The 57304-nt window shown below is 63.2% G+C and carries 55 protein-coding genes and 1 pseudogene (1 of these 56 cut by a window edge); 31 read left to right on the top strand and 25 right to left on the bottom strand.

Annotated elements, in window-relative coordinates; translation table 11 throughout:
- Both AC3WQS_RS19430 and AC3WQS_RS19425 read left to right on the top strand, forming a co-directional pair.
- Positions 1-1005, top strand: partial view of an iron-siderophore ABC transporter substrate-binding protein gene (locus AC3WQS_RS19430; protein WP_020969505.1) — the 3' portion only. Its footprint begins 12 nt before the window's first position; 1005 of the gene's 1017 nt are visible here — the last part of the coding sequence; its start codon lies off the left edge, out of view; the stop codon is at positions 1003-1005.
- A 464-nt stretch (positions 1006-1469) separates the two neighbouring features.
- On the top strand, positions 1470-2912 hold the full coding sequence (locus AC3WQS_RS19425; protein WP_019748260.1) for a sugar porter family MFS transporter: 1443 nt from the start codon (positions 1470-1472) through the stop codon (positions 2910-2912).
- A gap of 88 nt (positions 2913-3000) precedes the next feature.
- Here AC3WQS_RS19425 and dxs read toward each other — a convergent pair whose 3' ends face one another.
- Complete coding sequence (gene dxs / locus AC3WQS_RS19420; RefSeq protein ID WP_019748259.1) at positions 3001-4947, bottom strand: 1-deoxy-D-xylulose-5-phosphate synthase; 1947 nt, start codon at positions 4945-4947, stop codon at positions 3001-3003.
- 252 nt (positions 4948-5199) lie between these two features.
- On the opposite strand from dxs, the gene glsA reads away from it, so the two are divergent.
- Positions 5200-7026 (top strand): glutaminase A, encoded by a 1827-nt coding sequence (gene glsA / locus AC3WQS_RS19415; RefSeq protein ID WP_019748258.1) that lies wholly within the window; start codon positions 5200-5202, stop codon positions 7024-7026.
- Positions 7027-7035: 9 nt separating this feature from the next.
- On the top strand, positions 7036-7701 hold the full coding sequence (locus tag AC3WQS_RS19410) for an SIMPL domain-containing protein (protein ID WP_019748257.1): 666 nt from the start codon (positions 7036-7038) through the stop codon (positions 7699-7701).
- 50 nt (positions 7702-7751) lie between these two features.
- Here AC3WQS_RS19410 and AC3WQS_RS19405 read toward each other — a convergent pair whose 3' ends face one another.
- From AC3WQS_RS19405 to AC3WQS_RS19390, 4 genes are all read right to left on the bottom strand, one after another.
- Positions 7752-9398, bottom strand: coding sequence for an MDR family MFS transporter (locus tag AC3WQS_RS19405; protein WP_019748256.1), 1647 nt, complete (start codon positions 9396-9398; stop codon positions 7752-7754).
- A 5-nt stretch (positions 9399-9403) separates the two neighbouring features.
- Positions 9404-9892 (bottom strand): MarR family winged helix-turn-helix transcriptional regulator, encoded by a 489-nt coding sequence (locus tag AC3WQS_RS19400; protein WP_003942624.1) that lies wholly within the window; start codon positions 9890-9892, stop codon positions 9404-9406.
- Positions 9893-10046: 154 nt separating this feature from the next.
- Positions 10047-11315 carry a class I SAM-dependent RNA methyltransferase gene (locus AC3WQS_RS19395; protein ID WP_020907565.1) on the bottom strand — a complete coding sequence of 423 codons (1269 nt, stop codon included), beginning with the start codon at positions 11313-11315 and terminating at the stop codon, positions 10047-10049.
- 48 nt (positions 11316-11363) lie between these two features.
- Positions 11364-13358 carry an APC family permease gene (locus tag AC3WQS_RS19390; protein ID WP_007732857.1) on the bottom strand — a complete coding sequence of 665 codons (1995 nt, stop codon included), beginning with the start codon at positions 13356-13358 and terminating at the stop codon, positions 11364-11366.
- Between the two features lie 171 nt (positions 13359-13529).
- Between AC3WQS_RS19390 and AC3WQS_RS19385 the strand changes: the two genes are divergently transcribed.
- The 3 genes from AC3WQS_RS19385 (at position 13530) to AC3WQS_RS19375 (ending at position 15271) form a co-directional block, all read left to right on the top strand.
- A complete protein-coding gene (locus AC3WQS_RS19385; protein WP_019748254.1) occupies positions 13530-14195 on the top strand; it encodes a potassium channel family protein in 666 nt (221 codons plus the stop codon).
- An 86-nt stretch (positions 14196-14281) separates the two neighbouring features.
- A complete protein-coding gene (locus AC3WQS_RS19380) occupies positions 14282-14944 on the top strand; it encodes a potassium channel family protein (RefSeq protein WP_003942632.1) in 663 nt (220 codons plus the stop codon).
- Positions 14945-14977: 33 nt separating this feature from the next.
- On the top strand, positions 14978-15271 hold the full coding sequence (locus tag AC3WQS_RS19375) for a GNAT family N-acetyltransferase (protein WP_019748253.1): 294 nt from the start codon (positions 14978-14980) through the stop codon (positions 15269-15271).
- Here AC3WQS_RS19375 and AC3WQS_RS19370 read toward each other — a convergent pair.
- Together AC3WQS_RS19370 and AC3WQS_RS19365 are read right to left on the bottom strand one after the other, a co-directional pair.
- On the bottom strand, positions 15264-15977 hold the full coding sequence (locus tag AC3WQS_RS19370) for a DUF3159 domain-containing protein (protein ID WP_019748252.1): 714 nt from the start codon (positions 15975-15977) through the stop codon (positions 15264-15266). The genes AC3WQS_RS19375 and AC3WQS_RS19370 overlap by 8 nt on opposite strands.
- 52 nt (positions 15978-16029) lie before the next feature.
- Positions 16030-16404 (bottom strand): OB-fold nucleic acid binding domain-containing protein, encoded by a 375-nt coding sequence (locus AC3WQS_RS19365; protein ID WP_003942613.1) that lies wholly within the window; start codon positions 16402-16404, stop codon positions 16030-16032.
- A 138-nt stretch (positions 16405-16542) separates the two neighbouring features.
- Here AC3WQS_RS19365 and AC3WQS_RS19360 point away from each other — a divergent pair, with 138 nt between their 5' ends.
- Positions 16543-17268: an alpha/beta fold hydrolase gene (locus AC3WQS_RS19360; RefSeq protein ID WP_046378492.1), complete on the top strand. Its 726-nt coding sequence runs from the start codon at positions 16543-16545 to the stop codon at positions 17266-17268.
- An 11-nt stretch (positions 17269-17279) separates the two neighbouring features.
- On the opposite strand, the gene AC3WQS_RS19355 is transcribed toward AC3WQS_RS19360, so the two are convergent.
- Together AC3WQS_RS19355 and dut are read right to left on the bottom strand one after the other, a co-directional pair.
- The gene (locus AC3WQS_RS19355) at positions 17280-18119 is read right to left on the bottom strand and encodes a DUF3710 domain-containing protein (RefSeq protein ID WP_080910837.1); all 840 of its coding nucleotides are present in this window, start codon (positions 18117-18119) and stop codon (positions 17280-17282) included.
- 3 nt (positions 18120-18122) lie between these two features.
- On the bottom strand, positions 18123-18617 hold the full coding sequence (gene dut / locus AC3WQS_RS19350) for a dUTP diphosphatase (protein WP_003942635.1): 495 nt from the start codon (positions 18615-18617) through the stop codon (positions 18123-18125).
- Positions 18618-18658: 41 nt separating this feature from the next.
- On the opposite strand from dut, the gene AC3WQS_RS19345 reads away from it, so the two are divergent.
- On the top strand, positions 18659-19156 hold the full coding sequence (locus tag AC3WQS_RS19345; protein WP_019748248.1) for a DUF3093 domain-containing protein: 498 nt from the start codon (positions 18659-18661) through the stop codon (positions 19154-19156).
- A gap of 80 nt (positions 19157-19236) precedes the next feature.
- Here the strand turns inward: AC3WQS_RS19345 and AC3WQS_RS19340 are convergent, their stop codons facing one another.
- The gene (locus AC3WQS_RS19340; protein WP_003942593.1) at positions 19237-19539 is read right to left on the bottom strand and encodes a DUF4193 domain-containing protein; all 303 of its coding nucleotides are present in this window, start codon (positions 19537-19539) and stop codon (positions 19237-19239) included.
- Between the two features lie 533 nt (positions 19540-20072).
- Here AC3WQS_RS19340 and cei point away from each other — a divergent pair.
- Positions 20073-20756 (top strand): envelope integrity protein Cei, encoded by a 684-nt coding sequence (gene cei, locus AC3WQS_RS19335; protein WP_003942618.1) that lies wholly within the window; start codon positions 20073-20075, stop codon positions 20754-20756.
- Between the two features lie 16 nt (positions 20757-20772).
- Here cei and AC3WQS_RS19330 read toward each other — a convergent pair whose 3' ends face one another.
- Positions 20773-21651, bottom strand: coding sequence for an inositol monophosphatase family protein (locus AC3WQS_RS19330; protein WP_279218991.1), 879 nt, complete (start codon positions 21649-21651; stop codon positions 20773-20775).
- A gap of 156 nt (positions 21652-21807) precedes the next feature.
- On the opposite strand from AC3WQS_RS19330, the gene ppgK reads away from it, so the two are divergent.
- Positions 21808-22575: a polyphosphate--glucose phosphotransferase gene (gene ppgK / locus AC3WQS_RS19325; RefSeq protein WP_007732834.1), complete on the top strand. Its 768-nt coding sequence runs from the start codon at positions 21808-21810 to the stop codon at positions 22573-22575.
- A 112-nt stretch (positions 22576-22687) separates the two neighbouring features.
- Positions 22688-24112: an RNA polymerase sigma factor gene (locus AC3WQS_RS19320; RefSeq protein ID WP_370333980.1), complete on the top strand. Its 1425-nt coding sequence runs from the start codon at positions 22688-22690 to the stop codon at positions 24110-24112.
- 69 nt (positions 24113-24181) lie between these two features.
- Here the strand turns inward: AC3WQS_RS19320 and AC3WQS_RS19315 are convergent, their stop codons facing one another.
- The 4 genes from AC3WQS_RS19315 to AC3WQS_RS19300 form a co-directional block, all read right to left on the bottom strand.
- Positions 24182-24991: a tyrosine-protein phosphatase gene (locus AC3WQS_RS19315; protein ID WP_047888402.1), complete on the bottom strand. Its 810-nt coding sequence runs from the start codon at positions 24989-24991 to the stop codon at positions 24182-24184.
- A 21-nt stretch (positions 24992-25012) separates the two neighbouring features.
- Positions 25013-26185 (bottom strand): cation:proton antiporter, encoded by a 1173-nt coding sequence (locus AC3WQS_RS19310; RefSeq protein ID WP_003943778.1) that lies wholly within the window; start codon positions 26183-26185, stop codon positions 25013-25015.
- Between the two features lie 7 nt (positions 26186-26192).
- A complete protein-coding gene (locus AC3WQS_RS19305) occupies positions 26193-26675 on the bottom strand; it encodes a cation:proton antiporter regulatory subunit (RefSeq protein ID WP_021344116.1) in 483 nt (160 codons plus the stop codon).
- 86 nt (positions 26676-26761) lie between these two features.
- The gene (locus tag AC3WQS_RS19300; RefSeq protein ID WP_020969495.1) at positions 26762-27139 is read right to left on the bottom strand and encodes a DUF952 domain-containing protein; all 378 of its coding nucleotides are present in this window, start codon (positions 27137-27139) and stop codon (positions 26762-26764) included.
- Positions 27140-27373: 234 nt separating this feature from the next.
- Between AC3WQS_RS19300 and AC3WQS_RS19295 the strand changes: the two genes are divergently transcribed.
- On the top strand, positions 27374-27565 hold the full coding sequence (locus tag AC3WQS_RS19295) for a DUF7455 domain-containing protein (RefSeq protein WP_003942643.1): 192 nt from the start codon (positions 27374-27376) through the stop codon (positions 27563-27565).
- A gap of 133 nt (positions 27566-27698) precedes the next feature.
- On the opposite strand, the gene AC3WQS_RS19290 is transcribed toward AC3WQS_RS19295, so the two are convergent.
- Positions 27699-29477 (bottom strand): DEAD/DEAH box helicase, encoded by a 1779-nt coding sequence (locus AC3WQS_RS19290; protein ID WP_020907558.1) that lies wholly within the window; start codon positions 29475-29477, stop codon positions 27699-27701.
- A gap of 256 nt (positions 29478-29733) precedes the next feature.
- Here AC3WQS_RS19290 and AC3WQS_RS19285 point away from each other — a divergent pair, with 256 nt between their 5' ends.
- Positions 29734-30981 carry a YihY/virulence factor BrkB family protein gene (locus AC3WQS_RS19285; RefSeq protein ID WP_021344113.1) on the top strand — a complete coding sequence of 416 codons (1248 nt, stop codon included), beginning with the start codon at positions 29734-29736 and terminating at the stop codon, positions 30979-30981.
- Here AC3WQS_RS19285 and AC3WQS_RS19280 read toward each other — a convergent pair.
- The gene (locus AC3WQS_RS19280; protein WP_003942602.1) at positions 30954-31190 is read right to left on the bottom strand and encodes a DUF3039 domain-containing protein; all 237 of its coding nucleotides are present in this window, start codon (positions 31188-31190) and stop codon (positions 30954-30956) included. The genes AC3WQS_RS19285 and AC3WQS_RS19280 overlap by 28 nt on opposite strands.
- Positions 31191-31273: 83 nt before the next feature.
- Between AC3WQS_RS19280 and AC3WQS_RS19275 the strand changes: the two genes are divergently transcribed.
- The 3 genes from AC3WQS_RS19275 to AC3WQS_RS19265 all read left to right on the top strand — a co-directional run bounded on the left by AC3WQS_RS19275 (position 31274) and on the right by AC3WQS_RS19265 (position 34290).
- A complete protein-coding gene (locus AC3WQS_RS19275) occupies positions 31274-31633 on the top strand; it encodes a DUF3099 domain-containing protein (RefSeq protein WP_019748237.1) in 360 nt (119 codons plus the stop codon).
- A gap of 26 nt (positions 31634-31659) precedes the next feature.
- Complete coding sequence (locus AC3WQS_RS19270) at positions 31660-33159, top strand: DUF7782 domain-containing protein (RefSeq protein WP_070385146.1); 1500 nt, start codon at positions 31660-31662, stop codon at positions 33157-33159.
- 159 nt (positions 33160-33318) lie between these two features.
- On the top strand, positions 33319-34290 hold the full coding sequence (locus tag AC3WQS_RS19265) for a sigma-70 family RNA polymerase sigma factor (RefSeq protein WP_003942639.1): 972 nt from the start codon (positions 33319-33321) through the stop codon (positions 34288-34290).
- Between the two features lie 124 nt (positions 34291-34414).
- Here the strand turns inward: AC3WQS_RS19265 and AC3WQS_RS19260 are convergent, their stop codons facing one another.
- Complete coding sequence (locus AC3WQS_RS19260) at positions 34415-37120, bottom strand: bifunctional acetate--CoA ligase family protein/GNAT family N-acetyltransferase (RefSeq protein WP_492712305.1); 2706 nt, start codon at positions 37118-37120, stop codon at positions 34415-34417.
- Positions 37113-38384: an acetoin utilization protein AcuC gene (locus AC3WQS_RS19255; RefSeq protein ID WP_019748234.1), complete on the bottom strand. Its 1272-nt coding sequence runs from the start codon at positions 38382-38384 to the stop codon at positions 37113-37115. The genes AC3WQS_RS19260 and AC3WQS_RS19255 overlap by 8 nt, the downstream gene beginning before the upstream one ends.
- A gap of 176 nt (positions 38385-38560) precedes the next feature.
- Here AC3WQS_RS19255 and AC3WQS_RS19250 point away from each other — a divergent pair, with 176 nt between their 5' ends.
- Both AC3WQS_RS19250 and galE read left to right on the top strand, forming a co-directional pair.
- A complete protein-coding gene (locus tag AC3WQS_RS19250) occupies positions 38561-39247 on the top strand; it encodes an iron-dependent transcriptional repressor DtxR (RefSeq protein ID WP_003942150.1) in 687 nt (228 codons plus the stop codon).
- A gap of 8 nt (positions 39248-39255) precedes the next feature.
- Positions 39256-40245, top strand: a complete 990-nt coding sequence (gene galE / locus AC3WQS_RS19245; protein WP_029255256.1) for a UDP-glucose 4-epimerase GalE — start codon at positions 39256-39258, stop codon at positions 40243-40245.
- Here the strand turns inward: galE and AC3WQS_RS19240 are convergent.
- Positions 40242-41372: a DUF4192 domain-containing protein gene (locus tag AC3WQS_RS19240; RefSeq protein WP_492712302.1), complete on the bottom strand. Its 1131-nt coding sequence runs from the start codon at positions 41370-41372 to the stop codon at positions 40242-40244. The genes galE and AC3WQS_RS19240 overlap by 4 nt on opposite strands.
- A 155-nt stretch (positions 41373-41527) precedes the next feature.
- On the bottom strand, positions 41528-42283 hold the full coding sequence (locus AC3WQS_RS19235) for a sensor domain-containing protein (RefSeq protein WP_024487430.1): 756 nt from the start codon (positions 42281-42283) through the stop codon (positions 41528-41530).
- Positions 42284-42644: 361 nt separating this feature from the next.
- Here AC3WQS_RS19235 and AC3WQS_RS19230 point away from each other — a divergent pair, with 361 nt between their 5' ends.
- From AC3WQS_RS19230 to AC3WQS_RS19220, 3 genes are all read left to right on the top strand, one after another.
- On the top strand, positions 42645-43604 hold the full coding sequence (locus AC3WQS_RS19230) for a proteasome assembly chaperone family protein (protein ID WP_003942198.1): 960 nt from the start codon (positions 42645-42647) through the stop codon (positions 43602-43604).
- A gap of 181 nt (positions 43605-43785) precedes the next feature.
- Entirely contained in the window at positions 43786-44823 is a 1038-nt protein-coding gene (locus AC3WQS_RS19225) for an alpha/beta fold hydrolase (RefSeq protein ID WP_019748230.1), read from the top strand.
- A 26-nt stretch (positions 44824-44849) separates the two neighbouring features.
- Positions 44850-47354: a DEAD/DEAH box helicase gene (locus AC3WQS_RS19220; protein WP_020907550.1), complete on the top strand. Its 2505-nt coding sequence runs from the start codon at positions 44850-44852 to the stop codon at positions 47352-47354.
- 53 nt (positions 47355-47407) lie between these two features.
- Here AC3WQS_RS19220 and AC3WQS_RS19215 read toward each other — a convergent pair whose 3' ends face one another.
- Entirely contained in the window at positions 47408-47815 is a 408-nt protein-coding gene (locus tag AC3WQS_RS19215) for a DUF5997 family protein (protein ID WP_019748228.1), read from the bottom strand.
- A 56-nt stretch (positions 47816-47871) separates the two neighbouring features.
- Here AC3WQS_RS19215 and AC3WQS_RS19210 point away from each other — a divergent pair, with 56 nt between their 5' ends.
- The 5 genes from AC3WQS_RS19210 to AC3WQS_RS19190 all read left to right on the top strand — a co-directional run bounded on the left by AC3WQS_RS19210 (position 47872) and on the right by AC3WQS_RS19190 (position 53139).
- Positions 47872-48720: a LysR substrate-binding domain-containing protein gene (locus tag AC3WQS_RS19210; protein ID WP_492712301.1), complete on the top strand. Its 849-nt coding sequence runs from the start codon at positions 47872-47874 to the stop codon at positions 48718-48720.
- Positions 48721-48841: 121 nt separating this feature from the next.
- Positions 48842-49150, top strand: coding sequence for a type VII secretion target (locus AC3WQS_RS19205; RefSeq protein ID WP_021334291.1), 309 nt, complete (start codon positions 48842-48844; stop codon positions 49148-49150).
- A complete protein-coding gene (locus AC3WQS_RS19200; protein WP_492712300.1) occupies positions 49147-50853 on the top strand; it encodes a TPR repeat domain-containing protein in 1707 nt (568 codons plus the stop codon). The genes AC3WQS_RS19205 and AC3WQS_RS19200 overlap by 4 nt, the downstream gene beginning before the upstream one ends.
- Positions 50854-51016: 163 nt before the next feature.
- A complete protein-coding gene (locus tag AC3WQS_RS19195; protein WP_019748224.1) occupies positions 51017-51661 on the top strand; it encodes a hypothetical protein in 645 nt (214 codons plus the stop codon).
- 77 nt (positions 51662-51738) lie between these two features.
- Positions 51739-53139, top strand: coding sequence for an FAD-binding oxidoreductase (locus tag AC3WQS_RS19190; protein WP_492712299.1), 1401 nt, complete (start codon positions 51739-51741; stop codon positions 53137-53139).
- Positions 53140-53167: 28 nt separating this feature from the next.
- Here the strand turns inward: AC3WQS_RS19190 and AC3WQS_RS19185 are convergent, their stop codons facing one another.
- Positions 53168-54088 (bottom strand): hydrogen peroxide-inducible genes activator, encoded by a 921-nt coding sequence (locus AC3WQS_RS19185; RefSeq protein WP_024487432.1) that lies wholly within the window; start codon positions 54086-54088, stop codon positions 53168-53170.
- 229 nt (positions 54089-54317) lie between these two features.
- On the opposite strand from AC3WQS_RS19185, the gene AC3WQS_RS19180 reads away from it, so the two are divergent.
- The 3 genes from AC3WQS_RS19180 (at position 54318) to AC3WQS_RS19170 (ending at position 56208) form a co-directional block, all read left to right on the top strand.
- Positions 54318-54905 (top strand): peroxiredoxin, encoded by a 588-nt coding sequence (locus tag AC3WQS_RS19180; protein ID WP_003942119.1) that lies wholly within the window; start codon positions 54318-54320, stop codon positions 54903-54905.
- Positions 54906-54907: 2 nt separating this feature from the next.
- A complete protein-coding gene (gene ahpD / locus AC3WQS_RS19175; RefSeq protein WP_003942122.1) occupies positions 54908-55447 on the top strand; it encodes an alkylhydroperoxidase, AhpD family in 540 nt (179 codons plus the stop codon).
- Positions 55448-55527: 80 nt separating this feature from the next.
- Positions 55528-56208: a PhzF family phenazine biosynthesis protein gene (locus tag AC3WQS_RS19170; RefSeq protein WP_400820764.1), complete on the top strand. Its 681-nt coding sequence runs from the start codon at positions 55528-55530 to the stop codon at positions 56206-56208.
- Here the strand turns inward: AC3WQS_RS19170 and AC3WQS_RS19165 are convergent.
- Positions 56194-56892, bottom strand: a complete 699-nt coding sequence (locus AC3WQS_RS19165; protein WP_492712297.1) for a hypothetical protein — start codon at positions 56890-56892, stop codon at positions 56194-56196. The two genes, AC3WQS_RS19170 and AC3WQS_RS19165, sit on opposite strands and share 15 nt — an antisense overlap.
- A 17-nt stretch (positions 56893-56909) precedes the next feature.
- On the opposite strand from AC3WQS_RS19165, the gene AC3WQS_RS19160 reads away from it, so the two are divergent.
- Entirely contained in the window at positions 56910-57176 is a 267-nt protein-coding gene (locus AC3WQS_RS19160) for a hypothetical protein (protein WP_007732799.1), read from the top strand.
- Positions 57177-57178: 2 nt separating this feature from the next.
- Here the strand turns inward: AC3WQS_RS19160 and AC3WQS_RS19155 are convergent.
- Positions 57179-57304, bottom strand: a pseudogene (locus AC3WQS_RS19155) (aspartate aminotransferase family protein); the annotation flags it as partial.

The raw sequence follows: 57304 nt of genomic DNA, 5'->3' as shown, positions 1-57304 counted from the left end.
GTTCGGGGCTTCACTGCCCTCGGTGCGGCTGCAATCGCGGTCACCGCACTTGTCTCGTGCTCCTCGGATTCAGGCACATCCACGACATCCCAAGGTACGGACGGATTCCCCGTCAGCATCGAGAACACCTTCGGCACCACGACCATCGACTCGAAGCCCGAGCGCCTCGTCACCCTCGGATGGAACGCGCAGGACATCCTGTACGCACTCGATCTGACTCCGGTCGGACAGCCCAAGTACACCTACGGTGCGGACGACAACGGCGTCATGCCCTGGGCCCAGGACTACTTCGACGCGGACAAGACAACGCTCTTCGACATGCCGGCCAGCGGAGAACCGCCGATCGAGTCCATCGCGTCGTTGACCCCCGACGTCATCCTGGCGCCGTACGAGGGCTTCGAGGAATCCGTCTACAACCAACTGAGCAAGATCGCACCGACGGCCGCTTATCCCGGCGCAGCGTGGCAGACGTCCTGGCAGGACCAGACCCGCATCGTCGGCAAGGCAGTCGGCAAGAGCGAAGAGGCCGAGAAGCTCGTCGACGGCCTCGACGCGACTCTCGCCGATACCGCCGCAGCCCACCCGGAGTTCGCCGGAAAGACATTGGCAGTGGTCAACTTCGACACCGATTCGAGCAACATCAACGTCTATCTGCCCACCGACCCGCGGGTCCAGGTGCTGACGGAACTCGGATTCGTCAACGCGCCGGGCGTCGAGAAGCTCGCCGCGGACAATGCAGGTGGATCGTTCTTCAAGACGATCTCCTACGAGAACATCGCCGACATCGACGCCGACGTGATCGTCGGCTTCACCGACGGCTCCGGTGATCCGTCCGGCATACCCGCAGTCGGTGGACTCGACGCGGTCAAACGCGGATCCACCGCATTCCTCAGCGACACCCGCGTCATCGGCGGACTGAGCAACGTCAACGTCCTGAGCACGCCTTGGGTCCTCGGCCAGATCACACCGACGTTGAGTGAAGCCGCAAAGCGCGCGACCGCCTAGAAACGGGATTTTCACGACACCCTCAAAGCCAACTCCCACGGCATGAACTACACGAGCGGGTTCACACTGAAGCCTGACGCCACGGGCACGATCCTCGAGATGTACTTCTCCGGGGAATCCGAATCCACTTCACGTATCTCGAAGATCTTCACAGCGGTATTCGGTCGATTGGGCGCGCGAGTGACCGGAAATTCATGGCAAAGGATCTCGAGGACATCGCAGCCAAAGCTGAGAGTCTCGCGGGTAAGTAAACCGCCCTCACCTGCACCGACATTATTGTATGCATAATGACTGCAATCAATACCTTGTCTCTGCGTCCGGTTGTTTCGACCTGGGAATGGACTCAGCTGGATAACGGCGCGTGAGTCCCCGCCAAATCTCGTCCGGTGGGCGTAGCGTGCAGAGTGCTCGCGGATGGATCGACGCATCGGGGTGTCGACCGTAGGGCCTTTGAGGGGGCAGGAATGGCATTCAGCGGAACCGCCTCCGGCGGTGGATCCGGCGCTACTCGCGCCGACGTCGGACATGCAGTGCTCTTCGCCGGCGCCGCCGCGCTCGGCGGTTTTCTGTTCGGATACGACACCGCCGTCATCAACGGGGCAGTCGGTGCGATCCGAGACAAGTACGACATCGGCGCCTCGGGCACCGGGCTCACGGTCTCACTGACTCTGCTCGGCGCAGCACTCGGCGCCTGGATCGCAGGCACACTCGCAGATCGCCTCGGCCGCATCCGCGTCATGCAAATAGCCGCGGTGTTGTTCATAATCGGCGCCGTCGGTTCCGCAGTTCCGTTCAGCGTCTACGACCTCACGTTCTGGCGCGTGGTCGGCGGCCTGGCCGTCGGTTTCGCATCGGTCATCGCTCCGGCGTACATCGCGGAGATCTCTCCCGCTGCGATTCGCGGCCGTCTCGGTTCGATGTACCAATTGGCGATCGTTCTCGGAATCGCCGTGTCGCAGTTGGTCAACTACGCACTCCAGGCCGCGGCCGGTGGCGATCGCAATCAGATCGCGGGCCTCGAGGCCTGGCAGTGGATGTTGATGCTCGAAGCCGTTCCCGCAGTTCTGTATCTGATCATGACGACCACGATTCCCGAGTCGCCGCGATTCCTCGTAGCGCAGGGCAAGGACGATCGCGCTCGCAAGATCATCTCCGACCTGGAAGGCGGCGATCACGACGCCGTCACCGAGCGGATGAACGAGATCCGCGACTCGCTCAGCGAGAAGCAAGCCAAAACCACGGTCCGCCAACTCTTCTCGAAGCGGCTCGGCGTCTCCCACCTCGTGTGGGTCGGTATCGCGTTGGCCGCACTGCAGCAACTGGTCGGTATCAATGTGATCTTCTACTACTCCAGCACCCTGTGGCAGGCAGTGGGATTCGGCGCCGACCGCTCCCTTCTGATCAGCGTCGTGAGCGCCTTGGTCAACATCGTCGGTACGTTTGTCGCCATCGCCGTCATCGACCGGGTCGGTCGAAAACCGCTGTTGTTGGTCGGTTCCGCCGGTATGGCCATCTCACTGGGCACCGCGGCATTCTGTTTCCATTCGGCAACAGTGACCAAGAACGAGATCGGCGAATCTGTGGCCACGCTGACCGGAGCCAACGCGACTGTCGCACTTATCGGTGCGAACGCATTCGTGTTCTTCTTCGCTCTGTCCTGGGGCCCGGTGGTCTGGGTGTTGATCTCCGAAATGTTCCCCAATCGCGTGCGTGCTGCAGCAGTAGGAATTGCGACCGCCACCAACTGGGTCGCGAACTTCCTGGTCTCCTGGACGTTCCCGGCACTGGCCGATTGGAATCTGTCGTACACCTACGCCGGCTACGCCGTCATGGCAGCGTTGTCACTGTTCGTCGTCCTGCGATTCGTGAAGGAAACACGAGGCAGCACACTCGAATCCGTCCAGTAGCGAGATCTCACGGTTTCACACCGAAAAGCGGTGGCCCTCGGATTGATCCGAGGGCCACCGCTTTTCGAGATTATCGTGAGACGAGCCGTCAGCCTTGCGCGACTTCGCCCTGAGCCGAAGCCGACGACGCGTCTTCCTGGACGTGGACGCCGACGCTGCCCATCCCCGCCACCCAGCCGGTGATCTTGCGGGAGAGGTCCTGAGCCGTGAGTCCGAGTTCCTTGTGGATGGCTTCGCGGCTGGCGTGATCGAGGAACTGCTGAGGAACGCCCATGTCGCGGCACGACGTGTGCACTCCGGCAGCACGCATCGCGGCCGAGACCGTCGAACCGATGCCGCCGTGCAGACCGCCGTCTTCGATGGTGACCACGAGGGCGTACTTGTCCGCCATCTTCACCAGCGAATCCGCGACCGGCAGAACCCATCGCGGATCAACGACGGCAACCGAGATGCCCTGCTTGTCGAGCCGCTCGGCAATCTCGAGCGCCAAGGATGCAAACGGGCCCACCGCGACGAGGAGCACGTCGCCGCGCTCACCCTCGCTGGCCTTGAGGACGTCGACCATTCCGTCGAGTCGCTTCACTGCCGGAATCGCTTCGGGTACAGCACCCTTCGGGAACCGTACGACCGTTGGGCCGTCGTCGACGAGAAGCGCCTCGTCCAACTCTTCCCGCAGTGTGTCTGCATCACGCGGTGCCGCGACGCGAATCCCCGGGATGATTCCGAGCAGCGAAAGATCCCAGACGCCGTTGTGGCTGGCGCCGTCGACTCCGGTGACCCCGGCGCGGTCGAGCACGACTGTCACCGGTTGTTTGAGCAGTGCGACGTCCATCAACAACTGGTCGAAAGCCCGATTGAGGAAGGTCGAGTAGATAGCAACGACGGGGTGAAGGCCGCCAAGTGCAAGACCGGCGGCCGAGGTCATCGCATGCTGCTCGGCGATACCGACGTCGAAGATCCGATCGGGGAACTTCTCACCGAAGGCCGCGAGGCCGGTGGGCCCGGCCATCGCCGCGGTGATGGCGACGATGTCCTCACGACGTGAAGCCTGCTCGATCAATGCGGCCGAGAAGACCGACGTCCAGTCCGGCGCGGACGACTTGGTGCCGCGACCGGTGACGGGATCGATGACGCCGGTGGCATGCATCTGGTCGGCCACGTCGTTCTCGGCGTGTGCGTAACCGTTGCCCTTACGAGTGACGGCATGCACGATGACCGGTCCGCCGTAGGCCTTCGCCCGGCGCAACGCCGATTCCATGGCGGCTTCGTCGTGTCCGTCGACCGGTCCGAGGTACTTGATACCCAGATCGGTGAACATGACCTGAGGGCTGACAGCGTCCTTGAGACCCGCCTTCATTCCGTGCAGGACGGAGTACGCGGTGCGCCCCACCCAGGGCAGTCTCTTGACCATGCGTCGGCCACTGTCGAGGGCGCGCTCGTAACTCGGTGCGGTGCGCAGTGCCGAAAGATGGTCGGCGAGGCCGCCGATGGTCGGCGCGTACGAGCGGCCGTTGTCGTTGACGACGATCACCACCGAACGGTCTTTTCCGGCTGCGATGTTGTTGAGGGCTTCCCAACACATTCCGCCGGTCAGGGCGCCGTCACCGACGACGGCGACAACGTGGCGATTCTGGCCCGTGAGCGCGAAGGCCTTCGCGAGGCCGTCGGCATAGGACAACGCGGCGGAAGCGTGAGAAGACTCGACCCAGTCGTGTTCGCTCTCGGCGCGGCACGGATACCCGGACAGTCCGCCCTGCTTACGCAGAGTGTCGAACTGATCCTGACGACCGGTGAGGATCTTGTGCACATAGGCCTGATGGCCCGTGTCGAAGATGATCGCGTCCTGCGGCGAGTCGAAAATTCGGTGCAGTGCGAGGGTCAACTCCACGACGCCCAAGTTGGGCCCGAGGTGACCACCGGTCGCAGCGACCTTCAGCACGAGGAACTCACGAATCTCGTCGGCCAACTCCGTCATCTCGGCGTGGCTCAACTGACGTAGATCGTCAGGACCCTGAATGCGGGCAAGAACACCCAACGAGATCGCTCCCTCCGTGCTTCACAGCTGCACCGGTGCGCGCCGCGGCTGTCTTCGCGACAGTGCTGCCAGTCTACGGAGCGTTCCGGCGAACCGACACGCGGACTCGGCCCGAATCCGGTGTGACTTCGCGTAACAGCGAAATCCCACGGATCGCTCGTGATCGCAATCACAGACAAATGGGATCCGTCGCAATCGACTCGACAACTCTTGTTCCACAAAACGACCGCCATGTCGGCTTAAGGTCGACATATGGGAACTGTGGTCGAAGACCTTATAACGCGAGTGTTCGACGAAGTCCGATCACTCGACGAGGGCGAGTTGGCCGACTACATCCCCGAACTCGCTGCGGTCGCCCCCGATTCGTTCGGAATCTGCATCGCCACCGTCGACGGTTACGTCTACGAGATCGGCGACTCGCGAATCCCGTTCACCATTCAGTCGATCTCGAAACCCTTCACCTACGCCTTGGCTCTCGCCGATCGGGGAAGCGAGGCGGTTGCCGCGAAAATCGACGTCGAACCATCCGGCGAGCCGTTCAACGAAATCAGCCTCGACCCGCTCACCGAACGGCCACGAAACCCCATGATCAATGCCGGGGCGATCACCGCTGCATCACTGGTCGCCGGCCCGAATCCCGAGGCCCGCTTCGAGCGCATCCGCTCGGCGTACTCGAGGTACGCGGGCCGCGAACTGGCATTCAACGAGTCGGTCTACACCTCCGAGGCGCGCACCGGTCACCGCAACCGCGCGATCGGACACATGCTGCGATCCTTCGACGTCATCACCGGCAATCCCGACGAGGCCGTCGACCTGTATTTCCGTCAATGCTCGATCGACGTGACCTGCCGCGACCTGAGTCTGATGGCTGCGACGATGGCGAACAACGGTGTCAATCCGCTCACCCACGAGCGCGCGCTGGCTCCCGCGGGCGTCGAACAGGTCCTCAGCGTCATGGCTACGTGCGGAATGTACGACGGTGCCGGCAAGTGGCTGGTAGAGGTCGGATTGCCGGCCAAGAGCGGCGTCGGCGGCGGAGTCCTGGCGGTTCTGCCTGGCCAGATCGGCATCGCGGTGTACTCCCCCAGGCTCGACGTTCACGGAAACAGCGTTCGCGGAGTTGCGTCTGCCCGCGCACTGTCGAAGGAACTCGAACTGCACTTCCTCCACGTGACGCGGGCGTCACGCTCGTCGATCCGGGCCAGGTACAGCGTCATCGAAGCACCGTCGCGAGTACGACGCACCCCGACCGAACAGGCTGTGCTCGACGACGTCGGCAAGCGCAGCCGGGTCTACGAACTGCACGGCGATCTCCTCTTCACCGGTGCCGAATCGGCGGTCCGCGAAATCGGCTCGGTGGACGAGGGCCTCGAAGTTGTAGTCATCGACGTCCGCCGTGTCGACGACGCAAGCGACGTCGCAGTACGCATGATCACCGCGCTGCAGGTTCAACTGGCCGAGCAGGCTTGTGCGGTGGCCGTCGTCGATCCGCAAGGACTGCTGGGACAACGAAGTTCGAGCATCGACCCCGCCAGAAGAAGTGGTCGGGTTTTTGCGGATCTCGATTCCGCCATGCAGTGGTGCGAAGACACGTTGCTTGCGGTGCATTGTGAGGCCGAACGGCAGGCGTCGACGATCTCGATCGAGGACCACCCAGTTCTCGATGCTCTGTCCGCGGCACAGATCGAGGGATTCTCGGCAGAGTTGGAGACCCGTACCTATGCCCGCGGCGAGAAGATCGCCCGCCGAGGTGAATCGGCGTCTGGCTTCTACCTGATTCTCAGTGGCCAGGTCAGCACCATGTTCACCGACGCGCACGGGGTCGAGCACCGCATCACGACGCTCTCCGCCGGAATGACGTTCGGCGAGATGACGATGTTCCTCGACACTCCGTTCCTCAACGACATCCGCGCCGATTCCACGGTCACCGTGGCCGTGCTGACTCCGGAGCGATATGCAGAACTGACCGCACAGGCACCCGAGTTGAAACTTGCGCTTCTCGAACGACTGGCTGCGGGAGCCTACGAGCAATTGGACCTGATGTTGCGGAGTGTCATATCCGCCGGACGAATCGGATAGGAAGTACACATGCCGACCACCGCCCTCACCTCGGAACCGTCCACTGTCACGGTGACCGGAACTGCCACTGCAACAGCTGTTCCCGACATCGTGCGGCTGACGATCGGAGTATCGGTGACACAGACGGCCGTTTCCGACGCATTCGACGCCGTCGCGCGTCTGTCCACTGCTCTGACCGAGACCCTGCACGCGCGCGGTGTGCGCGGAGCGGACCTCACCACCGCCGGGCTGAGCGTCCATCCGCAGACTCACTGGAGTGACGGAGGCCGCCAGGAGACAACAGGATTCACCGCATCGACAACTTTCCGAGTCGTACTGCGAGAGCTGGAGCCGGAAGCGGCGAACTCCCCCGCCGCCGTCATCGCGGCGTGTGTATCGGTGGGCGGCGACGCGATTCGGCTCGACGGGCTCGAGTTCGACCTCGACGACCGCAGCGATCTGGCGACAAAAGCACGCGAATTGGCATGGACGGCAGCCGAATCGAAAGCCAGACAGTTCGCAGACCTGGCAGACAAAGATCTGGTCGAAGTTCTCGAGGTGCTCGAGGACTTCGACCAGATCGTGCCGATGCGCGGACGTGTCGCGGCGATGAAAGCGGATTCGGCCCCGATAGCCGTCGAACGCGGAGAGATCGAAGAATCGATCTCTGTCCGCGTTCGATGGGCTATGGCGTGACAGAACTGTTCAGAAGACGCGGCCGGCGGTAGACCAGCCGGGCATGCGGATCAGCGAGTGAGGTTCTTCTCTTCGTTCTTCTCTTCGCGCTCTTCTTCGTACTTCTGCTCGGCGTCAGGAGTCGCGATGTCGATCGTGGTGCGCAGCGGACGGTTCGGGATGAAGATGACCGACACGAGCGTGACCACAGCGACGACGGCTGCGACCAGGAAGATCCGTCCTGTTGCGTCGCCGTAGGCGAACCGAACGATCTGCGAGACGAAGTCAGGCATATTGCTCAGGTCGAGGCCGTCCTGGAGGCTCTTTCCAGCTACTGCCTGCTGCTCGGGCGGCAAGGTGGAGACCGAATCGACTGTCAGTGTCTTGACGCGAGTCGCAAGAATCGAACCGAGCACCGACACGCCGATCGCGCCGCCGAACGTGCGGAAGAACGCCACGATACTGCTGGCCGCACCGATGTTCTCGACGCTGACCGTGTTCTGCACCGCGAGCACGATGTTCTGCATCAACATGCCGGTACCCAGACCGACGATGGCGATGAAGATTCCGATGGTCCAGAGGCTGGTGGCGTGGTCGATCGTCGACAGCAGCCCGAAACCGACCAGCAGCAGTACCGCGCCGGCGACGATGAAGGGCTTCCACTGACCGAACTTGGTGATCAGCTGTCCCGAGCCGACGGAGGCGACGAGCATGCCTGCGACCATCGGAATGGTGAGCAATCCGGCTTCGGTGGGATCGAATCCGCGTGCGGTCTGGAAGTACTGCGTCAGGAAGGTCGTCGCGCCGAAGAGGCCGACACCGACTGCGATCGAGGCGATGATCGCGAGAGCAGTTGTGCGCTCGGTGATGATCTTGATCGGCAGGATCGGATCCTTGACCTTGGATTCGACGAACATCGTCAGGCCGAGCAGGGCCAGACCACCGATGACGAAGAAGGCCGACTCCTTCGAGAACCAGGCGTAGTAGTCGTCCTGACCGGCAAACGAAACCCAGATCAGCAGGACGCTGACACCGGCGGTGAGCAAGGTGGCGCCCATCCAGTCGATGGAGACGTTGTCCTTCTTCACGGTCTCGACATGCAGTGTGCGCTGAAGCAGGAACAGTGCGATGACTGCCAACGGAACACACACGTAGAAGCACCAGCGCCAGCCGGCAGTGTCCACGAGGACGCCGCCGAGGATCGGTCCACCGGACATCGAGACGGCCATTGCCGCACCCATGTATCCGGAGTAGCGACCGCGATCTCGCGGCGGGATGATCGTGCCGATGATGGCTACGACGAGAGCGGTCAGGCCGCCCATGCCGATGCCCTGGATGACACGTGCACCGAGCAGCAACGGAACATTGTGCGCCGCGCCGGCGATGACCGAGCCGATCACGAAGATGACGATCGCGGTCTGGACCAGGACCTTCTTGTTGTAAAGGTCGGCCAGTTTGCCCCAGATCGGCGTCGATGCCGCAGTGGCGAGCAGTGCCGTGGTGATGATCCAGGCGTACTGCGTCTGAGTTCCGTGCAGTTCACCGATGATCGTGGGAAGCGCTGTCGAAACGATGGTGCTGCTGAGCAGCGCGGTGAACAGCGCTGCGATCAGTCCGGTGAGTGCTTCGAGAATTTCGCGGTGAGTCATCGCGCCCGCTTCGCGAGCCGATCCGTCACCTCCGGTACTTGCCCGGGTTTCTCCTACTGTTGCTGCCATGTGCCTTATCTCCCAATACTTTCTACGCCCGTGTGCGGAACTGCCGGTGAGGCCTGCCGATTCGATGCGCCGAACGTCTCGTTGAGACGTTGCAGCGATGTCACTGCGGCCATGGCCTCTTCCTGGCTCCAGTCTTCGAGCATGTTGCGCAAACGCGCCGCACGCCGCTGCGTGGTTCTCCGTAAAACGTCGTGTCCCTCTTCCGATACTCGGATGCGGAACGCCCGCTTGTCAGCCGGATCGGGATTTCTCTCGACATACCCCGCGTCGACCAGATCCGACATTTGTCGGCTGAGCGACGACTGACTGACACATAGATCGACGGCCAATTCGTTCTGTCGGCACTCCCCACGCGCTGCCAGCATGAACAACACACTGACCAGCGCAGGCGGCAGCAGGCTGTCTGCACCGGTGGTGACCGCGGCTCGCAGCGATCTGCCGAACATGAAGATCGTGTCGACGAGCGCCTGGGCCGTCTCCGGCTGTACCGACATTGCCTACCCCTGAATTCGAGCGGCCCGAACGAGCCGTGACTTGAAAACGGAAAACTACTTGCAGAACGAAACTATACGATTAGTTGCGTAATGCAAGCAACTGTTCTGAACGCGAGAAGCGTCACACCGTTTCAGGGAAAGATTTCGGGACGCGTCAGCGTTCGAGGAGCGCGATGCACTCCATGTGGTGAGTCTGAGGGAAGGCGTCGAACGCCCGGAGGCCGCCGATTCTGAAGCCCTGCTCCAGGTAGAGACCGATATCGCGGCCGAACGACGCCGGGTCGCACCCGATGTGCACGATCCGTTCAGCGCCCGTTGCTGCGAGAGCTTCCACGACCGGACGGCCGGCTCCCGCACGTGGCGGGTCTAGCACGACGACGGCAGGCGAACGCTCCAGATCCGCGATGACGTTCTCGACGCGGGCGCTGTGGAAGCGCACCTGACCGAGATCGGACAGAGCTGCCCGCCCGTCCGCGACTGCGCGCGCCGAAGATTCGACTGACTCCACCACGCCGGACGGCCCGACAAGGTCGGCGAGCACGGATGCGAAAACCCCGACTCCGCCGTAGAGATCCCACGCCGTGTCCGCGGTAGCGGCTCCGGCCCACTCCCCGACCACCTGTGAGTACGCGTTCGCAGCGCCGCGATGGGCCTGCCAGAAACCGGTCGCGGCCAGCGCCCATTCTCGATTGCCGACGCGCTCGATCACTGTGTCCGATCCGATGGCCACTCGGGTCTTTCGCGGGCCGCCGCTCGCCGCTCGGCGTGCCATCGCGCCGCGACGCCCCGGCGTCCGCCGTCCCGTCTTGGACACCGCGGGTGCGGCAATTTCCACGACGTGCCGCTGACCGGCAGCGTCGAGAACGACCTGCAGCTCGCTCCCTGGCGCCCATTGCGCACCGCCGAGACCGTCGTACGCGCTCTGATCGATCTGGGTGCAGCGCAGGTCCGTGACGATCCGGTTGCTCCGGTACGCGTGGTATCCCGCGACCCCGTGCCCGTCCACCGCCAACCGGACTCGCGTGCGCCAACCCGTTCCGTCTCCGGTTCCAGGTAGTTCCTCTACCGCGACGTCCGATTCGACACGAGCGAGTCGCAGAAGCTGCTCACGCACGACCGAGGTCTTCATCTCACGTTGGACACTCAGATCCGCATGCGAGTAGTCGCAGCAGCCCGCCCCGCCCGGGCCGGAGATCGGGCATGTCGGATCGATGCGATGCGGAGATGCGTCGAGGACTGTGATCGCGTCGGCGCGGCAGAACGATCCGCCCTTGTCCTCCGTCACCCGGACCAGCGCCCGCTCCCCCGGCAAACCGTGACGGACGAACACGACCCGTCCCTCGTGCCGGGCGACGACGAACCCGCCGTGACCGGGGTTGCCCAGATCGACCTCGAAGGTCTGCCCGGTCCAATTCTCACTCAACGAACTACGCCTGCCATTTCGATGTTGCCGATCATTTTTCGCCGGTGATCATTTCTCGCCGGTGTCGTAACCGCGACGCGTGGCGCCTGCGGTCTTCTCGATGTCCAGCGGCTTTGCCTTTGCCGACGAACTCAGCTGCCACGGAACGCTGGTCACCATCACGCCGGGCTGGAAGAGCAGACGACTCTTCAGACGAAGCGCGCTCTGATTGTGCAGGATCTGCTCCCACCAGTGTCCGACGACGTACTCGGGAATGAAGACGGTGACGACATCACGCGGAGCATCGCGTCGTACACGCTTGACGTAATCGAGAACCGGCTTGGTGATTTCGCGGTACGGCGACTCGATCACCTTGAGCGGAACCGTCACGTCGCTCTTCTCCCACTCACGCACGAGTGCACGGGTGTCGGGCTCGTCGACGTTGACCGTGATGGCTTCGAGGGTGTCCGGTCGCGTGGCTCGCGCGTAGGCGAGAGCTCGCATCGTCGGCATGTGCAACTTCGAGACGAGCACGATCGAGTGCGTGCGGCTGGGAAGTACGCCGTCCCACTCCTGCTCCTCGAGCTCGGCTGCGACGCTGTCGTAGTGCTTGCGGATCATCTTCATCACGATGAAGATCGCGACCATCGCGACGATGGCGATCCAGGCGCCGGCAGCGAACTTGGTGATCAGAACGATGATCAGGACGGTGGCGGTCATTGCGAGACCGATCGAATTGATCACTCGCGAGCGCTGCATCCGGGCCCGCTGTGCCTTGTCGGTCTCGGACTTCAGATGCCGAGTCCAGTGCTTGATCATGCCCGTCTGGCTGAGCACGAACGAGACGAAGACGCCGACGATGTACAGCTGGATGAGCTTGGTGACCTCGGCGCCGAACACCACGACGAATGCGATCGCAGCACCGGAGAGGAAGAGGATTCCGTTGCTGAATGCCAGTCGGTCGCCGCGCGTGTGCAGCTGACGCGGTAGGTACCGGTCCTGCGCCAGGATCGATCCGAGTACCGGGAATCCGTTGAACGCGGTGTTCGCAGCCAGAACCAAGATCAGTGCCGTGACGATCGCCATGAAGAAGAATCCGATCGGGAAACCACTGAACACGGCTTCGGCGATCTGCGCGATCAAGGTCTTCTGGTGGTAACCCTCCGGCGCACCGACCAGCTGTTCCTGCGGATTGTGTGCGTAGACGATGCCGATCTTCTGAGCCAGGATGATGATGCCCATCAACAGGACGATGGCGATCGACCCGAGCAGCAGCAAGGTCGTGGCCGCGTTGCGCGATTTCGGCTTCTGGAACGCCGGTACGCCGTTACTGATGGCCTCGACGCCGGTCAAGGCAGCACAGCCCGAGGAGAAGGCGCGCGCGATCAGGAACGCGAAGGCAATTCCGTACAGATGCGAATCCTCGGCGTTGAGTGTGAACGACGACGATTCCGCGTGCACGTCCTCCCCGAGAACGTAGATCCGGAAGAACCCCCACCCGAGCATCAGGAACATGCCGACGATGAATGCATAGGTCGGAATAGCGAACGCGGTCCCCGATTCACGGATACCGCGAAGGTTGACCGCGGTCAGCAACACGATCGCCGCAACCGCGAACAACACCTTGTGCTGTGCGACGAACGGCAGAGCCGAGCCGATGTTCGACGCCGCCGACGAGATCGACACGGCGACCGTCAGCACGTAGTCGACCATCAGCGCACTACCGACGGTCAGACCGGCGGTCGGGCCCAGGTTGACCGTCGCGACCTCGTAGTCGCCGCCACCGGACGGGTATGCATGGACGTTCTGGCGGTAGCTCGCCACCACCACAGCCATGACGATGGCGACGGACAATCCGATCCAGGGCGTGTACGCATACGCGGAAATACCCGCGACGGAGAGAACCAGGAAGATTTCTTCGGGGGCATACGCGACGGACGACATCGCGTCGGACGCGAAGACCGGTAGTGCAATTCGCTTGGGTAGCAGCGTGTGCCCGAGTTTGTCGCTTCGGAACGGCCGACCGAGCAGGAGCCGCTTGGTAGCGGTCGAGAGCTTAGACACGTGCAAAGCGTAAGCCGTCTCGCCCGATTCGGAGTCATCAGAGCCCCAACTTCACCTTTTGTCGTGACACCCGGCACGCAGGCGACCGTTGTACTTGCTCTTCCCGTGAGGGGCTGTACCGTTCGATTCGGCGTGCAATCGCGCCATGAGGGTCCATGAACGGAGTAGGGCGTGTATGTCGTCATCATGGGGTGCGGTCGAGTGGGTTCTTCCCTCGCCGCGTCTCTGACCAGGATCGGACATGAGGTCGCCGTCATCGACCGCGATCAGAGTGCGTTTCTGCGTCTCGATCTCGACTTCCCGGGAACCAAGGTTCTGGGAATGGGGTTCGACCGTGACGTGCTGGTCCGGGCGGGCATCGAGCGGGCCGACGCCTTCGCTGCGGTGTCATCGGGAGACAACTCCAACATCATCGCAGCGCGAGTCGCACGCGAGACTTTCGGCGTCGAACGCGTCGTCGCGCGTATTTACGACGCCAAGCGTGCCGCTGTTTACGAGCGCCTCGGCATCCCCACCGTCGCGACCGTGCCGTGGTCGACGGATCGCTTCCTTCACACGCTGACCAAGGAAAGTCAGACCGCGAAGTGGCGCGATCCTTCGGGCACTGTTGCGATTACCGAACTTGCCCTGCACGAGGATTGGGCCGGCAAGCCGATCGCACTACTCGAGAGCGCGACCAGTTCGAGAGTCGCCTTCATCATCCGATTCGGAACCGGCGTGCTCCCCGATCGCAAGACCGTCATCCAGGCCGACGACCAGGTCTACATCGCCGCGGTATCGGGAACTGTCGCCGAAGCGATCGCACTGGCCGGCAACCCGCCGCCGAGTGACGACTGACGGAGGCCGCAGATGACTGATCCGAACGCCGCCCCTCACAACAAGCCTGCGACTGTGTTGCACTACAACGTGATTGGAAGTTCTCGATGAAGGTCGCCATCGCCGGAGCCGGCGCAGTAGGCCGCTCCATTGCGCGAGAGCTGATTCGAAGCTCACACGACGTCATGCTGATCGAGCGCAAACTCGATCACATCGAACCGGAGTCGGTGCCCGAGGCGAAGTGGGTACACGCGGACGCGTGCGAACTCAGCCGCCTCGAGGACGCGTCGATGGAGTCCTACGAGGTCGTGATCGCCGCAACCGGAGACGACAAGGCCAACCTGGTCCTCAGTCTGCTCGCGAAAACCGAGTTCGGCGTTCGCCGAGTTGTCGCCCGCGTCAATGATCCCCGCAACGAATGGCTCTTCGACGAGTCGTGGGGCGTCGACGTCGCCGTCTCGACACCGCGGATGCTCGCTTCGCTCGTCGAAGAAGCCGTCTCCGTCGGTGACCTGGTCAAACTGATGACACTGCGGCAGGGGCAGGCCAATCTCGTCGAGATCACGTTGCCCGACAACACACCTCTTGCCGGAAAAGCCGTCAAGAAACTCGAACTTCCGCGGGACTGCGCACTGGTCACCATTCTGCGGGGCGGGCGTGTGATCGTCCCGCAGATGGACGATCCCATCGAAGGTGGAGACGAACTCCTGTTCGTCGCGGCCGTCGACGCCGAGGATCAGTTGCGCGTTGCACTCCGCCTGGAGAACTGACCGACGAACACACTGACGACGAAAGGGAATCACATGGCACAAGCACCCGAAAACACCGTAGTCACCGACAATCCAGCCCAGAGCCGGTACGAGATCCATGCAGACGGCGACCTCGCCGGCATCGAGGACTACACCACGTCCGGTGACGTCGTCTCGTTCAACCACACCGAGATCTACCCGGCCTTCGAAGGTTTCGGGCTGGCCGCGATTCTGGTCCGCCAGGCTCTGGACGACCTACGCGCCCGTGGCCTCAAGGTTCACCCGGTCTGCCCGTACGTCGTGAAGTTTCTCGACAAGCACCCCGAGTACCAGGACCTGATCAGCTGAGATCGCGGTCTTCGCGCGGCTTCGTCAGATTCACCGAGCCCACCTCTTCGGACCCTGCGTCCGTTGCGGTGGGCTCGCTGCTTTCGGGCTCGACAACCGGTTCCGGCTCGACGATGCGATCGGCCTTGCGCACAGCCCAGACCGTCACGAGCAGCACCAAACCGGTCAACGGCCAACCCATGCCGATACGCGCGACTGCGAGCCATCCGGTGTGGTCGGTGTCGTAGAGCTGTGACTGAACGAGATACCGTGCACCGAAGACCAGCGCCCACGCCGCCGTCGCGATGTCGTAGAGCCGGACGGCGGAGCTGTGCTTGCGCCAGAGATTGCCGTGCCCGTTGAGATAACCCCAGATGATTCCGACGAGGGGCCAGCGCACGAGGATGGAAATCAGGAAGACCGCACCGTAGGCGAGGCTCGTGTAGATACCGAAGAGGAAATATCCTTTGGCATCGCCGGTGCGATAGGCGATGAACGCGGAAACTCCGACTCCGAGAAACCCGGAAATTGCGGGTTGGAGGGAATCCTTGCGGAAGAGGCGCCAGGCCGCGATAGCGACAGCGACGCCCAATGCGGCCCAGATTGCCGCGGTGAGGTTCCAGATGCTGTTGACCGGGACAAAAATCAGAATCGGCAAAGACGAATAGATCAGACCACTCAGCCCGCCGAGTTGGTCGATTACCGATCGCTGTTGTGTTTCAGTCACCTGTCGAGGGTGCCACAGTCACCGAGTTGCACGGTAAATGCGGGAAACGCGCCTATTCGCCGCGCAGTTCGTAGTAAGGGTTGAAGATCGCCTTGCGACCGTCACGCTCGCCCACACGACCGCGGATCAGCAGGGTCTTACCGGTCTCGATTCCCGGGATCCGGCGACGCCCGATCCAGACGAGATTGATCACCTCGGTGCCGTCGAAGAACTCGGCCTCGATGCTGGCATTTCCCGACTTGGGACACGCGTCGACGCTGCGGAGTCGGCCCACCATCGTGACTTCTTCACCGCGACGACAATCGCAGGCCTTCTGACCTCCGGAAGCCTTGTTGGACTCGGCCATCTCCTGGGCGTCCAACTGGTCGACGTCCTCGGTCAGACGCTGGGTCAGTCGACGAAAATATCCTGCGGCGGCGGGTGCCATTGCGCGCTCCTGCGAACATGTGTGACGCAAGGGTTTCGCGTCACGTGAAGGGCTGTGTGATCGCCACTGTAGACCCATTACGAGCGTGTAACCACACCGGTCAGTCCGCGTCTCGGGGGCACCGGGCAAGATCAAAAGATGCAGAACTCAGAATCGGCGACCGTTGCCGTCGTTCTCCCAGGTACAGGCTCTGACGCCCACTTCGCAGACCGCGCATTCCGGGCGCCGCTAGCGGCTCTGGGTGTGCGCATCGTCGCAATTGAACCGGACCCTCGGCGTGTCGTGGACGGCTATCTGGACGCGATGGACAGAGCCGCGGACACCCACGGCCGAATCATCGTCGGAGGCGTCTCGATCGGGGCCGCCGTGGCGCTCCAGTGGGCCGCCGAGAACCCCGATAGAACCGTTAGTGTGTTGGCAGCGCTTCCGGCCTGGATCGGGTCGGCGGACGGCGCACCCGCTGCAGCGAGCGCGAGGTTCACCGCAGCACAACTGCGCTCCGAAGGATTGGAGGCGGTGATCGCAGCGATGCTCGCGTCGAGTCCGGCGTGGCTCGGAGCCGAACTCGAGCGCTCCTGGCGCTCTCAATGGCCCGATCTCCCGGCCGCGCTCGACGAGGCGGCGTCGTACCACTCGCTCAGCGAGAGCGCGTTACAGGCGGTGGGCATTCCGGTCGGCATCGCTTCGGCGGTGGACGATCCGGTTCATCCCGCGGCAGTGGCGCAGGCCTGGGCGAATGCACTCCCCCGCGGCGCAGTCGCCACGACGACGCTCGACATGATCGGGCGCGACCCCACGGTTCTCGGGTCCACCTGCATCAAAGCGCTCGCGGCGATCGAATCCGATACCACCGCGAGCGCCTGAAAGAAAACCTGCTACTGACCCAATTGCTGCATGGCAGAACCGGATTCGCCGCTACGCGGCGGCGGGGTCGGTCGCGCTGGAGGTGACGGCGGAGCGGGCGGAGCTGACTGCTGTTGCTGCTGGGCGGCGACTTGTTGCTGCTGCGCTGTTGCCAACTGCTGCTCGTGTGCGGCCGCCAGCTGCTCGGCGAGTACCTGCGGGAGCACGACGGGCAGCGGTGTCCGCACCGGATGCGGCTCTGATCCTCGGTTGACGACGGTGTCGCGCAGGATGTCGCGTGCGATTGCCACCAAAGGGGTGTTCGCGGCGGTGGATCCGCTCGGACCCGCTACCACGCAGCGCACCATCCACCGCGGACCGTCGACGCCGATGAACCGCAGGTCCATGTTGGCCGTCACGGCAGCCAGTTCCCGGCCCCAAGGGCCGTTCTCGACGCTCACCGCAGAATTGTCGTCGCGAAGCGACTGCGCGAGCTCGGCAACGACCTCACGCCACTGACCGGGTGATTTCGGGGCGGCGTATGCAGCAACCGTGATGCGGCCATGTTCGGTGACCAGGTGCACGGCCTGCGGCGAACCGTTGGGTGCCATCTCGACCTGCAACTGTCCGCCGGTCGGCATCGGCACCAGAACGGAACCGAGATCCAGGCGCTGACCGTCACGGCCTGCCGTCGGATCGTCGGAATCGATCTCCGTGATGTCGTAGGGGCCTTCCGATTCGTCACCGAACTCGTCGCCGGCGACGTCGAGATCGTCTTCGACCTCGTCGATCTCCACCGACTCGTCGTTCTCGTCACCGAAGAAGCTGGTGGGTTCCTCGTCGACGTCTGTCTTCTTCTTGCGTCCGAACATGATTCAGACTCCCTCTCCGACGACCGCGCCAGGCGCATCGGTATCGAGTATCGCGTGACCGCCGCTGGAACCGTAGCCTCCGGTTCCTCTGGTCGTGTCGTCCAGCGACTCGACTTCCTCGAAAACCGGAAGTTCGACTCGTTGAACCACGAGCTGAGCGATTCGGTCACCGCGGCGGATGTCGATGGCTGTGGCCGGATCGAGATTGATCAAGCAGACCTTGAGTTCGCCCCGGTATCCCGCGTCCACGGTTCCGGGCGCGTTCACGATCGACAGTCCCGATTTTGCGGCAAGTCCGGAACGCGGATGGATCAACCCGACGGTGCCCACCGGCAAAGCGATCGCGATCCCCGTTCCGACCAGTGTTCGGTGGCCGGGTTCGATGGTGACATCGCTGGTGGAGCACAGATCCACACCCGCATCTCCGGGATGCGCACGCTGTGGAACGGGCAGGTCTGGATCCAGTCGCTTCAAGGCGATGGAGAGATGGTCGCTCACGTGGGCCAAGACTACTCGTAGCGACGGACTATCCTTGACAGGTGCCCGAAACATCTCGACCTGACGTCGCCACCACAACGCCCCCGTCCACGACGCTGTTCTCCGAGCGCCTGTGGGTGCCGATCTGGTGGTGGATCGCCGGGCTGGCCGTAGCCGGACTCCTCGCGGCCGAGGTCCACATGGGCCGCCCGGGGCTTCTCTCGTACCTGGCGTACGTCGTGCTGCTCCCCATCCCGATCTGGGCGGCATTCTGGCTCAGCCGGATGCGCGTCGAGGTGGTGGAGACAGCAGGGGTGAAAGAACTGCACGTGGGTCGAGCCCACCTGCCGGTCGAACTGATTTCGCGGGCGGCAGCAGTGCCGGCTTCCGCAAAGAGTGCGGCGATGGGGCGCCAACTCGATCCGTCGGCGTTCGTCCAACATCGCCCATGGGTCAAGACAATGGTGTTGATCGTGCTCGACGACCCGGAGGATCCCACGCCGTACTGGCTGGTGAGCACACGTCGTCCCGCTGATCTGCTGGCTGCGCTGGATCGCTGACCAGCGCGGTCACAGCAAAGCAGTACTTCCCGACCCTTGGTCGACCCGCGAGCTGACGGGTCGACCACCGGGAAGGGAGATCAGGCAGCGCAGTCCATGCATACGAGCTGTCCGTTGGCATCACTGGCCAGGCGGCTGCGGTGATGAACCAGGAAGCAGCTCGAACACGTGAACTCGTCTGCCTGCTTCGGAACAACTCGAACCGAGAGTTCCTCGCCGGAAAGGTCGGCACCCGGCAGCTCGAAGGACTCCGCGGTGTCCGTCTCGTCGATGTCGACGACGGCTGACTGCGCTTCGTTGCGTCGCGCCTTCAGCTCCTCGAGAGAGTCCTCCGAAACCTCGTCGGACTCTGTACGCCTCGGTGCGTCGTAGTCAGTTGCCATCTCGTCTACCCCATCCTCTTCGTGTATCCCGGTCCCGTGTGCGCCGAGAATCCGGTAGATCCTTGATGCGCATGGAAACCGCCGTGGCATCCAGATCATTCCCTGTCGCTGCATAACGCTGCAGGACTGGAATTAGTGCCCGGAAGTTCCTTCCGAGAACGTGATCTGCGCCTCATTTGGTTGTCATTTCGGCGTCCGGCCGATGCCCAGTTGAACGACCTGGGCCGCCAGACAGTAGCCGACGTGAGCACGAAAGTAGTAACCGAATCGGAAATTTCCGAAAAATGACTGCGAATTGTCACCAAGGCAAGAGCAAGCTGTGACCTTTCGGCGACATTTTCAGACCGGATCCGGGTAGAAACTGCCCGCTAGTTGCCCAACTACCGTTGGGCGATCGCCAGCGGCCCGACGCGTCGAGCCGCGCTTCGGCTGTGTCGTCACACAAGCCCTCTAAGGTAGGCACCGAACGTCATGCCGGCGCCGCTCGGCCCGATGGCGAAGTAGAAGTTTCGTCAAGAAAGTCGAGGGATACCGTGGTTTCTCTGATCACCGAAGGCAGCTCTACCGATGACCAGGGACGTCCGTTCCGCCGTCGGCGCGCGTGGCCGGTGATCGCCGTGTTCGCGGTACTCGCATTGATCGGCAGTGTCTTGTGGGTCCGCATCCTGAGCGCCGAGGCAGAAGTCAGTGACACCGTCGCCTGCAACCTCCCGCAGCCTTCCTCCGATCCCTCGGCAGCGGCGCCACTACCGCTGGGAACCGTCGTCGACCGTTCGAAGCTGCTCGACGTGGATCCCGCTCCCCTGGCGGCCACCAAGGTTCGTGTGTTCAACGCCAACGGCGAACACGGTCAGGCCGCCCAGGTGGCAGCGCAACTGAGCGAGTTCGGCTTCTCCAGCGCGCCGGACGTCCAGGTCGGAAACGACCCCGTCTACGTCGACCAGAACATGGAGTGCCAGGGTCAGATCCGCTTCGGAGCGAACGGCCTCGCCGCCGCCAGTTCCGTCTGGCTGGTCGCCCCCTGCGCCGAACTGGTCCAGGACGGCCGCGGCGACGACACCGTCGACCTGGCTCTCGGCACCTACAACAAGGGCGCCCTGACCCCCAACACCGACGCCACCGCGATCCTGCATGCTCTGGCCGAGCAGCCCGCAAACGCCGAAGTCGCTCCGATGGACATCGCACTGCTCAAAGCAGCGCGCACGGCGCGCTGCTGACAAACCGGGTTCGGCCTCAGCTCGGAATCGGCTGATCTGCGCCGATCGAACTGAGCATGTGCGCGAACTGCTCGGCGATCGCCGGAGCCACCGCACAGACGACATCGCCGTCGGCCGACGTGGAATTGGGCGCCGGGATTTTGATCACGGCGCCCGCTTCGGAAGCGATCAGGGAGCCCGCGGCCCAGTCCCACGGACTCAGCCCGTGCTCGAAGTGAGCGTCGACCCGGCCGGTGGCAACCATGCACAGATCCAAAGCAGCCGAACCTATGCGTCGGATGTCGCGAACCTGCGGCAGGATCTGCCCGATCAAGGTGCCCTGCACCTTTCGGCGATCCGCTCCGTAGCCGAAACCGGTGGCCAACAGAGCCATTGACAGTTCGGTCACCTCATTGGCGTGCAGTTCGCTGACGACGCCGTCGGCCGTGGCCATGGTTGCGCCGCCGCCCCGGTGCGCGGAATACGTTGTTTCCAGCGACACGTCGACGACAGCCCCGGCCACTGAGATCCCGTCGATCTGTACGGCCACCGAAATGGCGAACGCGGGGATTCCGTAGAGAAAATTCACCGTGCCGTCGATGGGATCGACAACCCATCGAACTCCCGCGGAATCGTCGGTGTCTCCGCCACCTTCCTCACCCAAGATCGAATCTGCAGGGCGCAATTGCGCCAGAAGGTCGCGAATCACCTGTTCGGTTTCGGTATCGACCACCGTGACGGGATCGGTCGGCGTGCTCTTTGCAGCAACCGAACCACCCTCGGAGGCACCGGAACCCACCAGGCCGAATACCTCGGGCCGACGCACGCGGACGTGTTCGGCTGCGCGTTCGGCGACGGCTACGGCAACTGCCCGCAATTGTGCGGGGTCCAGAGAATCGGCGGAAAAGTCGGGCAACGTTCTTTCTGAAGGGCGCACCGGACCATCGCAACACATCTCTACCGAGGGGCACCACTCGAACGCCTGGAGTCGCACGCGCCCGAGTCCTCGTTCGGGTTAGTGTTTGCAACGGTAGATCGTGACCTCGAATTCGACACTCAGGAGCGCAGGACGATGACAACCACAGGTTTCGGGATCGACGTCGGCGGCAGCGGCGTCAAGGGCGGCACGATCGACCTGAGCACCGGGGAAATGATCGGTGACCGCATCAAGATCCTGACCCCGCAGCCTTCGACTCCCGATGCGATCGCGGGCACTGTGGCCGAGATCGTCGAGCAGGCAAAGTGGACCGGGCCGGTCGGCATCACGTTGCCCGCTGTCGTGACCGGCGGCGTCGCGCGCAGCGCCGCGAACATCGACAAGTCCTGGATCGACACCGACGCGGCCGCGCTCTTCGGCAAGGCCCTGGGCGGGCGCGAAGTCACCGTCCTCAACGACGCCGACGCCGCCGGAATTGCCGAGGACTCGTTCGGAGCGGGCAAGGACACCTCCGGCGTCGTGATCCTCTTGACCTTCGGCACCGGAATCGGATCTGCCGTGTTGCACAACGGAGTTCTGTTGCCCAACACCGAGTTCGGCCACCTCGAGGTCGACGGCAAGGAAGCCGAGCATCGAGCGGCGTCGTCGGTGAAGGAAAAAAAGGACTGGAGCTACAAGGAGTGGGCGGTCGAGGTCTCCCGAGTTCTGACCACCTTCGAGAACCTGCTGTGGCCTGATCTCTTCATCGCCGGAGGCGGAATCAGCCGCAAGCACGAGAAGTGGATTCCGCACCTGACCAACCGCACGAAGGTCGTCCCCGCCACCCTCCTCAACACCGCGGGAATCGCCGGAGCTGCGCTCGCGTCGGTCGGACTGACCAGGCCGGCCCCCGTCGCCGGATGAGAAAACCTGCACGTGAAAAGCGGAAAATCTACCTGTTACGGCCCGCCGTGACGTAAGAGTTTCCTGAGAGTCGTTACAATGGTGAAGTCCGGCTGCGCGCCGGCCAACAACCATTGACCTCTCCGCCGGATCACCACTCTGGCGTGACGCCGCACGACACCGTCACGAAAGGGCGTACGTGGCAGCCACCGATACACGTCAGACTGCTGATTCTCCATCAGAGTCAGAGCCACAATCTCCAGCCGTGGAGGCGGCCACCGTCACCGCTCCGGCAGCCAAGAAGGCTCCGGCGAAAAAGGCTCCCGCCAAGAAGGCAGCAGCAAAGAAGGCTCCGGCCAAGAAAGCTCCGGCCAAGAAGGCAGCAGCTAAGAAGGCCAGCCCCAAGAAGGCCGGCGATCCTGATGCCGAAGACGGCGATGTCGAGTTGGAAGACATCGACATCACGGACGGCGACCTTGCCGAGGTCGAGTCCGATGTCGTCGAGGTCGTAGCAGTCGGCGAAGACGAAGAGACCGCTGCAGAGCCGTCCGAGAAGGACAAGGCTTCCGGCGACTTCGTCTGGGACGAGGAAGAGTCCGAGGCTCTCCGCCAGGCACGCAAGGACGCCGAACTGACGGCGTCCGCCGACTCGGTTCGCGCTTACCTCAAGCAGATCGGCAAGGTCGCACTCCTCAACGCCGAAGAGGAAGTCGAACTGGCCAAGCGCATCGAGGCCGGCCTCTACGCCGTGCAGATCATGCAGGATCTTGCTGACAAGGGCGAGAAGTTGCCTGCGGCTCAGCGACGCGACATGAGCTGGATCTGCCGCGACGGCAACCGCGCCAAGAACCACCTCCTCGAGGCCAACCTCCGCCTGGTCGTCTCGCTGGCCAAGCGCTACACGGGCCGCGGCATGGCGTTCCTGGACCTCATTCAGGAAGGCAACCTCGGTCTGATCCGTGCAGTCGAGAAGTTCGACTACACCAAGGGTTACAAGTTCTCGACCTACGCCACGTGGTGGATCCGACAGGCCATCACCCGTGCAATGGCCGACCAGGCTCGCACCATCCGCATCCCGGTGCACATGGTCGAGGTCATCAACAAGCTCGGCCGTATCCAGCGTGAGCTGCTCCAGGACCTGGGCCGTGAGCCCACGCCGGAAGAGCTTGCCAAGGAAATGGACATCACGCCGGAGAAGGTGCTGGAAATCCAGCAGTACGCGCGTGAGCCGATCTCTCTCGACCAGACCATCGGCGACGAGGGCGACAGCCAACTCGGTGACTTCATCGAGGACTCCGAAGCTGTTGTCGCAGTCGACGCCGTCTCGTTCACTTTGCTGCAGGATCAGCTGCAGTCGGTACTCGAGACGCTGTCCGAGCGCGAAGCCGGCGTGGTTCGCCTGCGCTTCGGCCTCACCGACGGCCAGCCGAGGACTTTAGACGAAATCGGACAGGTCTACGGCGTCACGCGTGAGCGTATCCGTCAGATCGAATCGAAGACGATGTCGAAGCTGCGCCACCCGTCGCGTTCGCAGGTTCTGCGCGACTACCTCGACTAGTCACACCAGCTATACGCAGAAGAGCCGCTCTCCGGATTTCCGGAGAGCGGCTCTTCTTCGTTTGCCGCCTCAGGCCAAGAGTGTGTCCCGGAGTTGTGCGATGTCCCCGTCGCTCAACTGCAGGCCGTCCCGGACGTAGTTGTCGAAGTTGCCGTACACCCGATCCACCGTGGCGAAAGACGTGTCCAGCCACGACTGTTCGACGCCGTCGATGAACGCACTCCCGGTGCGAGGTCCGGTGAGGTACTGGTTGCTGAGCATGTAGTCGGCGTTCACGTCGGCGCGGCTCACGCCGAGGAGGGTCAGAAGAACCGCAGTCATCCAGCCGGTACGGTCCTTGCCCGCCGAGCAGTGGTAGAGGACTGCACCCTCGGTGTTCGCGACGTTCACCAGAGCATCGTGGAATGCGCGGCTCGCCCCCGGATCGGTCGCCATCAACGCGTACATCGTGGGCATGTCCACCAGGGCCGGGAGGTTGGCGGGGTTGGTTCCGATGACGTCGAACCAGTTGGTTCGTGCCCCGTTCGGAATGCGGTCCTGCGAGAGCGTCCGTTCGACGACCGTGCGGAAGTCGTCCACCGATTCCACTCCGCGTTCGCTCAACGACGCGAGATCCGACGGCGTCAGCTTGTCGAGGGCATTCGAGCGAAACACCTTCCCCCACCGAACGGTCCGCCCCTCCTCGGTGACGTAGCCGCCGATGTCACGCGCGTTCGACGCACCCTCGAGATGCAGCGATCGGTCTGCGGCAACCTGCGCAGCTGCAGGTCCGGCTTGTTCGAGCGCGGGTATTCCCCCGGCGAGCGCCGGCACCGGACCGCACGAGAGGATCACCGCGCACAGGACTGTCGCGGCGGGACGGGCGATTCTGTTCGACATCCGGACAGAATAGGGCCGCAATCAGGACTTCGTACGAACCTTGATGTACAACGAGGCAACCGGTTCGATAACTCTTGCCGCCACTGGACCGATGACCGCCATCAGGAGCACGTAAGCCGTTGCCAATGCCGCCAGTTCGGCGTCGACCGCACCCGCGGACACCGCCAGCCCGGCGATGATGATGGAGAACTCACCGCGGGCGATCAGGGCGGCACCGGCGCGCGCTTGACCCATTCGCGCGACACCCTGACGTCTGGCCGCCCAGGCGCCGGTGATCAGCTTCGTGATCGCGGTGACGACGGCCAGGATCGCAGCCCACCCGAGGACGGGCGGAATGGAACTGGGATCGGTGTTGAGACCGAAGACCACGAAGAACATTGCAGCGAACAGATCTCGAAGGGGCTCGAGCACGCGACTGGCATTGTGCGCCGTCGACCCCGAGATCGCGATCCCGAGGAGGAACGCGCCCACAGCCGCCGACACCTGCATCGCCGAACTGATGCCGGCAACCAACAGTGCGGCACCGAGCAGCTTGAGCAGGAGCGTCTCACTGTCGGGACTGTCGAGGAGCGCGGAGACGTACCGCCCGTATCGCAGGGCCACAACAAGAACCACGGTGATGACCAACAACGAGATCCCGACCGCTTCGAGCCCGCCCATGAAGCTGACGCCCGCAAGCATCGCGGTCAGAATCGGCAGATACAGCGCCATCGCCAGGTCTTCGAACACCAGAATCGACAGCACGACCGGTGTTTCGCGGTTACCGAGGCGCCCCAGGTCGCTGAGCACCTTGGCGATGATTCCCGAAGACGAGATGTAGGTGACGCCGGCCATGACCGTCGCCCCCACGACGCCCCAGCCGAGAATCAAGCCGACCACCGCGCCGGGAGTCGCGTTGAGGACGATGTCGACGATGCCCGCTACGCGTGAGCGTTTGAGACCGGTCACGAGCTCGGCCGCGGTGTATTCGAGCCCCAACAGCAACAAGAGCAGGACGATCCCGATCTCACTTGCCAGATGGGAGAACTCGCCGATGTCTCCGAGTTGGATGAAACCGCCCTGTCCGAAGCACAGGCCGCCGATCAGGTAGAACGGGATCGGCGACATCCCCACGCGAGCAGCGAGCCGTCCGAGCAGTCCGAGCGCGAAGAAGACCGCGCCGAGTTCGATCAGTGCGAGGGTGGTTGTGTCCACGCGCCAGTCAGCCGTTGGCCAAGATTTTTGCCGCTGCGGCCAAACCGTCCGGCGTTCCGACTGCTACGAGAAGATCTCCCCCGGTGAAGGTGAAGTCGGGGTTCGGGGACGGGCTGACCTGTCCGGCACGCATGACGGCGACGATGGAGACTCCGGTACGCGTGCGCATGCCGGTGTCCCCGAGGGTCTGCCCGTCGTAGCGCGAACCGTCCTTGATGTAGAGCTGTTTGGTTCGAATGCCCGGAAGGTCACGGTGCTCTTCTTCGAGCTGCGCAACGAGCTGTGGGGCACCCAGGAGATTGCTGAGCGCTGCCGCTTCCTCGGTGGTCAGAGGCAGCGAGGCAGCACACGCGTCAGGGTCGTCTGCCTTGGACACGATGAGGTCGGTATGACCGTCCCGATGGGTGACGACACCCACGCGACGACCGGAAGACAGAACAAAATCCTTGCGCGTCCCGATCCCCGGTAGTGGGGTGACTTCTACGTTCATATACCAACGGTAGCGCCGATCGGCGACCTGCATCGCGTGAGGGCCACAATCCGCCGGGAGCACTTCGCGGCGAGCGAACCGGCGACCTACCGAACCGGCGAAAACACGCCGTTCTCGTCCGGAAGATACTCGACGACAGCGGTGACGGCTGCGACCGGAATCGGGGCGTACAGATGCGGGAATCGCATCGATTCCGGGTCAGAAGGGACGCCCGGTTCGTACTTGACCTGACCACCGAGCAGGGCCGGATCGATGGCGAGAAGGACTATGTCATCGCGGCCGGCGAAGATCCGATTCGCCGGGAGATGAACTTGCGCCGGAGTCGACATGTGAACAAATCCCTCCGCCTCGAATCCGTCGGGGATACGTTCGCCGTGCTGTTGTGCCCGCGCCCATTCCTCGCGCGTGCACATGTGGAGCAACTCGACGCTCTCGTCGACAAGTGGTTCGCGTCCCGGGTTCATCCGCCCAGAATATCGGGCTGAGGTCGGCGATTCGAATCAGCTGTCAGCGAACAATCTTCACCCGAGAATGCCTGTCCAGCGCATTTCCAGTGAGACACAACACTAAGAAACGCCTTCGGGAACAACCCGTAAACCCCAAACGTCTGTAAGAGTGGATCTACCGCGCCATTCCGACGCGGCGGACCAGGCCCCAGGCACGCGGCCCGAATGCCGCAAAGCCAGTACGGAGGAGTCATGCCCGGAACACTGACCAGCCCACAGTTGACCGCTGCCGACCGGTGCGACCGGTGCGGTGCCGGAGCACGCGTACGCGCCGTGCTTCCCACCGGCGGCGAGCTTCTCTTCTGCGGACACCACGCAACCGAACACGCGGATCGACTTCGCGAGATGAATGCCGTCGTCTCCGAAAGCGAACCCGCAATCTGACCTGTCAGCCGGGGGTGGCCTCTTCACGAGGCGCGCCATGAACGCCAGAACGGGCGATCACATTCACTGTGATCGCCCGTTCTGCCGTTCCGGGGCCGCAAGCACGCGAAGCGTGCGGGACCGGTATCGGCTGCTACCAGCTGCGTAGGATCGCGATGCGCTCGGTCAGCTGATCGACAGTCGCGATGGCCGTCGGCGGGCCTCCGCACACTCGGCGAAGTTCCGCGTGAATGATGCCGTGTGGTTTGCCGGTGCGGTGAACGTTCATCGCCACCAACCCGTTCAGCTCCTTGCGGAGCGCTCCGAGCTGATCTGCCGTGGCCGCTCGATCGGATACCACTGCCGCCGTGGGTTGCGGTGCGGCGGCCTTGGCCGAGTTGGCCTCGACCTGTGTCTGCTGGCGTTGACGCAGCAATGCCCGCATCTGATCGGCGTCGAGTAGGCCGGGGAGACCGAGGTAGTCGGCTTCCTCGTCACTTCCGGCGAATGTCGCGGTACCGAAGGACGATCCGTCGTAGATCACCTGGTCGAGTTCGGCATCGGCGCCCAGGGACGTGAACGCCTTCTCCTCCTCGCCGAGCTCGTCCTTCTGCTTGTTCGCATCGGCGAGCAGGTCGTCTTCGAGGCCGTCCTTCTCACGATGCGGCTTGCCGAGTACGTGGTCACGCTGAGCCTCGAGCTGTGCAGCAAGGTCGAGAAGCACCGGCACCGACGGCAGGAAGACGCTGGCAGTTTCGCCCTTACGACGCGAACGCACGAAGCGCCCGATCGCCTGAGCGAAGTACAGCGGGGTCGACGCGCTGGTCGCGTACACACCGACCGCCAGACGGGGAACGTCGACGCCCTCGGACACCATGCGGACCGCGACCATCCATTTCTGGTCGCTCGCACCGAATTCGGCGATTCGCTTGGACGCGGTGGGGTCGTCGGACAGCACGACGGCCGGCTGTTCGCCGGTGATCGCTGTCAACGCCTTCGCGTACTCGCGGGCCACTGTCTGGTCCGTCGCGATGACAAGTCCGCCCGCATCGGGCATACCCGTACTGCGCAGCTGCGCCAAACGGGTGTCTGCTGCTTGCAGCACGGCAGGAATCCAGTCGCCGGCAGGGTCCAAGGCCGTACGCCATGCCCGAGTCGTCTGCTCGGCGCTCAGCGGCTCGCCGAGCCGAGCGGTGAATTCCTCGCCGGCGTTGTTTCGCCACCGTGCCTCGCCCGAGTAGGCGAGAAACACGACGGGGCGAACCACGCCGTCCTTGAGGGCATCCGAATATCCGTAGGAGTGATCGGCTTTCGAGCGGAGCAGACCTTCCTTGTCCGGCTCGTACTCGACAAAAGGAATGGCACTGTCGTCACTGCGGAACGGAGTTCCGGTCAGTGCGAGACGCCTGGTCGCGTCGCCGAACGCCTCACGAATGGCGTCGCCCCAGCTCTTGGCGTCGCCGCCGTGGTGGATCTCGTCGAGGATGACCAGCGTCTTGCGGCCCTCGGTGCGCACACGGTGCTTCGACGGGTGCGAGGCAACCTGGGCGTAGGTCAGCACGACGCCGTGATAGTCACTCGAGGTCTGGCCGGTCGAGTTGGAGAACCGCGAGTCCAATGCCAGGCCGGATCGCTGAGCGGACTCCGCCCACTGGTGCTTGAGGTGCTCGGTCGGCGCCACGACGGTTATCTGGTCGACCGTCCGGTCACGGAGCAATTCCGAAGCTACCCGCAGAGCAAAGGTGGTCTTACCTGCTCCCGGCGTTGCGACCGCCAGAAAGTCACGCGGACTGCTGGAAAGGTACTTGGTCAGTGCACGGCGCTGCCATGCACGAAGGGAACCGGTAGGGGCGCCAGGTTGGGTTCCCGCGGATTGAGCTCCGGCGGGTTCGGGCGAATTGCCGAACTCGGCTGCCACGGTCTCAGACGTCATAGGCCGCGCCTCCACTGGAATCGCACTGTTGTCTCGCGCTCCTCGAATTTTCATCAATGTCCGGCGACGAGCCTAGCCGCCGCCACCGACGAAAGCCGCACTCGAAGCGCGTACTCATGGCCGTTCTCACTCCGGCCGGCGAGGTTTCGCTGCTCTCGCATCCTGCCGACCTGCACGCGAATTGTCTCAGAAATGTGCGACACGTCGGCGCCATGGTTGGGCAACCGGGTGTGTCGTCAGGGATGCTGGAGACATCATGAGTGAAGCGCGAGGCGAGAAGTCGAGCGGAAGTGATCTGCACCACCGCAGATGGCATCCGCTACGCCGCACCGGGCAGTTGATCGGTCGCACACTGAGCAAGGCCTGGGACGATTCCATCTTCGGAAAGGCGGCTACGGCCGCGTTCTGGCAAACGCTGTCACTGGCTCCCCTGCTTCTGGGCCTTCTCGGAATGATCGGCTACATCGGTGGGTGGTTCGGACCCAACACCGTCGAGATCATCGAATCCAAGATCGTCACGTTCAGCGGAACGATCTTCAGCGAAAGCGTCGTCGACCAGATCATCCGCCCGACGGTGACGGACGTCCTTCAGCGCGGACGACCGGAGATCATCTCGGTGGGCTTCCTGCTCTCCCTGTGGGCGGGATCATCGGCGATCAGTACGTTCGTCGACTCGATCGTGGAAGCACATGGTCAGCAGGATGCGCGCAATCCCATCTGGCAGCGCATCTTCGCCCTGCTGCTCTACGTGATGTTCCTGGTGATGGCGGTATTCATCCTGCCGCTGGTAGCTCTCGGACCGACGCTCGTCGGGCGAGCACTGCCGGCCTCCTGGTACGTGGTCGGCTCGAATCTGGTCGACACGTTCTACTACCCCGCTGTCGGTCTGCTGGTGATCATCGGCCTCACGACGCTCTACAAAGTCGCTCTACCGAAGTCGCTGCCGTGGCATCGGCTGCTCGCGGGCGCGCTGGTCGCCGGTGTGTTCTTCATGGCCGCCAGTACCGGATTGCGCTGGTACCTGGGATTTGTCACCAGCACCGGCTACACGTACGGCGCACTGGCAACGCCGATCGCATTTCTGCTCTTCACGTTCTTCCTCGGTTTCGCCGTCGTCCTCGGCGCCGAGTTCAACGCGACGGTTCAGGAGTTCTGGCCGGCTCGTGCCACTCGGATGGAGCAGATGCGAGAGTGGCTTGCGGCTCAGAACACCGACGACGAGACCGGTCCGGTCACCAACCTGACCTGGCACCTGGCCACCAGCCCGATCCGCATCTCGGGCGACAAAGCGGATCCGGCCACGGTCCCCTCGTACGGGCGGCCCCGCAGCAGACAAACAGAGTCGCGCCAGAACTCGTGCGTCGACCAAGATCCCTGCGATGAACCGCAGGCAGACGCGAAGAGCCCGGCGGCCGACTGCGTCGAGGCTGTCGATCCGCCGAGCTCCGGAAGTACTCCCGCGCGCGTGACCCGAGGTCAGTCGCCCTTACGGAGCCCTTCGTAAATCTTCTTGCAGTCCGGGCACACCGGTGATCCCGGCTTGGCGGACTTCGTCACGGGAAACACCTCGCCGCACAGCGCGACGACATGGGTTCCCATGACGGCGCTCTCGGCGATCTTGTTCTTCTTCACGTAGTGGAAGAACTTCGGGGTGTCGTCGTCGGTCGTTTCGTCGGTGGAGACGTCGGGACGTTCCTTGGTTTGAGTGCTCACCCCTCCAATAATGCCGTCTCCGTCACAGCGGTGCGACCCACGGGTCGTGTGCAATTGTCGGCCGAGAGTGGAACAGTGGAGTCATGGCACGAAATGGCGCGTTCGGCAGGTCCGACGAGGCCGGGACTCCCGATAATCCCGTACTGATCACCGAAGCGCAGAAGTCCGTCGAAGAACAGCACAAAGCCCGAGTGCGCAAGTACATGATCATCATGTCCTTCCGGTTCCCGGCGTTGATCCTCGCGGCGATCGCGTACGGCATCTGGGCCAACGCCTGGATCTCGATGCTCATCATCGGTGCATCCATTCCGCTTCCCTGGATCGCCGTCCTGATCGCCAACGACCGACCACCGCGCACCAAGGACGAACCGAGCCGATACGACGGACGAAAGAAGACCGCAGGCGAGATCGAATCCGCGACGCACCACACCATCGAAGGCTGACAAGTTCCGCCTGCGAGAATGACGGGGTGAGAAGCGAAACGCTCCTGTCCATCACCCCTGCGCTGCGTGAGGCTCTGCTTCGCAATCGATTCGACACGGGAACCATGCTCGAGGCATTGGGTCCCGAAGTTCACGCCGCTCTCGGCCGAAGTGAGCCGGTGCCCGTGCGCCGCGCCACCCGAGAACTCGGGGACCTGGGCGTTCTCATCAGACTGTTCCTTCTCGCCGATGATTGCCCAGCAGGCGACGTCGCCGCGGCGTTGACTCCGCTGACAATTGCGCAGTGCGTCGACGCCGGCCTGCTCGAAGGTGACAACTTCGACAGTGAGAATCCGCTCGTGCGGGCCGCGGTCGATCTTCGCCCCATCGACGTCGGCGACGGCGACCGTTGGGTGATCTCGGATCTCGACGGCGGAATCCGTCCCAAGAAGGCCACGGCCGATCACGTGCTGGGCGTCGGACATGCGTCACTGTCCTTGCTGCAGGCCACGCCCACCGCGAAGGTCGGCAGCGTGCTCGACCTCGGTACGGGATGCGGCATCCAAGCCCTGCACGCGAACACATACGCCGATTCGGTCACCGCAACCGACATCAATCAACGCGCCGTCGACCTCACGGCCGCAACCATGGCGCTCAACGGGCTGGACGTCGAACTGCTTCAAGGGTCCTGGTTCGAACCCGTCGAGGGTCGAACCTTCGACCAGGTGGTCGCCAATCCCCCGTTTGTCGTCGGCGAGGCACGCGTCCATCACACGTACCGCGATTCCGGCCTCGATCTCGACGGTGCGAGCGAATTGATGATCTCGCGCTCGATTGACTATCTGAACCCCGGCGGCACGGCAGCACTGTTGGCCTCGTGGGTGCACATCGAAGGACAGGACTGGCGTTCGCGGATCGCGTCGTGGCTGCCGGCGCACGGCGTCGACGCCTGGGTGGTGCAGCGCGACGTGGCGGACCCAGCTCTGTACGTCGGCACGTGGCTCAAGGACGGCGGGCAGGATCCGCGAGATCCGGAATCGGCATCGAGAGCTAACGCCTGGCTGGATCACCTCGAAGAAGCCGATGTCGAGGGCGTCGGCTTCGGTTTCGTGTTCCTTCGCCGCACCGACTCCCCCACCGACCTGATGGCCGAGGACCTCATGCACGGCTTCTCGGACCCGCTCGGGGCAGAGGCGCTCGCTTACTTCGACCGTCTTGCCTGGTTGCGTGAACACGACGTCCTCGAGGAGCGATTCGTCCTCGATCCGGACACGGCTCTCGAACGCGTCTACCTCCCCGGCGACGAGGGATGGCAGCAAGTGGTCACGCGTGTGCACCGCGGCAACGGACCGCACTGGCAGCACGAGATCGACGAGCTCGGTGCTGCGCTGCTGGCCGGGCTCCGAGCGGACGGACTGGTGGTCGACGAACTGGTCGAACTTCTCGCCGCGGCGAACGGCGAAGACCCGGACCAGCTACGTGAGGCCGTCGTCACATTGCTGGTCTCGCTTGTCCGGCACGGGTTGGTGCTTCCCGTCACGAACTGAGTTCCCGGTGAGTTGCAGATTTTTGTGTTCTCAGCAACTTCTCAGGACGACTGGGAAATAACTGCAGGTCACGGCGTTTTAGCGGAAATCGGCGCGGGAACTTTCCCGGAACTCTCACACGTTGAACTGTGTGAGAGACCGCCGATAGGGAGGCAAGTCATGACAAGCCCCAGCACCACTACTCGCATTCGTCCGAGCGCCGCAGATCTGGACGCCCAGAGCCCGGCCGCAGACCTGGTCCGCGTCTACCTGAACGGGATCGGTCGTACTGCACTGCTGACAGCAGCAGACGAGGTCGAACTGGCGAAGCGAATCGAAGCGGGGCTGTACGCCAGCCACGTCCTTGCCACGGGAAAGCGCCTGACAGTCGCCAAGAAGAGGGATCTCGCAACGATCGTTCGCGAGGGACAGTCGGCGCGTAGCCACCTCCTGGAAGCGAACCTGCGACTCGTCGTGTCGCTGGCCAAGCGCTACACCGGCCGTGGAATGCCGCTCCTCGATCTCATTCAAGAAGGCAACCTCGGACTCATCCGTGCCATGGAGAAGTTCGACTACGCCAAGGGCTTCAAGTTCTCGACGTACGCCACCTGGTGGATCCGTCAGGCGATCACCCGCGGAATGGCTGATCAGAGCCGCACCATCCGGCTCCCAGTCCACCTCGTGGAACAGGTCAACAAGCTCGCCCGCATCAAGCGTGAACTGCACCAGCAGCTCGGGCGCGAAGCGACGGACGACGAGTTGGCCGAAGAGTCGGGCATTCCCGCCCACAAGATCGCGGACCTGCTCGACCACAGCCGCGACCCGGTAAGCCTGGACATGCCAGTCGGCAACGACGAAGAAGCTCCCTTGGGCGACTTCATCGAAGATTCCGAGGCAACTTCGGCGGAGAACGCCGTCATCGCCGGTCTGCTGCACAGCGATGTGCGCAGCGTGCTCGGGACGCTCGACGAGCGCGAGCAGCAGGTCATCCGACTTCGCTACGGTCTCGACGACGGCCAGCCTCGCACACTCGATCAGATCGGCAAGCTCTTCGGCCTCTCGCGTGAGCGGGTTCGTCAGATCGAGCGTGAGGTCATGGGCAAGCTCCGCGTCGGCGATCGCGCCGAGAAACTGCGTTCCTACGCGAGCTGATCAAACAACACAGCACGTGCGTCAGCGCGCCACACCACTCGCGCTGACGCACCGCACAAAGCACCGGCCACCGCTTGTTCCCTCCCCCTCGGGAATGTGCGGTGGCCGGTGTTGTTCGTTGTACCTACCGCAGACGCCTGGGCCCCAGGTCGATTGCGCTCGGCTCGGGCCCGATGCGTACTCGCGAATCGGTGATCTCCGCGCCGGTAGCCGAAGCAAGTACCGGCTCACAGGCCAGTTCGCGGACTTCCGGAACGTCGTCGGCCAGCGCCGAGATCCGCTGGACCAGATCGACCAAGGCACCCTTGTTGACCGGAACGGCATTTCGATATCCGGAGAGCAGCGGCGCTGCCTTGGGTGCGTCGATCAACTCCGTAGCAGCGTCTTCCGTGAGCGGCAGTACGCGATAGGCACGGTCCCCGAGGAGATCGGAGATCACACCGGCGAGACCGAACGAGATCAGCGAACCGAACGACGGGTCGTCTTGGACACCAACCACACACCCGATGCCCTTGGTTGCCATTTTCTGCACGTGCAGCAGCGGTTCACCCGACGCGGCCGCAAGATCTCGGTAAGCGAGGCGCACCGATTCAGGTCCACTCAGATCCAGCCTGACGCCGCCCAGATCCGGTCGGTGGCGCCACATTTCGCCGGTTGCCTTGACCGCGACCGGGTAGCCGACAGCATCCGCTGCCTCTACAGCTTCGTCTTCGCTCAGGACCGAACGGAATTCGACGACTGCAACCCCGTAGCACTCGAGAAGAGCTGCTGCTTCGACGTCCGAAAGCCAACGGCCAGGCGAGTTTTCAAGCCAGGCGGCCACCATCTTCTGAGCTCGTTCGGAGTCGATTCCCGCGGGGCGAACAACCTTCGACGCAGGCTTGCTGCGCCACTCCGCGTAACGCCAGGCCCTCGCCAGTGCCAGTGCGGCGCGCTCCGGCCCCGGGTAGGACGGCACCGAACCGCGGGTCGGGTTTCCGACTTCGTCGCGGACCGCCAGGACGTCCGGCACTCCCTCGGCTGCGAGGAACGTCGTGAGAATCGGCTTGTCCGAGCCGGCGACGGCGTCTTTGAGCGCTTTCGCGAACGGCTCGACCGGAATGGCAACCGGAGGAACGAAGACGGCGATGACGGCATCGACGTCGAACGACGCCAACGCGTCGCGCACGGCAGCGGCGAACAGTTCCGGACTCGCCTGGGCGCCAAGGTCGACCGGGTCGCTGACCTGCAAACCTTCACTGCGGGCGGCGTCCGCGGCAAGGACACCGAGCGCGGTCGAGTTGCCGATGACAGCAAGCCGTGGACCGGCCGGCAACGGCTGGTATCCGAAGAGCAAGGCACAGTCGAACAATTGTGAAATGGAGCCGACCTGGATGACGCCCGCCTGTTCGAAGAGGGCGCGGACGATGGAATCGTCGATCTCGACTCCGGTGGCGGCGAGAACCGGCGGAACCGCGTGCCGACCGCTCTTGACCGCGACGATCGGCTTCTTCCGCGCAACTCGGCGGGCGATCCGGGAGAACTTTCGTGGGTTGCCGAAGCTTTCGAGGTAGAGAAGGACCACTTCGGTGGACTGGTCGGAATCCCAGTACTGCAGAAGGTCGTTGCCCGAGACGTCCGCACGGTTGCCGGCAGAAACGAAGGCGGACAACCCGATTCGGCTGCGCGCAGCTTCGTCGAGAATGGCGATACCGAGCGCGCCGGACTGACAGAAGAAGCCCACGTTGCCTGCCACCGGCAAGACCGGCGCGAGAGTCGCATTCAACGAGATCGCGGGGTCGTTGTTCGCCACCCCCAGTGCATTCGGACCGATGAGGCGCATTCCGTGAGCGCGTGCTGCATGGACCAGTTTGCGTTCGGACGAGCGTCCGTCCGGACCGCTCTCGCTGAAGCCCGACGAGACCACCACCAGCGCTTTGACGCCCTTGTCGAGGCAGTCGTCGAGTACCGAATTGATCGATTCCGCAGGTACAGCCACGACGGCGAGATCGACGTCGTCGGGGATGTCGCGAACAGTTGGGTACGCCCGCACCCCGTGAACCGAACGATGCTCCGCGTTGACGGGGTAGACCGGTCCGGTGAATCCGCCGCGCAGCAGGTTGGTCAACACCGCGTTACCCACCTTGGCGGGGTCCGCTGATGCGCCGATCACTGCCACCGATCGTGGACTCAGCACGTTTCCCATGCTGCGGGCCTCAGCTGCCCGCTCACGCGAATTACGTACTGAAACAAGCGCTTCCGTCGGGTCGATCGCGAATTCGAGGCGCAGCACGCCACCGTCGAACGAGCGGCTCACCTGATACCCCGCCTCACGGAACACCGTCACCATGTTGCGGTTCTCGGACAGGACCTCGGCGACGAACATCGTCAGGCCGTTCTCGGCCGCTGCTGCTGCCAGGTATTCGAGCAGGATCGGGCCGAGGCCGCGCCCCTGGTGTGCGTCGGCGACGACGAAGGCGACCTCGGCAGACTTTCCGTCACCGACGTCGAGGAGTCGCTCGTAGCGACCCACCGCGATGATCTCGTCGCCGAGCATCATCACGAAGGCGACGCGGTTGTGGTGGTCGACCGTCGTGAAATTCTTCACGTCGCGCGCCGACATCGTGGGATACGGGCCGAAGTAGCGCAGGTACCGAGTGCGCTCGGAGAGTTTGCCGTGGAATTCGACGAGCTTGTCCGCGTCCTCGGGAACGATGGGTCGCAACGCCACCGCGCCGCCGTCGGAGGCGAGAACGTCGACTACCCACGAATGGGGATAGGTGTGAGCGGGGTCGGTCTTCGGCGCCTGGTCGCTCGCGCCGCCGGCATCGGTATCGGACTGTTCAGTCACGGGGATCCTCCGGGTCGAGTCCGAGTAGCGGGAACGAAGCGCGGCGTGTGGCGATGATCGCCGAGTCGATTCGGGTGAGTGCACGATCTACCGAGGCGACACCTGTCTCCGGTGTACCACCCGGGCCGTCCCACGGGGTGTAGGCGACATCTCCGCCGTCGCCCATGGTCGGCGGGAGGTCGACGCTCGGCGCTCGCAGCTTCGTCGATTCCTTCCACTCGTCAGGCACAGCTGTGTCGACGTCGACCTCGCGATCGAGCGCGGCAGCGATCAGGTGAGTCCATGCCCTCGGCACGACGCGAACCAGTCCGTATCCGCCGCCGCCGACTGCCAGCCACCGGCCCTCGGAGTAGCGGTCGGCGAGATCGCGCATTGCCAGGAACGCTGCTCGCTGGCCGTCGACGGTCAGAGCGAGGTCCGCGAGCGGGTCCTCGCGGTGCGAGTCGACTCCGCACTGGCTGATGATGATCTGCGGGCGGAAGGCTGCAATGGCTCCCGGTACGACGGCGTGAAATGCGCGCAGCCACAACGCGTCGACGGTCCCGGGAAGCACCGGGATGTTCACCGCCGTACCTTCGGCGGCCCCGTCGCCGACCTCGCTCGACCATCCGGTGTTCGGCCACAAGGTTGCCGGGTGCTGATGCAGCGAGACCGTGAGCACCCGCGGGTCCCCGAGGAACGCATGTTGCACTCCGTCGCCGTGGTGAGCGTCGACGTCGATGTAGGCGATGCGGTCGTAGCCGTTGTCGAGCAGCCACGAAATCGCAACCGCCGCATCGTTGTAGACGCAGAATCCAGAGGCCCAATCCGCCATCGCATGGTGCATGCCGCCGCCGATGCTGACCGCGCGCCTCGTACGTCCCGAAGCGATTTCCTGCGCTGCGGCCAGCGAGCCGCCGGCGAGGATCGCACTGGCTTCGTGCATGTGCGGGAAGACCGGGTTGTCCTCGGTACCGAGCCCGTGGGGAACATCCTGGCCGCTCACACCGTTGTTCGCAGAGTTACCCGCGTCTTTGACCGCTGCAAGATATGCCGGTGTGTGGATTCTGAGGAGGTCGGCATCGGACGCGGCGCTCGGTTCGAGAAATTCGATGCCCTCGAGAAGTCCGAGGCTTCGCGAGAGTGCCATCGTGAGATCGAGGCGAGTGGGATTCATCGGGTGATCGGCGCTCCACCGATAGCTCAGGTACTCCGGACTCCACACCACGACTCGATTCGCTCGAGACGCCGCGGGGTCCCCGTCAGATCTGATCGACGCGGTCATGGGATCACGCTACTTCCTTCTCGTTTCGTGCCGCACACCACACTCGCGGCCCGCTTCGGAGACCGAGATCGAGTGACACGAATCCAATTCGGACACGCGCTGGACTCGCCGCAGTGGAGGCGGCACCGGAACCACGAACTGAACGGTAGAATGATCAACTGACGAAGGGGTTGAGTGTGAAGGATCTAGTCGACACCACGGAGATGTATCTCCGGACGATCTACGACTTGGAAGAAGAGGGCGTAGTCCCACTCCGGGCGCGGATCGCCGAACGGCTCGAACAGAGCGGACCCACCGTCAGCCAGACAGTTGCGCGTATGGAGCGCGACGGCTTGCTGATGGTCGCCGGCGATCGACATCTGGAACTCACCGACAAGGGTCGCGATCTCGCGATCTCTGTCATGCGTAAGCACCGGTTGGCAGAGCGCCTACTGGTGGACGTCATCGGTCTGAAATGGGAAGACGTACATGCCGAGGCATGCCGTTGGGAGCACGTGATGAGCGAGGAGGTCGAGCGTCGGCTCGTCGTCGTTCTGAACAACCCCACGACGTCGCCATACGGCAACCCGATTCCGGGCTTGGACCAGTTGGGACTCGACGGCCCGGTTGCCACCACCGAAACATTGGTGCGCCTGACCGATATTCCGCACGGCGCACAGACAGCTGTGGTCGTTCGGCGACTCGCCGAGCACGTGCAGTCCGATCCCGAGGTGATCGCGCAGCTGCGTGACGCCGGCGTCGTTCCCGACGCCAGGGTGACGGTCGAAACCCGTCCGGGCTCGGTGACCATCATCGTGCCGGGTCACAGCGGGTTCGACCTGTCCGAGGAAATGGCTCACGCCGTTCAGGTCAAGCAGGTCTGAGGAACTAGATGAAACTCCTGGTCACCGGCGGCGCCGGTTACGTCGGCAGTGTGTGCAGCACTGTGTTGCTCGAGCGTGGACACGAAGTTGTCGTCATCGACGACCTCTCCACCGGAAATGCCGACGCGGTGCCTGCCGGTGCCGAGTTCATCGAAGGGGATGTGGGGGCGCTGGCCGCCGACATCCTCGGCAGTGCGGGTTCACCGGTTTTCGACGGCGTACTTCACTTCGCCGCGCAGTCGCTGGTCGGCGAATCCGTGCTGCACCCCGAAAAGTACTGGCGCGGAAACGTCGTCACGACCATCGAACTGCTCGAGGCGATTCGTGTCTCCGGCACTCCCCGGCTCGTGTTCTCTTCCACCGCCGCGACGTACGGCGAGCCGGAGCAGTCCCCCATCGTGGAAACCGCTCCGACCCGCCCTACGAATCCGTACGGCGCGACCAAGCTCGCGATCGATCATGCGATCACCTCGTACTCGATCGCCCACGGCCTCGGCGCTACCAGCTTGCGCTACTTCAACGTCGCGGGTGCGTACAAGTCCGCCGGCGAGAACCGGGTGATCGAAACCCACCTGATTCCGCTCGTCCTTCAGGTCGCACTCGAGCAGCGAGACAAGATCTCGGTATTCGGAACCGACTGGCCCACGCCGGACGGCACCGCGGTACGCGACTACATACACGTGCTTGACCTCGCCGAAGCGCATCTGCTGGCGCTCGAATCCTCGGTTCCCGGCGAGCACCGCATCTACAACCTCGGAAGTGGTGCCGGCTTCAGCGTGCGCGAGGTGATTGCTGCCTGTGCGCGGGTCACCGGCCTGCCGATCAACGTCGAAGACGCGTCACGACGGCTGGGTGATCCGGCCGTACTGATCGCATCGAGCGACAAGGCGATTGCCGAGTTGGGTTGGACGCCCACGCGTACCGATCTCGACGTCATAGTCGCCGATGCATGGCAGTTCCTCCAGGATCTGGGCGACCGCTCACACGCTGCTCGCTAGCTTCCGCTCGGCAGTGCCGGCGGCAAGCCGGTAATTCCGAGCGATTCCCCGATGGACAATCCGACGGCCGCAAGGTCACGGATCCCATCGGGGTGCACACCGGATTGCAGCGATAAATCCAGCAATCCGGCCAAGGTGTGTTCCGAATCGGCCGACAGTGCGGCAGACAGCGCAACACCTGCCAGGGGCCCGTCGCCGCGCACGTATGCAAAGAACCCGAGAAGTGTTGCCGGCCAAGCTCGTTCGGGAGACGGTACTTCATGGGTGAGCACGAGCCACAATTGCTCGGCATGTGCGGCAACCGACGTGATCGCCAGACCCAACACCACGTCGCGGACGTGAACGTCCGTCAAAGCGACCACCAGATCGGCGCATTCCTGCGGGTCAGGGCAGTAAGTGCCTGCCTCCACACGGCGGACTTGTTCCAACACCAGATCGACCCGGCGCTGAACTGCGGCATCACGGCCTGATCCCCCTCTGTACTCACTCGATTCTCGGCGGCTCGCGATCAGTTGGCCAATCGCGTCGTGATTGCGAGCGGCACCGTGTACCCACCGGGCCAGTTCCTCGCGCGAACGGCGAATGACCCTCCCGCCCAACACTTGCGCCGCCGCGACCGACGAAGATGCCGGGTCTGGCAGGGTGCCGCGGTGAATCGAACTCGTGGCACTCGTCCACGGCTGGCCAGATTCTATTGCGGCCGTGCACAATACGTCAGCCAGCTCGACGCAGGTTCCGCCGAGCATGTCTTCGAATACCTCGGCCAGCTCGATGGTTTCGTCGATGAGAGTTTCAGCTGTCGAGCAATTGGTGATCACCACGAGAACGACCGCACGCGCTCCTTCCCCGTCACACACGGCGGCGAACTGGCGCAGCGCCGCGCTCATCTGCCTCGCAGGCTTTCCCTTGACGCTGGGAAAGTAGTCGTGTCGCATTACCGGGCCGAGCGTCGAGGCGGAGGCGCCCATCAGAGACAGCGCAACGACGGAGTTGGACGGATGGAATCCCAGGAGGGCGGGTATTGCCGCGATCAATTCGCCTGGATCGGAAACACGTTCAACGCGTCCGAAAAGGGCCAGGTCGTCGTCGGAGAATTCGAATTCTCCTGGAAGAGGTGATGTGGTCATGCACAGACCCTCGCCGATCGCCCCGATGCCGCCATCCGCTCGACCAGGGAAAACAGCGACGTCGAATTCGTCTGTGGATTATCGAGTCAGTTGGGGACGAATTATCGCGCCGCACCGAAAAGGTCCGCTCTGTGTCGGACCCGTGTGCTGCGAAATCACTTGCCTGCTTTGACCTTCTGTACGGCTGCGGTGAACGCTTGATCCAGAGGTGCCGTCGAGGGCGTCGCAGAACCGAACGTCATCAGTGTTGTTGCTACCCGTACGTCGCCGACCTGCGCGATCAATGTCAGCATCGTCTGATCGCCGGCTGCGGCTTTGGGGGACACGACGGTGCGGCGAAGTGACATCGTCTTGTCGGCATCGATCGGCGACGGCGGAAGAATTTCCGTCGTCACTGTAGTGGTGACGCCGTTCGCAGTGACCGTCATGGACGAGCACTGGCGAGTTTGCGCTTCCAACTCGTCCAGGGACGCGTCGACCTTCGTGAGTTCGACCGAAATCGTTGCCCTCGTCGCATTGTCGGTCCCGACCGCCATCACGGTCCCGTTCGGACCGTAATCCTGTTCCGGTGGCTCACATTCGGATGGATCGACGGTGGCACCGCGTGGGACGCCGACTAGATCCGGCGCTGCCATCGGGACGGCCTGCGGGGGCAGCACAACAGCGCCGAAGGGCTCGGGAAATTCCTCGGGAGTCAGCAGCAGTTCGGACAACGGTGCCGCCGTTTTCGGAGAGGTGGATTTCGGCGTCGAGGATTTGGGTGCAGCCGTCGTACTCGGCGCCGCTGAGCCGCTGTCGGTCGCACCGGCAGTCGCCGGCGCGGAGTCCGGAACGGGTGCGCCTTGGACCGACCCGGAGCAGCCCGCGAGTAGTGCAACGGCGGCCACCGCAGCAAGGGAGCATGCGGCCACTCGCCTGGACGATCGTGGACACACCCGCATGTAAGCCTCCGCACTCGACCTCGACCGATCCCGACAATCGACCAATGCATTTCGGACAAATCGGCCGTGCCGACCTTGTCTTCCACTCTGCCATGTCCGAAGCCGCGCACCCGACATCTAGCGAACGCCCAGGCCAAGTGTCGAAAGATACCGCTCGGCTTCGCTCTCGGCGAACGTCCGTCTCGTCGGATCGGGAATGATCGGTCACCGACTCGGTGTTCTTACCGATGAACGTCTGATCCAGTGCTGTCGGGCACCTGACTCCGATGCTGTCGAGCGTGCGCCGATAGTGGACACTTGAGATCAAGACCGAAGAGCGAAGGGGACTGCGATGGACGAACAGTCGAGGATGTACGAGCTGGAATTTCCGGCGCCCCAGTTGGCGGCTGCCGACGGCCAGGGACCGATCCTGATTCACGGACTCGAGGGTTACTCCGACGCCGGTCACGCCGTGAAGTTGGCGACGACGCATCTGCGCGAAAGCCTGGAAACCGAGCTTGTCGCGTCGTTTGCTGTCGACGAGCTGATCGACTACCGCTCACGTCGACCAACGATGACGTTCAAGGCCGATCATTTCTCCGATTACGACGCTCCGGCGCTCAATCTGTACGCACTGCGCGATACGGCCGGCACGCCGTTCCTGCTGCTCGCAGGGATGGAACCGGACCTCAAGTGGGAGCGGTTCACCACGGCCGTTCGTCTGTTGTCCGAACAGCTGGGAGTGCGTCGAACCATCGGGCTCAACGCGATTCCGATGGCAATCCCGCACACCCGACCGCTGGGTGTGACAGCACATTCGACCAACAAGGACCTGATCCAGGACCATCAGCGTTGGTCAGGTGAACTGCAGGTTCCCGGCAGCGCATCGTCACTCCTCGAGCTTCGTATGTCTCAGCACGGGCACGAGGCGATGGGCTTTTCGGTGCATGTCCCCCACTACCTCGCGCAAACGGACTACCCGGGCGCCGCAGAGACTTTGCTCGAAAACGTTTCCGAGGTTTCGGATCTGGAATTGCCCTTGGTTGCACTGGGTGAGGCCGCGGCGCGCGTTCGGGAACAGGTTAACGAGCACATAGCCGGGAACGAAGAAGTTCAGACTGTAGTCCACGCTTTGGAGCGTCAATACGACACTTTTGTCGCCGCTCAGGAACAACAGTCGTCCCTTCTGGCCGGCGAGGCCGACCTTCCCAGCGGTGACGAGATCGGCGCAGAGTTCGAAAAGTTCCTGGCCGAACAGGCAGGAAATGACGACTTCGGCTCAGCTGGAGACCTCGATCGAGGCGACAACTGACGAAAATGTGACGGGCGGGGCGCATAATTCGACATTGTGCGCATTCCGCAACCCCTCCGTTACCTGGGCTGTTGTTCAGGACACATCCGTCGGATAGCCTCAAACTCTGTGTGATTTTCGTTGACGGCTCAACAACTGGAGCAGACAGTCAACGTGGTCACACGCCGAGCCAGGAGGCGACATGAGCAGACCACGGAACCGTCAGCTCCGACCGGTCCCCGACGAGGAACCGCGGATGATGTTCCGGACGATTCACGGCTACCGACGCGCATTTCGGATAGCCGGCGAGGGTCCGGCAGTACTGCTCCTGCACGGAATCGGCGACAACTCGTCGACGTGGACCGAGATCATTCCCCACCTCGCCAAGAAGTACACCGTCATCGCACCTGACCTGTTGGGTCACGGCCGCTCCGACAAGCCGCGCGCAGATTACTCGGTAGCCGCGTACGCCAACGGCATGCGTGATCTTCTGTCGACGCTCGGCATCGAGCACGTCACCGTCATCGGGCATTCGCTCGGCGGCGGCGTCGCGATGCAGTTCTCCTACCAATTCCCACACATGGTGGATCGCCTCGTGCTGGTCTCGGCCGGTGGCGTCACCAAGGACGTCCACCCGCTGCTGCGCCTCATGTCCGTTCCGGTGGTCAACGAGGTCGTCAAACTGCTCCGGATACCTGGCGCGATGCCGCTCGTCCGGATGGCCGGAAACCTTGCCGGTGTCGTTCACGGTTCGAATCTGCGCCCCGGCACCATGCTGCACGACACGCCAGACCTGATTCGAGTGCTCGCTGATCTCCCCGACCCCACTGCCTACGAGGCTTACCTTCGTACGCTGCGGGCAGTCGTGGACTGGCGCGGACAGGTCGTCACGATGCTCGACCGCTGTTATCTGACCGAGAATCTGCCGGTTCAACTGATCTGGGGCGACGACGACTCCGTCATTCCCGTCTCCCACGCTCACCTCGCGCACGCGGCGATGCCGAACTCACGTCTCGAAATCTTCCGCGGCTCGGGCCACTTCCCGTTCCGCGACGATCCGATGCGTTTCCTGCAGATCGTCGAAGATTTTCTTTCCAGCACCGCACCACTCGTCTTCGACGAGGCCCGCTGGCGTCACATGCTGATCTCCGGCGTCGGCGAGAACACCATCACCGGAACGTCGTCCACCCGCATGGCAGTGCTCGACGCCATGGGCTCGGACGAGCGAAGCGCAACCTGATCCGCGGTTGCGGCTAGCCTGTACGAGTGCTGCTGACGGAACTTCTCCCCGACAACGCGGATCCTGATTCCGTTTTCGACGCCTTCTCTTCGTGGACCCTCGAACGAGGTTTGACGCTCTATCCTGCCCAGGAAGAGGCCGTCATGGAGTTGGTCTCGGGTGCAAACGTGATCCTTGCGACGCCGACCGGGTCCGGTAAATCGATGGTAGCGATCGGCGCGCATTTCTATGCGATGTCGCTCGGCAAGCGCACCTATTACACAGCGCCGATCAAGGCCTTGGTGAGTGAGAAGTTCTTTGCGCTGTGTGAGGTCTTCGGTGCCGAGAACGTCGGCATGATGACCGGCGACGCCGCCGTGAACTCGTCGGCGCCGATCATTTGTGCGACGGCAGAGATCGTCGCGAATCTCGCACTGCGAGAGGGCCCGAACTCCGATATCGGCCAAGTCGTGATGGACGAGTTCCATTTCTACTCCGAACCCGATCGAGGCTGGGCGTGGCAGGTTCCGCTCATCGAGTTGCCGCACGCGCAGTTCCTCTTGATGTCGGCAACTCTCGGTGAGGTCGACTTCTTCTCCGAGGATCTGACGCGTCGCACCGGGAAGCCGACCACCGTCGTCTCCGGCACGGAACGCCCTGTGCCTTTGATGTTCTCGTACGCGACCACGCCGGTCGGCGAAACCATCGAAGATCTGGTGACCACCAACCAGTCCCCCGTCTACATCGTGCATTTCACGCAGGCGGCCGCGCTCGAGCGCGCCCAGGCACTGACGAGCGTCAACTTCTGTTCCAAAGCCGAGAAGGAAGCGATCGCCGAAGCGCTGGGCGGTTTCCGCTTCACCACGGGGTTCGGAAAGACACTCTCGCGCCTGGTCCGGCACGGCATCGGCGTTCACCATGCGGGCATGTTGCCCAAGTACCGACGGCTCATCGAAGTTCTCGCGCAGGACGGGCTTCTCAAGGTGATCTGCGGTACCGACACTCTGGGCGTCGGAATCAACGTCCCGATCCGCACAGTGCTGCTGACCGGTCTCGCCAAGTACGACGGCGTCCGCACACGGCATCTGAAGGCCCGCGAGTTCCATCAGATCGCCGGCCGCGCGGGTCGTGCAGGCTACGACACGATGGGCACCGTTGTCGTCCAGGCACCGGAACACGAAGTGGAGAATCTGCGGGCAGTCGCCAAGGCCGGCGACGATCCGAAGAAGATCAAGAAGATTCAACGCAAGAAGGCTCCCGAGGGGTTTGTGTCCTGGAGCGAAGCGACGTTCGACCGCTTGGTCGCGGCATCGCCCGAACCGTTGGTGTCGCGATTCTCGGTCAGCAACTCGATGCTGCTCAATGTCATTGCCCGCCCGGGCAACTGCTTCGACGCGATGCGGCATCTGTTGGAGGACAACCACGAATCGCGTCCGGCGCAACGCAAGCACATCCTCAAAGCGATCTCGCTGTATCGCGGATTGCTCAGCGCCGGGATCGTGGAACGCCTCGACGAACCCGACGAGTACGGCCGCATGGCTCGGTTGACCATGGACCTGCAACGCGACTTCGCCTTGAACCAGCCACTCTCACCGTTCGCCTTGGCGGCATTCGAACTTCTCGACGTCGAATCCGACAGTTACGCACTCGATGTCGTCTCGATCATCGAGTCGACGCTCGACGATCCGCGTCAGGTTCTGATGGCGCAGCAGCACTTCGCACGCGGCGAAGCGGTGGCGCAGATGAAGGCGGACGGCATCGAGTACGAGGAGCGCATGGAGCTTCTCGAAGAGGTCACCTGGCCGAAACCGTTGTCGGACTTGCTGTTCCCGGCTTTCGAAATGTACCGGGGCGGCCACCCGTGGATCACCGAGTTCGCCCTCTCCCCCAAGTCCGTGGTGCGCGACATGATCGAACGCGCCATGACGTTTGCCGAATTGATCAGCCATTACGGACTTACCCGGTCCGAGGGCCTCGTCCTGCGCTACCTCGCCGACGCCTACCGCGCGCTGAGGCAAACCGTCCCGACCGAAGCGCGCACCGAGGAACTCGAAGACATCATCGAGTGGTTGGGCGAGCTGATCCGTCAGGTCGACTCGAGCCTGCTCGACGAGTGGGAGTCACTCACCGACCCCGGAGCCGAGGCAGACACGGAAGAGGTTGCGTTCGGCGCCGACATTCCCCGTCCCATCTCGGCGAACCCGCGCGCATTCCGCGTCATGGTGCGCAATGCGATGTTCCGACGCATCGATCTCGCGTCGCGTCGACAGTGGAACGAGCTGGAAAACCTCGAGGACGGTATCGAGGCCGCCGAGTGGGAAGAGCAACTACTGCCGTACTTCGAGGAGTACGCAACCATCGGAACCGGGCCGTCGGCGCGCGGTCCGGCGCTCTTCCAGGTCACTGAGGACGGAGAGTTCTGGCGGGTGCGGCAGGTGCTCGAGGATCCGGAGGGCGATCACGGATGGGCGCTGCTTGCCGTCGTCGACATCCCGGAATCGGATGCCGCGGGTGAAATCGTGTTCGACGAGCTGAGCGTCGTAGAAGGCTAGCGCCTGTGCGCCTTTCCGGTAGTCATCGCTACCGGAAAGGCGCACAGGGGGCGTCAGCCCCTTCGAGCCTTCCGCGGCTGGTTACGACGCGCAGCGCGCTTTTCCTTGATGCGAACGTTTTCGGCCCGCACGTCGGCCTGAACAGCGCGTTCCTTTTCGAGCCAATCAGGCTTCTCTTCGAGGAGTGCGGCGATCTGATCCGTGGTGAGTGCTTCTTCGACGCCGCCGCGGGCCAGGCCGGCGATCGATACACCCAGCTTGGCGGCGATGACCGGGCGAGGGTGCGGTCCGGTGCGTCGCAGCTCCAGCAGCCACTCCGGCGGATCGGTCTGCAGAGCGGTCAGCTCGTCACGAGTCACGTCGCCTTCCTGGAACTGCGCAGGTGTTGCTTCCAGGTACACACCCAGCTTCTTGGCAGCCGTCGTCGGCTTCATCGTCTGGGGAGTTTTGTTCGACGTCATGCAACAAGAGTAACCAGCCGATACGGGTGCTTTTACCAAGGCGGTAGCCTTGCCTGGTGACAGACGCGGATAGTCAGGCAATTTTTCGACTCGCGTACGCCCCGGGGGTGACGCCCACCAAGTGGGTCCGGGTGTGGCACGAGCGGCTCCCCGAGGTGCGTCTGGAACTTGTTCAGTTCCCGGTTCTCGAACTCGAAGCTGCACTTCGCGCAGGTGAAGCAGATGCAGGTTTGGTTCGCCTGCCGATCGACCGGACCGGCATCAGCGCCATCTCGCTGTATGCGGAAACCCCGGTGGTGGTGGTGCCGAAAGATCACGTGTTCACTACTGTCGATCAGATTTCCGTCGACGATCTGGCCGACGAGATAGTGCTCGATCCGCTCGACGACAGACTCGACTGGCCGACCCGTCCCGGAAAGACCGCCGCCGAGCGACCCGCGACCATCGCCGACGCCATCGAGTTGGTGGCCGCCGGCGTCGGAGTTGTCGTGGTTCCCCATTCGCTGGCGCGGTTCCACCATCGCAAGGACCTGACCTTCCGTCCGGTGGACGGTGCGCCCGAGGCTCCTGTGGCTTTGGCATGGCTGGAGTCCAAGACCACAGATCTGGTCGAGGAACTTATCGGCATCGTGCGGGGCCGAACGGCGCAGAGTTCCCGCGGCCGAAACGGTGAGCCGGCGGAGAAGATCAAGGGCTCCGTCAAGGCCAAGATCGCGGCCCGCGAGCGTCGCGCAGAAGCTGCCAAGAACGGGCAGAAAGCTAAGGGCGCCGGCACCGCAAAGAACATATCCGGACGCAACGCCGGTTCCGGTAAGGCCAAGGCGGGCGGCAAATCAGGCAGCGGCAAGTCCGGTGGGACCAAGAGTTCGGGTGGCCGGTTCTCCGGAAAGCAGAAGGGCCGCTAGGGCTTTCACACAACCCCCTCGACCGCGAGGACGATGACGCACCCCTCGAGGTCGGGTCATCTGGCATGCTCTATCCTCGATTCACTGTGATCTCGCAGATGAATTCGGGGGGGATTCGTTCATGGGTGTGGATACTTTTTCAGCTGATCCAGCCGAATTGGCAAGTGCTGCGGAGGGGCTGACGGCATCTGCCGAGGAACTCGGTGGATTCTCGGCTTCGGAGGCCGCTACCGCCGCATCGGCCGGAGCCGCCGGGTCGGCGTTCGCTGCAGCCATAGCCGACAACGTCGTCACCGTCGACGAACTCGGCCGCGCGATCGGTGCGGGGATCACTGCTACCCGCACGAAACTGGAAAACTCCGCACGAGTGTTCGCCCGGGTCGACATCGCCAACGGCGCACGGATCGAGGATTCGGGAGACGTGCGATGACACTGTCGATCTCGCAGATCCGATCCTGGAATCTGGACGCCCTCGACAACTATGCCGGCTCCCTGGGCCGCGGACATGACGTATTCGACAGCAACGTCGACATCGCGCACCGCATCATGGACACCGCAACCAGCGATTGGAGCGGCAGCGCGGCGACCGCAGCGTGGGATTCGGCAACGCAGCAGCATGTCCCCGCCGACGCGCGAATCCCCAGCGCCCTCGCCTCGGGCATGTTCACCGTCTCCAATCCCAACGTCACCGACGGCAACGGCAACGGCAACGTGGGCAGCCTCGACAACCTTCCGCCAGACGTCCGCAAAATCTTCAGCGACCCCGCGTACAGCTCGCAACTCCAACCCGGCGGGTACTCCACCACCGTGAACGTCAACCATTTCGACGATTCGAATGCCCTCGCGGACATACTTCGAAATGCAGACCCGGCGACACAATCCGGCAGCGCTCTGAGTTCTGCACTGCTCGATCACAGCGCAGATCTCGCCCCTCTCCAATCGCAAACTTCATCGAGCGCCCCGATGCGATTGGTCTTCGACGACGACGGCCAGCCCGTCAGCAACGATGAGCTCGACTCCAGCCTCACCAAAGCCCTCGACGTTGCCACTCGGGACATACCTTCGAACGCCGACTTCCTCACCACCTCTGCTCATCAGGACGACGTGGTGAATCTGTTCACCCGCGAATGGAACGATGACGGACGAGCCGTCAGCGGCCTCACCGATTGGATCGGACCCGACGCCACCAACTCCAACCCAGCTGTTGCCGAACGGGCCGGCACCTCTGCCCTTGCACTCGCCCACAATCTCGCCGACAACAAAGGTGCCTACCTCGACATCGCCGGCCTGGACAACAGATCCGTCGGAGAAGTGAATCCCGCGTTGACGCAATCCATTGGTTCCGCGGTGACCCCGTACATCGGCAATCTCGTCGGATTGGAACCCGATCAAACCGGTACCCTCGGTTTCGAAAATCTCGATGCCTACGACGACAGATTCGCCAATGCAAAATCGGTGATCGCGATCATCGACAGCGACCCCCACGCAGCCGCAAGTTTCAATGCGAACATGCTCGGAGCCGCGGGCCAACTCCAAGGGACCTTCGTCGAAACCAGCATGAGCGGAGACATCGCCGCGGGTTCTTCGCAATATGCAATATATGCGGGACGCGTCCAGGCACTGATGGACGGTGCTCTGGAGGAAGAAGCCCTCAACCGAACCGGTGACGCTGCGGCGGCGCAACAGGACATCATCAGCAGACGTGGGAAAACATACGACGAACTCGGTTGGCTGATTTCCGGCGGTGCCGCCATGATCCCAGGCTTCGGACCACCGACCAGCGTTGCAGTCAGCATGCTGGGAGTCGAACTCAAAGATCACGTCCTGGGCTCCCCGGTCGAAGTTCCTCCGGCACAACTCAACTTCACAGACCAGAGTTCGGCTTCGACGACCCTTCTCGATTACCGATTGGTTCAGGCACTCGACAACGCCTACGGAAGAGAAGACTTCGAGCAACTGAACGGTTTTCGAGTCAATGGCGATCCGAGCGAATCCCTCAGACCAGTCGATCTGGAGACCCTGGGTCTAAACGGCAAATTCGACAGCACGCTGCAGGACTATTTGACGTTTCGGGGATTCAATCGCGATACGTTCATGACCAACATGAGAGACGGACTCGACGATGTCGGATAGATTTCCTGCGTTTACAAGGCGAAACCACCGCGCCGCAACCGCTCTTGCACTGGCATTCAGCATGGGATCATGTATCGCGGGTTGCGCGGCACCCAACTCAACCGAAAACGTCAGCGCCACAACCACGCCCGCCGCGCCAAACGTCTATGTACTACCGAGCTACATGACCGACTATCACAACCAATGGCTCGCAGACCCCGGCATCGACCTCTTCAGCGAAGAGGCCACCATAATCCGAGCATTCATAGAATCCGACTACATCGTTGACAGTAGTGGCGATCGCAGCGACGCCTACCACGGGTTCTCGAGAATCACTGCGAACACTCGTGGAACGGTCTCGAGCGATCGCCGCTACGGAGAACCCGCAGACACACCACCACGCGTCTACCGAGGTACCAGCATCAACCGGATCTTGAGTATTCAAACAATTCCCGCCGGATACCCTGGCGATTCGACCGTCGTCGCTTACGCCTGCTCCGACGCCTACGATACCGATTACGACGGCCGCAAACCGGATTCGTCGCGACTCCCGAGCAGTAGTTACGAGATCTGGATGCACAACACCGCTTCTACGGCTACCCCCTACCCTCGATTCGAAGGGCCCCGCAATGCACCGGAAGGGGACGTCTTCGGCGGCTGGATCGTCGACAAATTCACCAGCTCCACCAGCGACCGTGTGCAACAGGAGACTTGCTCTGACTGGTTCAAATCGCGTCACGACGGGAATCGACTCCGGATGAGCACCGACTTCGCCCCACCCCTCGTCCTCCCCAACTACCCCGGCTGGCCAGAAGATGCGGCCCGGTAGGGGCCAGGGCAACGGTGCCGCGCCCAAATCTGACCAAGTCAGGACCTCAGCGGCGCTGCCGGACGCATGATGGAGTGATGACGGTCGAAAATTCGTACGCCTTGGACGAACTTGTAGCGGCACTCCCCGAGGGAGCCGTCCTGCTGGATCCGGATGTGACCGCGGGCTACCGCCAGGACTGGGCCGCCGACCCGACCGCAGGCCACCCCGCTGCCGTGGTTCGCGCAACGTGCACCGAAGACATCCAAGCAGTCATGCGATGGGCAACCGCCAACCGCGTGCCGGTGGTTCCCAGAGGTGCCGGCTCGGGCCTTTCCGGTGGATCCAGCGCCGTCGACGGTTGCATAGTGGTCAGCACCGAGCGAATGCGACAGATCACGATCGACCCGGTCGCCCGTGTGGCGGTTACGCAGCCCGGCTTGATGAATGCGGAGGTCAAGAAAGCCGCCGCAGAGCACGGACTCTGGTACCCACCTGACCCGTCGTCCTTCGAGATCTGTTCCATCGGCGGCAATGCAGCCACCAACGCCGGCGGACTCTGCTGCGTCAAGTACGGAGTTACCACCGACTACGTTCTCGGACTCCGGGTCGTGCTGGCAGACGGGACAGCGGTCAGCCTCGGAGGTCCCCTTCTCAAGGACGTCGCCGGACTCTCCCTCACCAAACTGTTCGTGGGCAGTGAGGGAACTCTCGGCATCATCACCGAAATCACGTTGCGTTTGATTCCCGCGCAGCCGCCCGCATCAACCGTCGTCGCGTCGTTCGACTCGGTACAAGAAGCTGCGGACGCGGTCTTGGCGATCACCAGCAACATGCGTCCGGCGATGCTCGAGTTCATGGATCATGCCAGCATCAATGCCGTCGAGGATGCGGTACGCATGGGTCTGAACCGCAAGGCTCACGCACTGCTGCTCGCGCAGTCCGACGCACCCGGCGCGGCAGGCGTGCTGGAAATCGAGACGATTGTTCAGGCGTGCGAAAACAACGGAGCCACCGAAGTATTCGCCACCGATGACCAGGCCGAAGGTGACGCTTTTGCGGCGGCACGGCGGGCAGTGTTCCCGGCAGTGCTCGCGATGGGAAGTCTGCTTCTCGAAGACGTGGGCGTTCCCATGCGCGCACTCCCCCAGCTGGTAACCGGGGTCGAAGCCATCGCCGACGACCTCGACGTCCTGATCTGCACGGTGGCGCACGCCGGAGACGGAAACACACACCCGCTCATCGTCTTCGACCCCGCAGACCCGGACATGTCCGAACGCGCACAGATCGCATTCGGACGGGTGATGGATCTCGCCATCGCGCTCGGCGGCACGATCACCGGCGAACACGGGGTCGGTCGACTCAAGCGCGACTGGCTGCCGTCACAGTTGGGTGAAGACGTCATGGCCCTCAATCGCAAGGTCAAGGATGCGCTCGACCCGCTGGGAATTCTCAATCCCGGAGCCGTCATTGCCGTGAAAGAAGGCTCTCTCGACTAGCTTTCACGTCGACGTCGAACGAGTTACGTCATCGAGGAACTGTCGGGCTGACCGAACGGACCAGCTCGGCCAGCTGACGGAATCCTTCTGCTCGGCCACTCGACGAGCGGAACACGACGCCGATCGTGCGACCTGGAGCCGGCGCGGCGAAATGCGCCGTCGACAAGTCCCCGCGTCGAACCTCCACGGCAACAGCCGATTCCGGGACCAAAGTCACCCCGAGTCCCCCGGCCACACATTGCACGACTGTCGCGAGAGAGGTAGCCCGCGTGTCACCGGCAAGCGGATGGGCGTCTACCGAACGGCACAGATCCAACGTCTGGTCACGCAGGCAGTGGCCGTCGTCGAGCAAGAGCAACGGCAGCGCGTCGAGCACGTCCGCCGTGAGATCGACACGTCCGGCCAAGGAATGATCGTTCGGCACGACCATCACAAAATCCTCTTCGTACACAGGAACTTCCACCAGGCCAGGTGTTCCGGCAGGAAGCGCCAACACCGCGACGTCGAGCGCTCCCGATCGCAGGGCATCAAGCAAGCGCGCCGTTTGATCCTCGACTATTTGCGGCGCCAACGACGGCAGCTTCTCGCGCAGCTCCGGCAACAACCCCGGAAGAATGTACGGCGCAACGGTCGGGATCAACCCGATGCGTAGCGGTCCGGTCAGAGAGTCGCCGGAGCCGGCCGCGCTCGCGACGAAACCGTCGGCAGCCTCGAGGATTTGCTTCGCCTGACCGAGCAAGCGCTGTCCGTCCGCGGTCACGAGCACGCGCCGCGTACTACGTTCGATCAGTTTGACCCCTAGCCCCGCCTCGAGAGCCGCCAGCGCCTGCGACAGTGTGGGTTGGCTCACACCGGAACGTGCTGCGGCAGTACCGAAGTGCCGGTACTCGGCCACCGACACAAAGGCACGCAGCTGTGACAAGGAAGGTTGATAAGTCTGATCAGACATGCCTATCAGTGTAGTGCCACCCATCACCTTTACCTTTTGAACGGTTTGATGCAGAATGGACTCATACCAAAAAGCGCCGGTCACAACCTCGACACTCCAGTCGAAACCGTCCGACCCGCTGACGGTGACAAACCCTCTCGATCCAGCACGTTCGGCCGTCACAGTCCGAACAGCCGGATCGTGTGCGCAAGAAATTCCTGTTCACGAGACACGTAGGAGAATGAGACACATGGCTCTGCTCACAATCGGCGACCAGTTCCCCGCTTACAACCTCACGGCTGTCATCGGCGGCGACCTGTCCAAGGTCGATGCCCAGCAGCCCGATGACTACTTCACCACCGTCACCAGTGACGACTACGCAGGCAAGTGGCGCATCGTCTTCTTCTGGCCCAAGGACTTCACCTTCGTGTGCCCCACCGAGATTGCTGCATTCGGCAAGCTCAACGAAGAGTTCGCAGACCGTGACGCTCAGGTTCTCGGCGCTTCCGTCGACAACGAGTTCGTGCACTTCCAGTGGCGTGCACAGCACGAAGAGCTCAAGACCCTCCCCTTCCCGATGCTCTCGGACCTCAAGCGTGAGCTTGCCGAGGCCACCGGCGTCCTCAACGCCGACGGCGTTGCAGACCGCGCGACGTTCATCGTCGACCCCAACAACGAGATCCAGTTCGTCTCCGTCACAGCCGGTTCCGTCGGCCGTAACGTCGACGAGGTTCTCCGCGTCCTCGACGCTCTCCAGAGCGACGAGCTGTGCGCATGCAACTGGAAGAAGGGCGACCCGACCATCAACGCCGGCGAGCTTCTGACTGCGAGCGTCTGAGTATGAGCGTCGAGAACCTCAAGAACTCGCTTCCCGAGTACGCGAAGGACCTCAAGCTCAACCTGAGTTCCATTGCGCGCACGACGGTCCTGAACGAGCAGCAGTTGTGGGGAACGCTCCTCGCAACGGCCGCAGCCACCAAGTCTGCGTCCACGCTCAAGGAGATTGCTTCCGAGGCTGCCGACAACCTGTCGGCAGAGGCATACAACGCCGCTCTCGGCGCAGCGTCGATCATGGGCATGAACAACGTCTTCTACCGCACCAAGGGCTACCTCGACGGTAAGTACGACGACCTTCGTGCCGGCCTGCGGATGAACATCATCGGCAACCCGGGCGTCGACAAGGCCGACTTCGAATTGTGGTCGCTTGCAGTGTCCGCGATCAACGGCTGCAACCACTGCCTCGAAGCTCACGAGAACACCCTCCGCCAGGAAGGTGTCGACCGCGAGGTCATCTTCGAAGCGATCCGCGCCGGTTCCATCGTCGCGGGCGTCGCACAGGCTGTCGAAGCCAACGAGATCCTCTCTGCCGCACAGGTCTGATCACCCGGACCTGAGTGCAGTTCGACGAGCCCTCCCCACCGTGAAGGTGGGGAGGGCTTTTCGCGCGCTAGGGTGGACCGATGGGTATCGAAGTGAGTGTGGTCCGGGTCTTCACGGACGAGAACGGCAAGCACGGGAATCCGTTGGGAATCGTCGACGCGTCCACGGTTGCAGAATCGGATCGACAAGCCGTCGCGAAGGAACTCGACTACAGCGAGACCATCTTCATCGACGTTCCGGATGACGGCGCCTCGCGTGCGCGGGTCCAGATCTTCACTCCGGCAGCAGAACTCCCCTTCGCCGGACACCCGACCGTCGGTGCCACGTGGTGGCTGGGCGAACAGGGCCGTCGCGTGAGCGCCCTCGACGTTCCTGCCGGCAGTGTCGACGTCCGCCAATCCGGCGCTTTGACGTGGGTACGCGCGCGTGCCGAATGGGCACCGGAATTCGCGATCTATCCGATGGACACGGTCGACGACGTCATCGACGCAGATCCGTCCGACTACGAGGCGGATCATTCGTATCTGTGGGCATGGCAGGACAAGCTCGAAGCTACCATCCGCGCACGCATGTTCGCACCGGTGATGGGAATCGCCGAGGACGAGGCGACCGGATCTGCAGCGCTGCGCATCACGGACCGATTGAGGAAATCACTGCTCATCACCCAGGGACGCGGATCGGTGCTTCACACCACCTTCTCTCCGGAAGGGTGGCTCGAAGTCGGCGGCCGCGTCGTCGCCGAGCCGTCACGAACCTTGTGAGTACCCGGCAGGATTGCGTCCGGCCTCGAGGTCACGTGCGCTGAGTGACACCGAGATCTCGTCACCGAGCGCAACTCCCGGCGCGAGGGGCAACTGATCTCCACTCCAGAACTTGCCCGGATCGAACCAGTTGATACGACGGTTACCGACAAGCAGACCCATCGCCTCATAGGTCTTGGCAACCACTTCGGCGCAGTAGGCGCTCTCGACGGCCACTGCGGACACGTCGGACTTCTTGCGCAGCTTCGGGATTCGGCCTCCGAACCAGCGTGAGGCAAGCTTGGCCGTCGACGGGAACGGCGTACCGTCCAGCCGTGCGATCGTCTTGAGCAGAGCGTCTTCCTGCTCCCGGGTGACTTCGTGGTCGAGCTGGCGCAACCATCCACGCTGCCCGTACTTGGCGCCCCAGACCTGAACCCCCGATCGCAGATCGTGCAGTTGGACACCACGCTGAAAGCGTCCGGTCCACATGTCCTGCAGCGAGTGACCGAGTTCCGCATGCCACATCAGCGGCGGAAGGTCGTCGATCACGACCGACATTCCGACGTGGTTGACCGGGCTGTTGGTCAGCGTCTGGATGGCCCGGTCCGCCGTCGACTCTCCGCGGAAGATCCAGATGTCGCCCGTGCGGGTCGCCGCGGCGGCCTCCTCGAGACTCACCTGCGAAAGCAATCGTCGGTCCATGCCTCTAGCGTAGAGGGATGAAACTCCCTACTCCTCTGCGCGCCTCGCACGTTTGGAAACTGGTCGGCCTCGCCGGTGCAATGGGCGTTGCCGCCACCGGGGTTCTCGTTGCGCGCGGCGAACGCCAGCGTCGGGCCTACTCTCCGGACGAAATTCGCTCGGTACTGCACGAGCGGTACACCCAGGCCTACGCCAAGCAGTCGGAACAAGAGGTTCTGGAACTCGAACCTGCACCCAACGCTGTGCGGCGCCGAATCGAGAAACTCTTCCGGCGCCGCAACTGAACTCATCCTAGAGCTGCGAGGATCCCTGCTGCCATCTCCGCGACCTGATCGTCGGTCATGACGAACGTCGGCGAAATCTGCATCGCACCCTGACCCGCCGCGCGACCCGAAATACCGTGCTCACGCAA

Source organism: Rhodococcus sp. FW305-130, from assembly GCF_058788335.1.
Note: the sequence above shows the minus strand (reverse complement) of the source record. Positions and strands in the feature narration are given on the sequence as shown.

Excerpts from the sequence above, each read along its gene's own strand:
- AC3WQS_RS19380 (WP_003942632.1), top strand. The coding sequence starts at position 14,282 with ATGAAGGTCGCCATCGCCGGAGCCGGCGCAGTAGGCCGCTCCATTGCG.
- AC3WQS_RS19360 (WP_046378492.1), top strand. The coding sequence starts at position 16,543 with ATGCAGAACTCAGAATCGGCGACCGTTGCCGTCGTTCTCCCAGGTACA.
- AC3WQS_RS19400 (WP_003942624.1), bottom strand. The coding sequence starts at position 9,892 with ATGTCGGTACAGCCGGAGACGGCCCAGGCGCTCGTCGACACGATCTTC.
- AC3WQS_RS19275 (WP_019748237.1), top strand. The coding sequence starts at position 31,274 with ATGGCACGAAATGGCGCGTTCGGCAGGTCCGACGAGGCCGGGACTCCC.
- AC3WQS_RS19425 (WP_019748260.1), top strand. The coding sequence starts at position 1,470 with ATGGCATTCAGCGGAACCGCCTCCGGCGGTGGATCCGGCGCTACTCGC.
- AC3WQS_RS19190 (WP_492712299.1), top strand. The coding sequence starts at position 51,739 with ATGACGGTCGAAAATTCGTACGCCTTGGACGAACTTGTAGCGGCACTC.
- AC3WQS_RS19180 (WP_003942119.1), top strand. The coding sequence starts at position 54,318 with ATGGCTCTGCTCACAATCGGCGACCAGTTCCCCGCTTACAACCTCACG.
- AC3WQS_RS19355 (WP_080910837.1), bottom strand. The coding sequence starts at position 18,119 with ATGTTCGGACGCAAGAAGAAGACAGACGTCGACGAGGAACCCACCAGC.
- AC3WQS_RS19285 (WP_021344113.1), top strand. The coding sequence starts at position 29,734 with ATGAGTGAAGCGCGAGGCGAGAAGTCGAGCGGAAGTGATCTGCACCAC.
- AC3WQS_RS19340 (WP_003942593.1), bottom strand. The coding sequence starts at position 19,539 with ATGGCAACTGACTACGACGCACCGAGGCGTACAGAGTCCGACGAGGTT.
- AC3WQS_RS19265 (WP_003942639.1), top strand. The coding sequence starts at position 33,319 with ATGACAAGCCCCAGCACCACTACTCGCATTCGTCCGAGCGCCGCAGAT.
- AC3WQS_RS19315 (WP_047888402.1), bottom strand. The coding sequence starts at position 24,991 with ATGTCGAACAGAATCGCCCGTCCCGCCGCGACAGTCCTGTGCGCGGTG.
- AC3WQS_RS19195 (WP_019748224.1), top strand. The coding sequence starts at position 51,017 with ATGACCGACTATCACAACCAATGGCTCGCAGACCCCGGCATCGACCTC.
- AC3WQS_RS19410 (WP_019748257.1), top strand. The coding sequence starts at position 7,036 with ATGCCGACCACCGCCCTCACCTCGGAACCGTCCACTGTCACGGTGACC.
- AC3WQS_RS19240 (WP_492712302.1), bottom strand. The coding sequence starts at position 41,372 with ATGACCACATCACCTCTTCCAGGAGAATTCGAATTCTCCGACGACGAC.
- glsA (WP_019748258.1), top strand. The coding sequence starts at position 5,200 with ATGGGAACTGTGGTCGAAGACCTTATAACGCGAGTGTTCGACGAAGTC.
- AC3WQS_RS19185 (WP_024487432.1), bottom strand. The coding sequence starts at position 54,088 with ATGTCTGATCAGACTTATCAACCTTCCTTGTCACAGCTGCGTGCCTTT.
- galE (WP_029255256.1), top strand. The coding sequence starts at position 39,256 with ATGAAACTCCTGGTCACCGGCGGCGCCGGTTACGTCGGCAGTGTGTGC.
- ppgK (WP_007732834.1), top strand. The coding sequence starts at position 21,808 with ATGACAACCACAGGTTTCGGGATCGACGTCGGCGGCAGCGGCGTCAAG.
- AC3WQS_RS19295 (WP_003942643.1), top strand. The coding sequence starts at position 27,374 with ATGCCCGGAACACTGACCAGCCCACAGTTGACCGCTGCCGACCGGTGC.
- AC3WQS_RS19405 (WP_019748256.1), bottom strand. The coding sequence starts at position 9,398 with ATGGCAGCAACAGTAGGAGAAACCCGGGCAAGTACCGGAGGTGACGGA.
- AC3WQS_RS19290 (WP_020907558.1), bottom strand. The coding sequence starts at position 29,477 with ATGACGTCTGAGACCGTGGCAGCCGAGTTCGGCAATTCGCCCGAACCC.
- AC3WQS_RS19305 (WP_021344116.1), bottom strand. The coding sequence starts at position 26,675 with ATGAACGTAGAAGTCACCCCACTACCGGGGATCGGGACGCGCAAGGAT.
- AC3WQS_RS19165 (WP_492712297.1), bottom strand. The coding sequence starts at position 56,892 with ATGGACCGACGATTGCTTTCGCAGGTGAGTCTCGAGGAGGCCGCCGCG.
- AC3WQS_RS19365 (WP_003942613.1), bottom strand. The coding sequence starts at position 16,404 with ATGGCACCCGCCGCCGCAGGATATTTTCGTCGACTGACCCAGCGTCTG.
- AC3WQS_RS19205 (WP_021334291.1), top strand. The coding sequence starts at position 48,842 with ATGGGTGTGGATACTTTTTCAGCTGATCCAGCCGAATTGGCAAGTGCT.
- AC3WQS_RS19375 (WP_019748253.1), top strand. The coding sequence starts at position 14,978 with ATGGCACAAGCACCCGAAAACACCGTAGTCACCGACAATCCAGCCCAG.
- AC3WQS_RS19255 (WP_019748234.1), bottom strand. The coding sequence starts at position 38,384 with ATGACCGCGTCGATCAGATCTGACGGGGACCCCGCGGCGTCTCGAGCG.
- AC3WQS_RS19160 (WP_007732799.1), top strand. The coding sequence starts at position 56,910 with ATGAAACTCCCTACTCCTCTGCGCGCCTCGCACGTTTGGAAACTGGTC.
- ahpD (WP_003942122.1), top strand. The coding sequence starts at position 54,908 with ATGAGCGTCGAGAACCTCAAGAACTCGCTTCCCGAGTACGCGAAGGAC.
- AC3WQS_RS19225 (WP_019748230.1), top strand. The coding sequence starts at position 43,786 with ATGAGCAGACCACGGAACCGTCAGCTCCGACCGGTCCCCGACGAGGAA.
- AC3WQS_RS19215 (WP_019748228.1), bottom strand. The coding sequence starts at position 47,815 with ATGACGTCGAACAAAACTCCCCAGACGATGAAGCCGACGACGGCTGCC.
- AC3WQS_RS19300 (WP_020969495.1), bottom strand. The coding sequence starts at position 27,139 with ATGAACCCGGGACGCGAACCACTTGTCGACGAGAGCGTCGAGTTGCTC.
- AC3WQS_RS19230 (WP_003942198.1), top strand. The coding sequence starts at position 42,645 with ATGGACGAACAGTCGAGGATGTACGAGCTGGAATTTCCGGCGCCCCAG.
- AC3WQS_RS19200 (WP_492712300.1), top strand. The coding sequence starts at position 49,147 with ATGACACTGTCGATCTCGCAGATCCGATCCTGGAATCTGGACGCCCTC.
- AC3WQS_RS19170 (WP_400820764.1), top strand. The coding sequence starts at position 55,528 with ATGGGTATCGAAGTGAGTGTGGTCCGGGTCTTCACGGACGAGAACGGC.